Raw genomic sequence first — 55678 nt, 5'->3', positions numbered from 1 at the left:
GAGCAGCGGCTTCTTCGTCTGGGCGATCTGCTCCAGCAGCGGCAGGAAGTCCGCGATGGAGGAGATCTTGCCCTGGGTGAGCAGGATGTAAGCGTCCTCCAGGACCGACTCCATCCGCTCGGGGTCGGTCACCATGTAGGCCGACAGGTAACCCTTGTCGAACTGCATGCCCTCGGTGAACTCGAGCTCCATGCCCATGGCGTTGGACTCTTCGACGGTGAGCACACCGTCCTTGCCCACCTTGTCGAACGCCTCGGCTATCAGGTCGCCGATCTGCGCGTCCTGAGCGGAGATCGTGGCCACATTGGCGATCTCCTTCTTGTCCTCGACCGGCCGGGCGCTGGCGAGCAGCTTGTCGCTGATCGCCTTGGCGGCCTTGTCGATGCCGCGCTTGAGCGACAGCGGCGAGGCGCCGGCCGCCACGTTGCGCAGGCCCTCGCGGACCATGGCCTGGGCCAGGACGGTCGCGGTGGTGGTGCCGTCGCCCGCGACGTCGTTGGTCTTGGTGGCAACTTCCTTGGCGAGCTGGGCGCCGAGGTTTTCGTAGCGCTCCTCCAGCTCGATCTCACGAGCGATGGTGACACCGTCGTTCGTGATCGTCGGCGCACCGAACTTCTTGTCGATGACGACGTTGCGGCCACGCGGGCCGAGGGTAACCTTCACGGCGTCCGCGAGGGCGTTCACGCCGCGCTCAAGCGCGCGGCGGGCACCCTCGTCGAACTCCAGGATCTTCGCCATTGCTGAGAGTCCTCTCCTGGCGTCGAAAGCCCCGGCCGCCCTCAAGAGCGCCCGGGGCTCGACACATCCGGCCTACTTCTCGATGATCGCGAGAACGTCGCGGGCGGAGAGCACGAGGTAGTCCTCGCCGCCGTACTTGACCTCGGTGCCGCCGTACTTGCTGTAGAGGACGATGTCGCCCTCCGAGACGTCGAGCGGAATCCGCTTGTCGCCGTCCTCGTCCCAGTTGCCCGGGCCCACCGCGAGGACCTTGCCCTCCTGCGGCTTCTCCTTGGCGGTGTCAGGGATGACCAGGCCGGAAGCGGTGGTCTGCTCGGCCTCCAGCGGCTGAACCACGATGCGGTCGCCGAGCGGCTTAACGGGAACCTTGGTGGCGGTCGTCACGATCGGACCTCCCCTTCAGATTTGAATGATCTAGAAGAGGCGACCAGCCCGGCCTGCCGTCGCGGGTGTCAGACCTGCCTCGTCGCACGTTGGCACTCTCAAGGGGAGAGTGCCAACAGGAAACATATGCAAGAGGGGCTTGACAGTCAACACGAACGCGTCTGCTGAGAGCGATCAGACGGGCGAGCGCCCCAGCGGAACGGACCTGCGCGGCGGCGGCCCCGTAACCCAGTCTTCCACGTGCGCGAACGTCCCACACCCGCACCTCGCCGCTCCAGCGCCGTTCCGTCACAGCGGACCCCCTGGCGGGCCCCCTGACGACCGCACATGACAGGGCGGGCGTGCCGTGGCGCTAACGTCGGGTGACGTGGACCTCGACGCCTTCACCGAGTTGCTGACCCCGCGCGGCCGGCGGGCTCTCGCGGAGGCCGGGGAGCTGACGGGCGCCGACCCGGTCGTCGCCGCCACCACCCTGCGCAAGACGTACGACGCCGGGCTCACCTCCGCCGCCCTCACCCAGGCGGGGCTCAGACAGCGGGCCAGGGCCAAGTTCGGCGCGGACGCCGGCCGGATGTTCTTCACGCCGCACGGCCTGGAACAGTCCACCCGCGCCGAGGTCGCCGAGCACCGCGCCCGCCGCCTGCTCGCCCTGCACGGCGGCGCCCCGCGCGTCGTGGACGCCTGCTGCGGCATCGGGGGCGACCTGCTCGCGCTGGCCCGCGCCGGGTGCACGGTGAGCGCCGTGGACACCGACCCGCTGACCGTCGCCGTGGCCCGGGCCAACGCGGAGGCGCTTGGCCTGGCCGACCGGGTGACGGTGAGCGTCGCCGACGCGGCCGAGGTACGCCCCGAGAACTACGACGTGCTGTTCGCCGATCCGGCCCGGCGCACGGGCAGGGGCCGGACGTTCGACCCGATGGCCTACTCGCCGCCCTGGCCCGTGGTGCTCGGCCTGATCTCCCGCGCCGGTCTGGCCTGTCTCAAGGTCGCCCCCGGCCTCCCGTACGAGTTCATCCCCGAGAGGGCCGAGGCCGAGTGGATCTCGTACAAGGGGGAGGTCAAGGAGGCCACGCTCTGGACCGGGCAGGGCGGAGGCAGGCGCGCCACCCTGCTGCCCGGGGGCCACACGCTGACGGCCGCCGGCGTCCGCGCCCCGGTCGGCCCGCCGGGCCGCTACGTCTACGAGCCCGACGGGGCCGCCATCCGCGCGCACCTGGTGGGCGAGGTCGCCGAACTGGTGGGCGGGCGGCTGCTCGACCCGATGATCGCGTACGTCACGGCCGACGCCCCGGCGACCACCCCATGGGCGGCCGGATACGAAGTAGAGGACGTCCTCCCCTTCTCCCTGAAGAAACTCCGCGCCGCCCTTCGGGAACGACAAATCGGTAATGTCACCATCAAGAAGCGCGGCTCCGCCGTCGACATCGAACGCCTGCGCACCGATTTGCGGCTCAGCGGCCCGAATTCCCTGGTCGTCATTCTGACCAGGATTCTCGACAAACCCTCGGTAATCCTCTGCAAGGACCTCTCACCTGCCCGAATCACCGAATCCGGCCATCCGTACGATAATCGCGATCTTTCAATTCAGCCCTGACGGACCTTGATCGAAAGGCTAAGGTGGGCGGGCGGGAGTTCGCCCTCTATCGCGGTTAGCCGCGTTCTCGCTTTCCCATATGAACCTGACCTACCCCACCGCTGCGCAGCAGACCGTCGGCGAGCGAAGGAGCTTTCGGTGGACCATTCCAATCACACCACCCTTCTCCAACCGGGCGCGTACAACGCCGACGTCGTCCCCAAGAGGATGCGCGACCTGCTCGCCCGCGCCGCCCAGGACCACGTCTACGAGCAGCGCACCCAGGGAGCCGTGCTCGACGAGATCCGCCAGCGGCTCGAAGGCATGGAGTGGCTGCTGCGCGAGGTGCGCGAGCGCGAGCTGGGCGGGCTGAGCGGCACCCTGGAGACGGTCAGCGGGCGGCTCGACGAGATCTCCGCCAAGCCGCCGATGTGGGCGGAGGGCCTGGCGCAGCACATGGAGGCCGTGCGCGACCACGTCGACGCCGTCGGCGAGCGGGTGGGCGACGTGGACGCCCGGGTGGCGCCGGTGTCCGACCTGCCGAACCTGTGGACCGATCTGGGCACCATGGGCGAGGGCGTCGAAGAGGCGCTCAACCGGTTGCAGTCGGTGCTGGAGACCACCGACGGCATCACCAAGGGGATGTCCGACTTCGCCGCCACCCTGGCCGGGCTCAACTCCAGCATGGAGGCCGCCGCCAGCCGCTTCACCCGGCTCGACAAGTCGATGGCCGAGCTGACGTCACGTACCGACCGGGTCGAGGTCGTGGTCGGCGACCTCTCGGAGAGCGTCACGGAACGCCTGCGCGAGACGGTCGAACAGGTCACCGGCAGGGTCGAGGCCGCCGAGCAGCACGTCGCCACCCGCCTCGACGCCACGGAGCAGCACTTCGGCACCCGCCTCGACGAGACCGGCGAACGCCTGAGCACGCGTCTCGACGACACGGACCGGCGGCTCGGCGGCCGGCTCGACGAGACCGACCAACGCCTCGCCACGGCCCTCCTGGAGGCCGACGAGCGCCTCGTGGCCCGGCTCAAGGAGGCCGACGAGCAGTTCACCGCCCGCCTGTCCGGCGTCGAGCAGCGCCTCGTCACCCGCCTCGACGAGACCGACCGGCACGTCGCCGTGCAACTCGGCGAGAGCGAGCAGCGCCTGGCGGCCCGGCTGAGCGGCGTGGACGCCCGGCTCGACCGGGCCGAGGGCAAGCTCACCGGCCTCGACACCAGGCTCACCGGGTTCGACAGCCGCCTCGAGTCCGCCGACGAGTGCCTGGCCGACATCGACACCAGGCTCGACGGGTTCGACAGCCGCATCGGCGGCGTGGACAAGCGCCTCACGTCCATGGACGGCCAGCTCGGCGCGGTCGACAAGCGGCTGGGCACCCTCGACGGGCACCTGGGCCGCCACGACGACCGCTTCGACGCCCTCGACGTACGCGTCGACGCCCGTTTCACCTCGCTCGACGAGCGCATGGCGACCAACGACCGGCACGTCGGCGAGATCGCCACCCGCAACGAGGGCCGCTTCAACAAGCTCGACGGCCAGATCGACGCCATCGACGAGCGGCTGGTCGAGGCCGAAGAGCACATGAGCAGCCGCTTCGACACGATCGACGGCCAATTCGGCGGGCTCGACACCCGCTTCCGCGGCCTCGACACCCACCTCAACGGCCTGGCGACGCGGGCCGAGCAGGCCGGCGAGCGCCTGGAGTCGGTGGACGACCGCATCGAGGCCGTCGGCGAGCGCGTCGACCGCATCCCCGCCGCGCTGGACATCCAGGAGCAGGTCGGCGAGCTGCTCAAGTCTCACATCGGCGAGCAGGCCGATCAGGCCGAACGCCTGACCGCCGCCACCGAGGCGCTCACCGACCTCGTCAGGTCCCGCCCCGACTGCGACGAGCTGGCCGGCACGGTGACCGGCATCGTCCAGCCGGCCGCCGACGACCTGACCAAGCGCCTGGGCGCCCTGGAGGAGACCATGCTGGCCCTCGCCGAGGCCCTCCTGCGCCCCACCCGCCCGAAGGACTGACCAGCCGCCCCCTGCCGTGGCGACCCGCGCCGGTGCCGCACGCGCGGGCGCCACCGGCGCGGCACCCGGCCCACCGCCGCAGTGCCCGTGGTGGACGGTCTCAGACGTGCACGGTCGTGACGGGCAGCGAGGAGTCGGCCGGGATCTCCAGCGTGGAGGGCGTGACACCGGCCGCCACCAGGTCGGACCCGAGTGCCGCCACCATGGCGCCGTTGTCGGTGCACAACCCGGGCCTGGGCACCCGCAGCCGTACGCCGGCCGCGTCGCACCGCTCCTGCGCCAGCGCCCGCAGTCGCGAGTTGGCCGCCACGCCACCGCCGATCAGCAGGTCGTGCACGTCGTATTTCCGGCACGCCTGCAACGCCTTGCGGGTCAGCACGTCGACCACGGCCTCCTGGAAGGAGGCGGCCACGTCGGGCACGTGGATGGACTCGCCCGACGCCTCACGGGCCTCGACCCAGCGCGCCACGGCCGTCTTGAGCCCGGAGAAGGAGAAGTCGAGCGTGCCGTCGTCGATCTTCCCGCGCGGGAAGGCGATCGCCGCGCGCGCCCCGTCGCGGGCGGCCCTGTCGATGTGCGGTCCGCCGGGGAACGGCAGCCCGAGCACCCGGGCGACCTTGTCGAACGCCTCTCCCGCCGCGTCGTCGACGGTGGAGCCGAGCGAGATCACGTCTTCGGCCACGTCAGGCACGAGCAGCAGCGACGAGTGCCCGCCCGAGACCAGCATGGCGATGCACGGCTTGGGCAGCGGGCCGTGTTCGAGCTGGTCGACGGCGACGTGGGCGGCCAGATGGTTGACTCCGTAGAGGGGCACGCCCAGGCCCAGCGCGTACGACTTGGCCGCGGCCACGCCGACCAGCAGCGCCCCCGCGAGCCCAGGACCGGCCGTCACGGCGACGGCGTCGATGTCGGAGAACTTCAGCCCGGCCTCGGCCAGCGCGGCCTCCACGGTGGGCGTCATGGCCTCCAGGTGGGCGCGGGAGGCGACCTCGGGCACCACCCCGCCGTATCTGGCGTGCTCGTCCATGCTGGAGGCGATCGTGTTGGCCAGCAGGGTGTGCCCTCTGACGATGCCGATGCCGGTCTCGTCGCAGGACGTCTCGATGCCCAGGACCAGGGGTTCGTCAGTCACCCAGCCCCCTCCTCATCATGATCGCGTCGGTGCCGTCGTCGTAGTAGCGGCGGCGGGTGCCGATCTCCTCGAACCCGAAGTGCCGGTAGACCGCCTGCGCGCGCGGGTTGTCGGCGCGTACTTCCAGGAAGATCTCCCGCGCGCCCCTGCGGCCCGCCTCGGCCAGCAGCGCGGTCAGCATGGCGCTGCCGATGCCCGCGCCCTGGTGTCTCTCCAGGACGGCGATGGTCTGCACGTCGGCCTGGTCGGCCGCGGCGGCGAGCCCGGCGTAGGCCACGATCTCGCCGTCGACCAGGGCCACCACGTAGTGGCGGGTGCGGGGCATCTCGGCCAGCTCGCCACGCATCATGCCCTCGCTCCACGCGTCGAGCGGGAACGTGGCCTGCTCGATCGCCATGACCTCCGGCAGGTCGGCCTCGGTCATCGGCCTGAGCATCACGCCGTCACCCTCTTGGGCGCTCCCGGCAGCACCGCGTCGGGCCTGCGCAGGTAGATCGGGCGGGGCGGGTCGAGCGGGACGCCCGCGCCGAGCCGCTCGGCCGCCAGACCCGCCAGCGCGCCCGCGTAGGGGTAGGGCGGCGCGCCCGCGCCGCCGCCCAGGAGGTCGGCGTAGAGCTGCGCGCCGGCGCCCAGGACCGGCAGCCCCGCCACCGGGACGTCGGCGGGCCGGTCCACGAAGGGCCCGTCGAGGCGGGTGCGCAGGTCGGAGTAGCGGGCCCAGAACACCTCTTTGCGCCGCGCGTCGGTGGCCACGAGGAAGGGCTCGGCGAGCCCGCCGGCGTAGGCGACGGCGTCGAGCGTGCAGATGCCGTACGCCGGCACGCCCAGCGTGGTGGACAGGCCCTGCGCCGTCATCAGCCCGACGCGCAACCCCGTGTAGGGGCCGGGGCCGCTGCCCGCCACGATGGCCGTCACCTCGCGCAGCGACGCGCCCGCCTCGGTCAGCACGCGTTCGATCGTGGGGACGAGCAGCTCGCCGTGCCGCCGGGCGTCGATCGTGGTCGACTCGGCGAGCACGCGCTGCCCGTCGTGCAGCGCGGCGGTGACGGCGGGCGTCGCGGTATCAAAGGCCAGGACCAGCACGACTGTTTAGCCTACCCGCCACGCGGGTCACACCCAGCCGGTACGCCTTTTCAGCCACTCCAGGGCCACCACGCCCTGCGCCCGCTGGAACGCCCTGAGCGTGGGCAGTCCCGGCGGGTCAGCCAGGCGGGACTGGCGAACAAGATAGCCGGTCACCGCGGCCAGCACCGAGGTGACCTCGTCGCCTGGCGGGTCGAACACCTCCTCCGCCGCCGGGCCGCCCTGCATGCCCACCGACGGCAGCATGCCGACCAGGTCGAACCAGGGCGCGCCGAGGCAGGCCCACGGCCAGTCCACGATGTAGACGCGGTCGCCGGTGAGCAGGACGTTGTCGGCCCGCAGGTCGGCGTGGACCAGGCTGTCGCCCGCCGCCGCGGCGACCCAGCCCGACTCCAGCTCGGCCAGCTCGCCCAGGTGGCGCAGCGCCCAGGGGTCGAGGCCCGCGGTGTCCTCCCGCAGCAGGCGCCGCCAGCCCTGGAACGACTCCCCGAACACCTCGGCGATCGGGGGCGCGTCGATGGGTGACGGGGTGAGCACCCGCGACATGTCCTTGACCGCCGTCAGCACCCGGTCGAGCTCGTCACGCCGCCAGGGCTGCTCGGGATGGCGGCCCTCGACGTCCTCGAAGACCAGCACGACCCAGCCCTCCAGCTCGAACCCGGTCAGCAGCCTCGGGGCGGGCACGGTCTCCGGGAGGGCGGCGGCGATCTTGAGCTCGGAACGGTAGATGCGCACGCTGTCGGGGTTCGGCTCGGGGCCGACGGCCTTGACGAAGGCGCGCGTGCCGTCCGTCGTACGCAGCCGCACGGCGGCGGCCGGGGAGAAACCGCCCGCCTGGGTGACGGCCTCGGCCACGGGTCCGCCGAGGAACTCCTCGACCGCCGCCCGCGCCTTCGGGTGCACCTCGTGCCAGGGCACGCGGGCTCCGGTGGCGGGCGGGTTGGAGGTGGGCGCGTTGGAGGTGGGCGCGTTGGAGGTGTGGGTGCCGGTATCGGCGGAGGTGCCGGTCATCTGCTCTCAGACCTGGGAGGCGTACACGATGATGTTGTCGAGGTATTCGCCCTTGGCGTAGTCGAACTTGCCGCCGCACGTTACCAGCTTGAGTCCGTCCTCGACGTACACGCGCTGGGCGGGGAAGTCGTCCTTGTGCACCTGTTCGATCGAGTCCACCTTGTAGCTCACGACCTTGCCGTCGCTGCGCTCGACCTTGACGGTCTCTCCCTTGCGTAACTGCCTGAGCTTGTAGAACACGGCGGGCGCGGTCTTGGTGTCGACGTGGCCGATGATCACCGAGGCGCCCTTCTCGCCGGGCACGGCGCTGCCGGTGTACCAGCCGGCCACCTTCGGCTTCTCGTACGGCGGCAGCTCCACCTCGCCGTTCTTCAGCAGGTCGAGCTCCATGAGCGGGGCCTCGACGTCGATCGAGGGGATGTCGATGGACTCGGGCACGACCGCGGCCTGCGCGGGGGTGGTGGTGCCGGTCTGCATGCCCTTGCCGAAGGCGACCAGCAGCAGGCCGGTGACGGCGCCGGCGAGCACCACCCGTCCTGGGCGGGCCATACGTTACGCCCGGTGGCGTCGCTTGATCGCGATGCCCGCGCCCGCGGCCAGGGCCAGCGCGAGCACCGCGCCGACAGGCCCGAGCGGGATCGAGGACTCCTCCGAGGCGTCCTGCGCGTACGTGCCCCCGCCGCCGGCCCTGGGCGCCTTGGTGGGCACGGTGGTGGACGGCTCGTCGTCGTCAGGGGCCGCCACGACCTTGAGCGTGGCCCGGCCCAGGTCGTTGGTGCCGTCGCACTTCACGTCGACCCGGTAGTCGCCGCGCCGGACCGTTCCCGAGACCTGCGCCTCGCCGCGCACCCAGGGCGAGCCCGCGGCGGGCGTCGCGGTCGAGGTGGGGGTGACCGAGGCCGCGGGGACCGGGTTGAGCGTGACGCCGTTCACGAACGCCCTGGACGTGGCCGTGCCGGTGTGGGCGGGCCCGCCGGTCGGGACCGGGCAGTTGGCCAGGATCCACACCCTGGAGGTCTCACCGGCGGTGACGCGGTCGGGGTTGAGCTGGACCAGGACGGTCCGCCTGGTGGCGGCCGACGGGCTGCCGGTGGCGGTCGGCGAGACGCTGCCCGTGACCGTCGGGGTCGGTGTGGGATCGGTATCGGCCGAGGCCGTGCAGCCGGTCAGACCGACCATGACGATGGCTCCCGCGTACGCGACTCGCCTGACCCTGAGCACAGGCCGCACCCCACTTTGCCGTCTTGCAACCCAGCATCCACCAAGAGTATGGATGTCGCCCCTCCTGATACCCAGAAAATCTGGGCAAATCCCTGACCAACGATCATGATTCAGATCTCCGGCCCGGTACGTCAAGGGTGCCAAATTTGCCAGACTTTGACGGAGGTTTCAGTCTTGCAGCGGATCAGACGGCGTGTCGGCCCATCTGGAGCCCACGCCGCGCACGGTCACGATCCGGGCCTCGTCGCCGGCCTCACGGTCGATGTGGATCTCCAACCGATCGTCGGCCAGCCCTTCGACCAGGCCCTCGCCCCACTCGACGACGGTGACCGACTCGTCGAGCGAGGCGTCGAGATCGAGGTCGTCGACCTCCAGGTCGCCGCCCAGCCGGTACGCGTCAGCGTGCACCAGCGGCGGCCCCTGCCGCAGCGACGGGTGCACCCTGGCGATCACGAACGTGGGCGAGGTGATCGGGCCGCGTACTTTGAGCCCTTCGGCGATGCCCTGCACGAGCGTGGTCTTGCCCGCGCCCAGCGGGCCGGACAGGACCAGCAGGTCTCCGGGCCGCAGCAGGGCGGCCAGGCGGGCGCCGTAGGCCCGCATGTCGTCGGCGGTGGCCAGCCTCACTAGAGCTCCACCCTCTTCAGCAGGTCGCGCAGCGCGTCGTTGACGACGCCGGGACGTTCGAGCTGGATCAGATGCGACGTGTCGGGCACCTCGGTGAGGTGGGCCTTGGGCAGCGCGGCGGCGATGGCCCTGCTGTGCTCGGGCGGGGTCAGCCAGTCGCGCTCGCCGACCACGATCGCGGTGGGCACCGCGTCGAGCACGTGGAGGGCGGAGAGCTTGTCGTGGTTCATCAGCGCCGGGTAGAAGTCGGCGACCACCTCGGTGGGCGTCGCCCTGATCATCGACTCGGCGAAGTCGACGACGGTGGGGCTGATGTTCTTGGCGTCGCCGAAGCCGATGTAGCGGGTGATCAGGAAGGCGATGTCGCTGCCCGCGCTGCGGGTGCGGTCGACCAGCGCGCCCCCCTTGCCCAGGATCGACACCGTGGAGGGGGCCACCCTGTGCACGACCTTGGACAGCATCGCCGGCAGGCCCAGCGTGAGCTCGGCCAGCTTGCCCGCGGAGGTCGCGATGAGCGCCGCCGCGCGGATCTTCCCGCCGAACAGGCCAGGATGGCGGTCGGCCAGCGCCATGATCGTCATGCCGCCCATGGAGTGGCCGACCAGCACGCACGGGCCCGGCACGTACTTCTCGATCACCTCGGCGAGGTCGTCGCCCAGGCGGTCGATCGAGCTGCCGTCGGCCCCGGCCCGCTGGGAGCGGCCGTGGGAACGCTGGTCCCACAGCACGATCCGGTAGTTTTCCCGCAGGTCCTTGCGCTGGTAGTGCCACGACTCGAGGCTGAGACAGTAGCCGTGGCAGAACACGACCGTCAGCGGCGCGTCTTCTGGGCCGTCGATCTCGATGTGCAGCACCTTGCCGTCGGAGGTGACGAGGGTGCGCTGCCTGCCGCGCAGCTCACCGAACGGCTCGCTGGCCTCGGTGTCGGGGCGCAGCCTGATGCGGCCGACCGCGTACCGCTTGGCCAGCGCCGCCGCCGCGACGCCGGCGGAAGCCGCACCGACGAGCGCGCCGGCGATCCCTACCCTGCGCCGTGTTGTCGTCGTCATCTCCCCGATCCTTCTCCGCTCATCGCCACCGGGAGGTGTCCTGCGTCACGTCTGGTGACCTGGGGCACGTCACCCTTGGTGAACCTGGGCCGCATGCGCGTCACCCGTGGTGGACCCTGGGCACGCGCGAACCGATTCTCGTCACGATCTCATGTGTGATCGTGCCGAGGGTATCCGCCCACTCCTGAGCGGTCGGCTCCCCCCCGTCACCTGGGCCGAAGAGCACGACCTCGTCGCCCGCCGACAGGGGGTCGTCACCCATGTCGATCATGAACTGGTCCATGCACACCCGGCCGGCGATCCGTCTGCGGCGCCCGCCCGCCAGCACCTCGGCGCGGCCCGTCGCGTGCCTGAGCACGCCGTCGGCGTAGCCGAGCGGCACGAGACCGAGCGTGGTCTCGCGGGTGGTGGTGTAGAGGTGGCCGTAGGACACTCCCGAGCCCTCGGTGACGCGCTTGGCCAGCCCGATCCTGGCCACGAGCGTCATGGCCGGCCGCAGGCCGAAGTCGCCCAGCTCGGGGATGGGGCTCAGGCCGTACGTCGCGATGCCGGGCCTGACCAGGTCGTAGCGGGTGGCGGGCAGCGTGAGCGCGGCGGCCGAGTTGGCGAGGTGCCTGATCACGTGGGAGCCGGCCACCCCGGCCTGCTCGGCCAGCTTGAGCGCCGCGTCGTACGCCTCGATCTGCTGGGCGATCGACGGGTGGCCGGGAATGTCGGCGCACGCGAAGTGGGACCAGAGCCCGACGATCTCGATGACGCCCTCGGCCCGCAGCTCCATCGCCCTGGCCAGCAACCCCGGCCAGGCGGCGAGCGGCGAGCCGCCCCTGCTCATGCCGGTGTCGGCCTCCAGGTGCAGCCTGGCCGGGCGGCCCGCGCTCCTGGCGGCGGCGGCGATCTCGTCGAGCAGCCGGGTGTCGGCGGCCGACAGCTCGACGTCGGCGGCCAGCGCCTCGCCGAGCGGCTCGCCGGGAGTGATCAGCCAGGACAGGATCGGCGCGGTCACCCCGGCCGCGCGCAGCGCCAGCGCCTCCCTGACGAACGCCGTGCCGAGCCTGCTCGCCCCGCCCTGCAACACGGCCTCGGAGGTGGGCACCAGCCCGTGGCCGTAGGCGTCGGCCTTGACCGCGCCCATGATCTCGGCCCCGCCCGCCAGCTCTTTGACCAGGGCCACGTTGTGCCTGATGGCGGCCAGGTCGACGCGGGCCTGGGCGGGGGTCGTCATCGGGTGGTACATCCTTCCAGTGTGGCAGCTCACCGCGGGTGGTCGAGCGCGATTCCGCAGCTCGGCCGTCAGGGACCCGCGCTGGTCACGGCACGAATGGCGGCCGGTACGGCGGCGGCCACGTCGGCGGCGGCCAAGGGAGCGCCGTCCGCGGCCAGCCGTCCGGCCAGCCCGTGCAGGAAGGCGCCGCAGGAAGCCGCGTCGTAGCAGCTCAGGCCCTGGGCGAGCAGCGCGCCCGCCACGCCGGAGAGCACGTCGCCGGTGCCGCCCGCGGCCAGCCAGGACGTGCCGGTGGTGTTCACCCGCACCGGCCTGGCGTCCTCGGCCACGACCGTGGTCGAGCCCTTGAGCAGCACGGTCACGCCCAGCTCCGCCGCCGCCCTGCGGACGTGGTCGAGCCGGGCCGCCTCGATGTCGTCGCGGTCGGCCCGCAACAGCCTGGCCAGCTCGCCGGCGTGCGGCGTGATCAGTACGGGAGCCTCCCGCCGCAGCAGCCCGCGATCCTCGGCCACCAGCGTCAGCCCGTCGGCGTCGATCAGCACGGGCACGTTGGACGCGAGCACGCTCGCGGCCAGCTCGTGGGCCCAGCGGTCGACGCCGAGGCCCGGCCCGAGCACCCATGCCTGCACCCGGCCGACGTGCTCGACCGAGGGCTCGTCCAGCAGCGTGACGACGGCCTCCGGCCAGTGCGCGCGCACCTGGTCGGCGGGGGCCCGCCGGCCGGCGTACCTGACCATGCCGGCCCCGCCCCGCAGCGCGCCGCCCACGGCCAGCACGGCCGCCCCGGTGAACACGTCGCCGCCCGCCGCGACGCCCAGCACGCCCCTGCGGTACTTGTCCGACTCCTTGCCGGGGCGCGGCAGCAGGTCGTCGACGTCGTTCGCGGTGAGTGCGGCGACGTCGGGGTCCGGCAGGTACGCTCCCAGCCCGATGTCCACCAACTCGACCTCGCCCGCGACGGCGGCGCCAGGATCGACCAGCAACCCCGTCTTGTACGCCCCCATGGTCACGGTCACCCGCGCGCGGACGGCCGCGCCCGCCACCCGCCCGCTGCTCGCGTCGACCCCGCTGGGCACGTCGACCGCCACGATCGCGCCCCTGGCGGCGTTGGCCTCCTCGGCGAGCCCCGCGTACGGCTCCCGCAGCGCCCCCGACGCCCCGATCCCGACGAGCCCGTCGATGATCAGGTCGGCCTCCGCGATCGCCGACCGGTCGACGACCCGCCCACCGGCCTCCAGCAGCGCCCGCAGCCCCGCCTCATGCGTCCTGGCGCCCGCCGTCACGGCGCCCACCCACGCCCCGCGCCTGGCCAGCCGCTCGCCCGCGTAGAGCGCGTCGCCGCCGTTGTCGCCGCTGCCGACGAGCAGCACCACGCGCCGGCCGTAGACGCGGCCCAGCAGGTCGGCGCAGACGGCGGCGAGCCCGGTGGCGGCGCGCTGCATCAGCGTGCCCTCGGGCAGCCGCGCCATGAGCGCCTGCTCAGCTCCCCGGATCTGGTCGGCGGTGTACGCGGTTCGCATGATCCGACGCTATCCCTCCGCGATCACATAGGCCACGGCCACGCCCGCGTCGTGGCTGAGCGAGATGTGCCAGCGCTTGACCCCCAGGCCGTAGGCCACCTCGGCGACCTTGCCCGAGACCCGCAGCTCGGGTTTGCCGAGCTCGTCACAGCGCACCTCGGCCTCCAGGTGACCCAGGCCCCTGGGCGCCCCGAGCGCCTTGGCCACGGCCTCCTTGGCGGCGAACCTGGCCGCCAGCGAGTGCACCGGCAACGGCTGCTCGACCTCGGTGAAGAGCCGGTCCTTGAGCTGCGGTGTGCGCTCCAGCGCGGCCTCGAAACGGGCGATGTCCACGACGTCCACGCCGATACCCAGGATCATCGTCCCAGCGTATCCAGCCCTCTCCCCGAGGACCGGACCTCCTTTCCCCGAAACCGCTCTTGGTAATCCCATGTCTTTGTCCACAGGCTGTGGATCGCTGGGGACACCCCGGCCATGATCCGGTCGGTCGTTCATCGTTACGCTGCCAAGGTGAACAACGGCTACGTGGAACTGAGCAGGGAGCAGTGGAGCGAGCTCCGCAAGACCACGCCCTTGACTCTCACCGCAGACGAGCTGGAAGAGCTGCGCGGGGTCGACGACCCCATCGACCTGACCGAAGTCACCGACATCTACCTCCCCCTGACCCGACTGCTCAACCTGCACTTCACCGGGTCCAAGCAGCGCAGCAGCGTGCTGAGCGCGTTCCTCGGCCATCCCGGGCAGCGCGTCCCGTACATCCTGGGCATCGCGGGCAGTGTCGCGGTCGGCAAGTCGACCACGGCCCGGCTCCTGCACACCCTGCTGGCCCGCTGGCCCGAGCACCCGCACGTGGAGCTGGTCACCACCGACAGCTTCCTGCACCCCAACGCGGTGCTGGAGGCCAAGAAGATCATGCATCGCAAGGGTTTCCCCGAGAGCTACGACAGGCGGGCGCTGGTCAGGTTCGTGGCGGAGGTGAAGGCAGGGGCGGCCGAGGTGCACGCGCCCGTCTACAGCCACCTCGAGTACGACATCGTCCCCGGCACCACCCAGGTCGTGACAAGTCCGGATATCTTGATCATCGAGGGCCTCAACGTGCTCCAACCGGCCCCGCCCACGTCCCTCGCCGTCACCGACTACTTCGACTTCTCCATCTACGTGGACGCCAAGGTCGAGGACATCCGCACCTGGTACGTCGAACGCTTCCACAAACTCCGCCGCACCGCGTTCGAGGACCCGAAGTCATACTTCCGGCACATCGCCGAACTCTCCTACGAGGAGGCCACGGACTTCGCGGTCAACGTCTGGCGCGACATTAACGAGCGCAACCTCGTCGAGAACATCGCCCCCACCCGGGGCCGGGCCGACCTGGTGCTCAAGAAGGGCGCAGACCACTCCGTACGCCGGGTGCGCCTCCGCCAGACCTGAACGCCTCCTCGAACAGGTAGCGCGCGAACCTGCCCGCGCACTCCTGGTCGTCGATGTCGGCGAACCAGCACTCCTCACCGTGGTCATGGCACCAGAACCGGATCATGTGAGCAAGCCTCGCGTATGGGCGTCAACACCTCGTCAACGTCCGATGGACGACAATGGCCCCGTGCTGCATCTGCGACTGATCGTCCCGGCCGCGCGCGTCGACGAGGCGACGGCGGTGTTGGAGAGCTGCCCAGGCGTCACCAACATCGTCGTCCTGCCGGGCGCAGGCCGCGCGCCGCGCGGTGACGTGGTCCTCTGCGACGCGGCCAGAGAGTCGGTCAACGAGGTCCTCGACCGGCTCAAATGGCTGAAGGACGAGGGCTCCATCGCCGCCGAGCAGGTGGACCTGTCGCTGTCGAAGGCGGCGGAGGAGGCCGTCGAGGAGGCGCCGGGCGAGCCCGACGACGCGGTCATCTGGGAGCAGTTGTCGCACCGGGTCTACGCCGAATCCCGGATCACCTGGGCCTACCTGGCCTTCCTCGCCATCGCCACGCAGATCGCGGGCATCGGCGTGCTGCAGAACTCCCCCATCCTCATCGTCGGCGCGATGGTGCTCGGCCCCGAGTTCGGCGCGGTCGCGGCCATGTGCTTCGGGCTGCTGCGCCGCAAGGGGCATCTGGTCGTGACCGCGTTCAGGACGCTGGTCGTCGGGTTCACGGTGGCGATCGCGATCACGTTCGCGTGCGCGCTCGTCTCCGCCTGGCTGGGCTGGATCGACACGAGCAACCTCCACGAGAACCCGGAGGTGCACTTCATCGTCGTACCCGACCGCTGGTCGTTCATCGTGGCCCTGCTGGCGGGCGTGGCGGGGGTGCTGTCGATCACCGCGGGCAAGTCGTCGGCCCTGGTCGGCGTCTTCATCTCGGTCACCACGGTGCCCGCGGCCGGCTACGTGGCCGTCGCGCTGGCGCTGTCGGAGTGGGCGGAGGTCGCGCCGTCGGTCGCCCAGCTCGCGGTCAACGTCCTCGGGATGATCATCTCGGGCACCCTCACCCTCTGGGTCCAGCGGCGATTCTGGCCTCAAGTAGGACGTCGTTCATCCGTCTGAACGAGGCGACACCGCTCGGTGCGGCGGTAGGGTCCGGCTCATGCACATCCTCGCCACCGAGGGGCTGACCAAACGCTTCCCCACCGTCACCGCGGTCGACGGGCTCTCCGTCACCGTGGGTTCCGGGGTCACCGGTCTGGTCGGGGCGAACGGCGCGGGCAAGTCGACGCTGATCAAGATCCTGCTCGGCCTGCTGCCGCCCTCCGGCGGCACCGCGCGGGTGCTCGATCTGGACGTCACCGCGCAGGGCGCCGAGATCCGCCGGCTCGTGGGCTACATGCCCGAGCACGAATGCCTGCCCCCCGACGTCTCCGCCACCGAGTTAGTCGTCCACCTCGCCCGGATGTCCGGGCTGCCGCGCACCGCCGCCCGCGAGCGCGCCGCCGACGTGCTGCGCCACGTCGGCCTCGCCGAAGAGCGCTACCGCCCGGTCGGCACCTACTCCACCGGTATGAAACAGCGGGTCAAACTGGCCCAGGCGCTCGTCCACGACCCCAAGTTGATCTTCCTCGACGAGCCCACCAACGGCCTCGACCCGCGTGGCCGCGACGAGATGCTGACGCTGATCAGGCGCATCGGCACCGAGTTCGGCATCAGCGTCCTGGTCACCTCCCACCTGCTCGGCGAGCTGGAACGCATCTGCGACCACGTGATCGTCATCGACGGCGGGCGGCTGCTGCGCTCGTCGGCGATCGGCGACTTCACCCAGGCCACGCAGACGGTGACGGTCGAGGTCGACGAGGGGCTCGACGAGCTGACCACCCGGTTGGTCGGCGACGGGCAGACGGTCTCGCGGCAGGGGCGCATGCTGGTGGTCAAGGTGCTGGGGCCCGAGACGTACGACGCCGTCCGCGACGCCACCGCCGAGCTGGGTCTGTGCCTGATCCGCCTCGAACAGGGACGTCACCGCATCGAGGACGTCTTCAGGGACGAGGTCGCGCATGTCTGAGATCTACGACATCGGCTACCGGCACTACGACGGCCCCCGGCTCGGCCGCGGCCACGCCACCAGGGCGCTGGCCGTGCACAGCCTGCGCGGCATCTTCGGCCTCGGCCGCCCGGCCCGCAGCAAGATCGTGCCGTTCGCCCTGGCCGGCATCATGATCATGCCCTCGATCGTGAACATCGCCATGATGGCCCTGCTCCAGCGGGGCGGCATCGCCTACAGCGGCTTCGCGGTCGTCATGCAGGCCGTGGTGGCGATCTTCCTGGCCTCCCAGGCGCCCACGGTGGTCGCCCCCGACCTGCGCCACCGCGTCCTGCCGCTCTACCTGTCGCGGCCGGTCTCGATCGCCGAGTACGTCGGCGCCAAGGTCGCGGCGATGACCGTGGCGGTGTTCGCGCTGATAGCGGTGCCGCTGACGCTCACCTACGTGGGCGAGCTGGTCGTCGACATGCCGGGCCCGCCGGCCACCGGCGAGTTCTTCGGCGCCCTGCTCATGGCGCTGGTGCTGGCGGTGCTGCTGTCGGCGTTCGGGCTGGCGCTGGCCTCCCTCACGCCGCGGCGCGGGCTCGGCGTGGCCTCGGTGATCACGGTGTACCTGCTGTCGTCCGCCTCGGTCCCGCTGATCTACGCCACGCTCGCCTCGGCCGGCGACGAGGCGGCGGGCTCCTGGGCCTGGCTGCTGAACCCGTTCTGGCTGGTGGACTCCGTACAGCACTGGTTGTTCGGCACGCCGGTAAACGCCATCGAGGGCGACTACCCGAGCGGGCCCGCCTCGGCGGTGTTCCTGGTCGTGCTCATCGGCCTGGCCGTGCTCGCCCTGGCGCTGCGCTACAGGAAGGCGGCCGCGCGATGAAGATCGAGCTCTCGCAGGTGTCCCGCTGGTACGGCAACGTGGTCGCGGTCAACGACGTCACCATGACCGTCGGCCCCGGCGTCACGGGCCTGCTCGGCCCGAACGGCGCGGGCAAGTCGACTCTCCTGCACATGATGGCCGGGTTCCTGGCCCCGTCGGGCGGCTCGGTCACGCTGGACGGCACCCGCGTCTGGAAAAACCACCAAATTTACCGAAATATCGGCTTGGTTCCGGAAAGGGAGGGCGTCTATGGCTTCCTGACCGGCTGGCAGTTCGTCCTGTCGGCCGCCCGGCTGCACGGCCTGGCCGACCCCGTCGAGGCCGCCCGCAAGGCGCTGGCCACCGTGGAGATGGAGGAGCCGAAGGACCGGCGGGTGGAGACGTACTCCAAGGGGATGCGCCAGCGCGTCAAGGTCGCCGCCGCCCTCGTCCACGACCCGCCCGTGCTCCTGCTCGACGAGCCGTTCAACGGCATGGACCCGCGCCAGCGCCTGCACCTCATGGACCTGATCCGCGGCATGGGCACGGCCGGCAAGACGATCCTGTTCAGCTCCCACATCCTGGAGGAGGTCGAGCGGGTCGCCCAGCACATCGAGGTCCTGGTGGCGGGCCGGCACGCGGCGTCCGGCAACTTCCGCGAGATCAGGCGGCTGATGACCGACCGGCCCCACCTGTTCATGATCCGCTCCAGTGACGACAGGAAGCTCGCCGCCGCCCTCGTACGCGACGACTCGACCGGCGGCATCACGCTGCGCCCCGACGGCCTGGAGGTCCAGGCCACCGAGTTCCGCCGCTTCGCCCGCCTGCTGCCGCAGGTGGCGCGGGCCGAGGGCGTACGCCTGCACCAGGTCTCCCCCGCGGACGAGGACCTGGAGAGCGTCTTCTCCTACCTGATCAACAGGAGCACCTGAATGAACACCGTGGTAGCCGGCATCACCTACCGCGCCCTGCTGGGCCGCCGGCGCATCATCCTGCTCCTGCTGCTCCCGCTCGCGCTGGTCGGCCTGGCCGTGTTGTTCCGCGTCTTCGAGGGCGGCGACCAGCGCTCCGCCGTGCTGCTGCTGCAGAACTTCGCCATCGGCACCATGCTGCCGCTGCTGGGCCTGATCGCGGGCACCGGCGTCATCGCCCCCGAGATCGACGACGGCACGATCATCCACCTGATGTCCAAGCCGATCTCGCGGCCGGTCATCGTCGGGACGAAGTTCGTGGTCGCGGCCTCGCTGCTGGCCGTGTTCGCGGCCGTGCCGACGTACGTGTCGGGCTGGCTCCTGGTACGCGACGAGGCGGGCATCGCGGCCGGGTTCGCCCTGGGCTCGCTGGTCGCCGGCATCGCCTACGCGGCCGTCTTCCTGCTGCTCGGCATCCTCACCCGGCACGCGGTCACGATCGGCATCGTCTACGCGCTGGTCTGGGAGAGCCTGGTGGGCAACCTCGTCCCCGGCGCGCGCAAGTTCTCCATCCAGCACTGGGGCCAGTCGATCGCCGACCAGTTCTCCGACTCGCCCTTCTTCACGGCGGACGTCACGCTGGGCTTCGCCGTACCGGCCCTGCTCGTCGTCACCGTCGGCGCGGTCGTCTGGGCCGGGCAGCGCCTGCGGGCCTTCTCGCTCACAGGCGACGAGTAGCAGCCGTACTCGCTCGAAGAGGCCGTCGGGGAGAGACCGTCACGGCCCGCGGGATGCCCGCGGGCCGTGACGTAAGGCGTTGCAGGCGCTGGCCTCAGACGCAGGCCGTGCGCACGACGTCGGCCAGCCGCCCCGCCACCTGCGTGGCGTGCTCCTCCGACGCCGCCTCGACCATGACCCGGATCATCGGCTCGGTGCCGCTCGGCCGGATCAGCACCCGGCCCGTCTCGCCCAGCTCGGCCTCCGCCTCGGCGACGGCGGCGACCAGCTCGGGCACCGTGGCCTTGCCCTTGTCGACGTCTTTGACGTTGATCAGGATCTGCGGCAGCGGCGTCATCACGGCGGCCAGCTCCTTCAGCGGCACGCCGGACTTGGCCACCACGCCCAGCAGGTGGAGCGAGGTGAGCAGGCCGTCGCCGGTGGTGGCGTGGTCGAGCATGATGACGTGGCCCGACTGCTCGCCGCCCAGGTTGTAGCCGTCGGACTTCATGCGCTCCAGCACGTAGCGGTCGCCCACCGCGGTCTCCACCACGGTGATGCCCGCATCGCGCATGGCGAGCTTGAAGCCCAGGTTGGACATCACGGTCGCGACCACGGTGTCCTTGGCCAGCAGGCCCTCACCGTGCATGGCCGCGGCCAGGATGGCCATGATGTGGTCGCCGTCGACGATCGCGCCCGTGTGGTCGACCGCCAGGCAGCGGTCGGCGTCGCCGTCGTAGGCCACGCCCAGGTCGGCCCCGCGCGAGATGACCACCTGCTTGAGCTTGTCGAGGTGGGTCGAGCCGTGGCCGGCGTTGATGTTGAGGCCGTCGGGCCTGGCGCCGATGGCCTCGACCCTGGCGCCCGCGCGTACCAGCGCCTCGGGCGCCACCATGTGGGCGGCCCCGTGCGCGCAGTCGACCACGACGTCAAGGCCGTCGAGCGCGGCGATCATCGTGGTCAGCACGTGAGAGATGTAGCGGTCGGCCTCACCGTACGCGTCGCGCACGCGGCCCACGCCGGAGCCGACCGGGAAGCTCCACTCCTCGCCCAGCCGTCGCTCGATCTCGTCCTCGACCGCGTCGGACAGCTTGAAGCCGCCGCGCGCCAGGAACTTGATGCCGTTGTCGGGCGCCGGGTTGTGCGACGCCGACAGCATGACGCCGAGATCGGCGCCGAGCGCGGCCGTGAGGTGGGCGACGGCCGGGGTGGGCAGCACGCCGAGGCGCAGCACGTCCACTCCCGACGCCGCAAGGCCCGCGACCACCGCGGCCTCGAGAAACTCTCCCGAGGCACGCGGGTCGCGGCCCACGACCGCCACCGGACGGCGCCCGGTAGCGGCGAACGCGCCTGCATCGCCGAGGACATGCGCCGCCGCCACGGACAGATCCATGGCGAGCTGGGCGGTGAGGTCGCGGCCGGCGACCCCACGTACCCCGTCGGTGCCGAAAAGGCGCGCCAACTTCAGCGCTTGCTGTACTGCGGAGCCTTGCGGGCCTTCTTGAGGCCGTACTTCTTCCGCTCCGTGGCGCGGGCGTCACGGGTGAGGAAGCCGGCCTTCTTCAGCGGCGGCCGGTTGATCTCGACGTCCAGGATCGCCAGGGCGCGGGACAGGCCCATGCGCAGCGCGCCGGCCTGGCCGGTCACGCCACCGCCGTCGATGCGCGCGATGACGTCGAACGCCTCCTCGGCGCCGAGCACGACGAACGGCTCGTTGACGATCTGCTGGTGGACCTTGTTCGGGAAGTAGACGTCCAGCGAACGTCCGTTGATCGTCCACTTGCCGGTGCCGGGGACGATGCGCACGCGGGCGATCGCCTCCTTGCGGCGGCCGGTGCCGTACGAGTTGCCCGTGGTCACGGGCTTGCGCACGGGAGCGTCGGCGCTGGCGGCGGACTCGGTGGTGTACTCGGACGGGAAGTCCTCGCCGGAGGTGTCCTCCAGCTCGGCCTCGACGACCGTCTCGACACCGGTGGGCTCAGCCACGGTTCTCCTCTAACTCTTTCGAACTACTACTGGGCGATCTGGGTGATCTGGAACGGCACCGGCTGCTGGGCCTGGTGCGGGTGCTCGGAACCCGCGTAGACCTTCAGCTTCTTGGCCATCTTCCGGCCGAGGGAGTTCTTCGGCAGCATGCCCTTGACGGCCTTCTCGACGGCCTTGTCGGGGCGCTTCTCCATGAGCTCGCCGTACGTGACGGAACGCAGACCGCCCGGGTAGCCCGAGTGGCGGTACGCCTTCTTCTGCTCAAGCTTCTTGCCACTCAGCGCGATCTTGTCCGCGTTGATGACGATGACGAAGTCACCGGTGTCGACGTGGTTGGCGAAGATCGGCTTGTGCTTGCCGCGGAGCAGGATCGCGACGTGACTGGCCAGCCGGCCCAGCACGACATCGGTCGCGTCGATGACGTACCACTGACGCTGGACGTCGGCGGGCTTCGGTGAGTACGTGCGCACGGTCGTAGCCTTCTTTATGCTCGCGTCTTCGGCGCTGTCGGATGCGACAGCTACATGGGTCGGTCGGTGCGGGCACACGACGGCCCGGACCTTCCGTCTCCGCTTACGGGAGATGACGCCGGACGCGCCGCGCATTGGTCGCGCTGGACCTATGCACACAACGAACCTAAGCTACCCGCCCGAAGGCGTGGAGGTCAAAGAACCGGTAACTGTGGCAGGAGTCTACCCGACCGCAGAACGGTTCGGTTTCGTTTCCCTGGGACCCCTTCATTCCCAGGACCAGACATCCCTATCGTTGACGGCGGTATGTGGCAGACCTCTCACACCCGGCAAACCCAGCGCGGCCTTCGGCGCCGGAGTCGCCTGGGGGTGCTGGCCTGCCTCATGGCGGTGCTGTTCACGGGCGTGCTGATCGGCCGGCTGACCGACGACGCCGAGCCCGCCCCCCACGTCTACCTCAACCAGACCGCCCCGCCCGCCGCCGCCACCGCCAACCCAGCGCCGACGTCCGCGAAGAAGGCCCAGCCACAGGCCGAACGCATCCCCCGCGGGGTCACCACCAAGAAGCGTCCGAGCGAGGCCGCCGCCGTCACCCCCAAGCCGAGCAGGACGCCCGAGGGCCAGATCCCGGGCTTCAACACGACGGACAACCCCGCGGTGCTGAGCGACGGGGACGACTCGGTCCAGCTGATCGGGGGCCTGGCCTCGCGGGTCGTCTCCCTCACGAATGACGCCAGATCGCAGCGCGGCTGCGGGCCGCTGCGGGTGGACGGAGGGCTGACCCGCTCGGCGCGTACGCACTCGCTGGAGATGGCGCGTGCCGGGCAGCTCTCGCACAACTCCCCCGACGGCTCCTCCCCGTGGGACCGGATGGAGCGGGCCGGCTACCGCTGGGGCGCCGCCGAGAACATCGGCGCCGGTTACAGCACCGCCGACGAGGCGGTACGCGGCTGGATGGACAGCCCCGACCACCGCAAGAACATCCTCGACTGCCGGCTGAAGGCCATCGGCGTCGGAGTCGCGTCCGGCCCCGGCGGACCATGGTGGACTCAGGACTTCGGGACCCAATGACGAACATCACGGTAATGTCGCCGCATGGTTTCCAACGGTAGTGGGGAACGCGAGGACGGCATGGGGAGCGCCCCCTACGGCATGGGAGGCGGTCCGAGAGAGCCGGGCGGCACCCCGAGGCGTGGCGCGCCGGCGTTCATGAACGGCGACCCCGCGAGCGGCGCACCGGCGGGCGACACGTCCGCGGGCAGCCTGTTCACCGGCGGCGGCCCGGCGGGCAACGGCCCCGCGGGCTCCCCCGGAGGCCGCGGGTTCGGCGGCGACCCCTCCTTCGGCGGCAACCCCTCCGACAGTGGTGGATTCGGCGGCGGCGGATTCGGCTCAGAGAGCGGCGGCTTCCGCGGCGGACCTGGCGGCTTCGGCGGCGACTCGGGCGCGTTCCGCGGCGGGCCGGATGGATTCGGCGGCGATTCGGGTGGCTTTGGTGGTGGTTCGGGCGCCTTCGGCGGCGGGCCGAGGGGCGACGGCCCCGCGTCCGGCGCTCACGGCCCGGGCGGGCCCGGGGGCGGCGGCCCGGCCTCTGGCGGCCCCGGCAGCCTCTTCAACAGCAGCGGCCCCACGGGCGGGCCGCCGCAAGGGGGCACGTTCGGCGACGCCTTCAGCGCCCCCAGCCCTGGTGGGCGCGGTCCTGGCGGGCACGGCCCAGGTGGACAGGGTCCTGGCGGTCACGGGCCAGGCGGGCAGGGCCCTGGCGGTCACGGGCCAGGCGGGCCGGGGCCGGGTGGTCACGGGCCAGGCGGCCAAGGTCCTGGCGGACAGGGTCCGGGTGGGCAGGGTCCTGGCGGACAGGGTCCCGGCGGGCCGGGGGCGGGTGGTCCCGGGGCGGGCGGTCCGGGAGCGGGTCGCCATGGAACACCCGGACCAGGCGGCCCCGACCCCCTCGGCGCGGCCTTCGGCGACCTCGGCGATGACGACGACGCGCCACCGGCCACCGGCCGGCGTTCCCGCCGCTCCCGTAGAGACCGGGGCTCCGCCTCCCCCGAGGGCGACGAAACCCTGACCTCGTCGACCTCACCGGAGTCGACGCAGGCGCCTCAGAGCAGGGTCGGCTGGAGCCCGTACGACGAGGGCCGGCGCTCCCGCGGCCCACTGTGGGCCGCGATCGGCGGCGTGCTGGTGCTCGGCCTGCTCGGCGGCGGCCTGGTCATGATGTTCAACGCGGATGACCCCGCCTCGACCGAGACCGCCGCGGTCCGCCAGACCTCGGCCCCGCTGCCGTCGCCCCCATCCGGCAAGTACGGCTTCGCCGCCGACCGCAAGACCGACCCCGACCCGATCTCCGTCTCCGAGATCTTCGGCAAGAAGAAGAAGCTCACGGTCTCGGGCCGCGGCTACGAGATGACGATCACCAGCAAGGACAAGAAGTGCACGGACGGCGCCCTGGGCGACACCCTCCAGAAGGCGCTCAAGTCCGCCAAGTGCACCCAGTTCGTCCGCGCGAGCTTCCGCGACAAGGACGGCAAGGTCATCGGCACGGTCGGCGTGGCCAACCTCGGCTCCAGCAAGCAGGCGAGCGCGGTGGCCAAGGTCGGCGACAAGGAGAACTACGTCAAGCCGCTGGCGGGCAAGGACTCCGTCACCAAGAACCTCGGCGCGGGCAGCGGCGGCGCGCAGATCTCGACGTACGGCCACTACGCGATCCTGGTCTGGTTCCAGAACAAGGACGGCACGAAGCCCGACTCGAAGGGGACAAAGCGGATTTCCGAGGCGATCACCGACATCACCAAGGCCACCGTTTTCCCTGCCCTGGACAACCGAACCCTCACCGGAAGTTCCGCGGGCTGACCGGCTTTGAGTGGCAAAGGCCCCCAAAAGGGACGCCTGATGCCTCTGGGAACGCCCATACCGACATTACGATCTCGCGAGTCTCGCTAGGCTCCAGTTATGCGTGGCCAGGAACCCGGTTCTGAGCACGATCGCAGGGAGGCCGAAGGCTCGGCCACCCCCGCGACGCCACCGCCGAGCTTCGGCCAGACCGACGGGCGAGACGTTCCAGCGGCGTTGGCTCCATCCGATGAGGCGGCGGATGTCGAGGCACGCCCCACCGTTCCCGCACCCCCGAGAGCGGTGCCCGATTTGCCCGATTCGGCCCGGTCGTCCGGCACCCGGTCATGGGAGGTGCCGGGCGACGACGCCGCCCCGTACGACTGGTTCGACGACCCCACCCACCCCGAGGCTGCCCACCCGCAGCCGCTCGCCGCTCCCACACCGCAGCCTGTGGACCAGCAGCGGCCCGGCGACCAGCCCTCCCGCCCGCCCTTCGGCACCCCGCTGTCCGACCCCGCGCACCCCGGCCGCCCGCCCTTCGGTGCCCCACCGGCCGCTGCCGGGCAACCCGCCGACCAAGGCGGCCATCCGCCTTTCGGGGCACCGCAGGCGGGCACGACGGCGTTCGACGGTCCTGAGGGCGAGCGCCCGTGGCCCGCGCACCCGCACACCACCCTGCCCCCGGGCGACCTGACCCGACCGGGGCGCATCCCCGACGTACGCCCCTGGAACGAACCGCAGGGCGCACCCGCCCAGCACCCCGGAGGTCAGGCGCAACCCGTAGCCGGGCCGCCCGCACCGGCCGAGCCCGGTAACCGGCCGACCGAACACCGGCAGTCCGGACAGGGCATCTCCAGCAACCGGCCCATCGAACGAGGCAAGCCCGAACAGGCGCACTCCGGCAACCAGCCGCCCCACCACGCCGAGCCCGCCAACTGGCCCGCCGAACACGCCGAGCCCGGTAGCCGACCCACCGACCACGGAAGGCCCGCCGCCTGGCCCGCCGAACACGGCGAACACGGCGAACATGGCGAACATGGCGACCCCTCCGACTGGCCCGCCCGGCCGGTCGTGCCCGGGGCGCCCCCGTGGGAGCCGCCGCCCGCGTTCACCGCCGCCGCGGCGGGCATGCCGGTGTGGCCCGCCCCCGTCAGCGACCCCCACGCCCTGCCGCCGTGGCCGGCCGCCACGGGCGAGCTGCAGGCCGAGCCCGACAACGACGAGCCGTCCCTCCCCCCGCCCTTCAACCCGAACGCCACCGACACCGACCCGAACGCCACCGCGGTCGGCCTCACCCGCCCCTCGGCCCCCTTCTTCGCCCCGAACGCCACGCCAGGCGGCCCCGCCGACCAGCACGCCCCGGCCCTCCGCCCAGGCGACGAGCCCACCAACCCGGCAACCACACAGCCCGGCACCCCCCACCCAAGCCCCACGGCCCAAAACCCCACAGCCCAAAACCCCACCGGCCACGGCCCCACCGTGCCCGGAGCCACCGCACCGGGAGTCGTCCGGCCCGGAGACGGCCAGCCCGGTCAAGGGCAGCCCAGTCAGGGACAGGCCGGTCAGGGACAGGCCGGTCAGGGACAGGCCGGTGACGGCCGCTCTGACGAGGCCCGGCCGGGCACCCGCCCCGAGAACGCCGCCCCGGACACCACGGCCGCCCACCCAGCGGCAACCGGCCCTCGACCGAGCACACCCCAGGCCCGCGCCGCCCACCCCACGAGCCCCGACGACACCGACCCCAACGGCACGGTCCCCAACGGCACCGTCCCCGGCGACGCGCGTCCGCGAGACACGGACCCTGGCCGCACCCAGCCCGCCGACCCGCGGCGCACCACCCCCCACCTCCCCGCCCCCATAGCGACGACGGCGCCGGGCCCGAAGGAGCAGCGCTCCGGCGCCCGTCCGGCCCACTACTTCGACCCGACCGCGGCCAAGCGCGATGCCGCCGCGGCAGGCGACCACGACGCCAACCCCTCCCTCCACCCTCCGGAGCCGGGCGACGTACCCGTCTGGCCGCCCACTCCCCCTTCCGGCGACAAGCTGCCCGAGCTGCCGTTCTCCCGAGACACCTGGGGCCACAAGCCTCAGACCAGCCTCGACCGTCCGGCTCCTCCGGCAGGGGGCGGCGGCCTGGCCCTCCCGCCTGGAGCGTTCAAACAGCCGCCGTTCCAGACCCCGCCACCGCCTCCGCCACCCGCCAAGAGCAAGCGCGCGTTGCTCGTGACGCTGGGCGCGCTGGCCCTGGCGGGAGTGGCGACCGGCGGCTTCTTCGCCTTCCAGACCGTGAACGCCTCGGCGCCCCGTACGGCCGCCGCCCGGCCCACGGCGACCGCGCCACCCCCGGCCGACGTCGAGCAGTCCGCCACCCCGCCCGCGGACGTGCCCGGCGCGTCCGTACTCAACTCCGAGCAGACCGACCCGCAGAAGTTGTCGCTGTCGGAGGCGTTCCCGAAGAAGAAGGTGAGCGCGGCGGGGACGACGTTCACGCGGGTGAAGGCCGACATGGAGACGACGTGCGACAAGGCCGCCACCGGAGAGTTCGCCGGCGCGCTGAAGGAGCAGAAGTGCAGCCGGGTGCTGCGGGCCACGTACGTCGACAGCAAACGCCGCTACGCCGTCACCACCGGCATCGCCGTCCTGCCTGACAAGGACGCCGCCGCCACCGCCGACCAGGCGAAGAACCTCTCCCGCAACGTCTGGTTCCGCCCGCTCCCCGGGCCGGCCGGGTCGGGCGGCGAGCGCGTGCACATCGCGGGCGGCTACGCGGCGGGCCTGGTCTGGGGCCGTTACATCGTCTTCAGCTACGCCACCCACGCCGACGGCCACACCCCGGAGGCCAAGGAGAAGACACTGCCCAAGGTCAGCGGCGCCTTCAGAGACCAGACCTCACAGGTACTCGAACGCCGCATCACCAAGGGCTGACCCCCAGAGGCCGGCCACCCGGGCCCCAGTCGACAGCCCGGGTCGACCGGCCCCGCCGACGGGGCCGGTCGCCGAGCGCGTGGCGACGCCTTTGAGGGTGTTGACCAGCCTGGACAGGGCGATCCACCGCGTGAACAGCGGCGGCACAGGCCGGCATCTCCGGCCGTCAGGCCGGAGAGCGCGTCAATCCGGGACCGTCCGTACCCGCCGGGTGGCCTCGGCGCGGGCGGCGAGGTCGGCGTCCGCCGGATAGCCCACCTCCTCCAGGCACAACCCGTGCGCCGGTGCCACGTGCACCCCAGAATCCCGTACGCCCCGCGCCAGCACCTGCCCCGGCCACTCCACCGGACGCCGCCCGTCACCGGCCGCCAGCAGCGACCCCACCAGCGCCCGCACCATCGAGTGGCAGAACGCGTCGGCCACCACGGTCGCCTCCAGCACCCCGTCAGGCCGCCGGGCCCACTCCAGCCGCTGGAGTTCCCTGATCGTCGTGGCGCCATCGCGCCTCTTGCAGAACGCCGCGAAGTCGTGCTCCCCGAGCAGCCCAGCAGCGGCGGCGTTCAGCGCCCCGAGATCCAGCGGCCGGTTGTGCCAGACGACCTCCCGCCGCCGCAACGGGTCGACGCCGCCCGGCGCGTCACCCACCCGGTACGCGTACCGCCGGAACATCGCCGAGAACCGGGCGTCGAAGCCCCCAGGAGCCACGCAGACCCGATGAATCCGTACGTCTGGCTCCAGGACCCCACCCAGCCGCCTCACGAGCGCAGAGAGCTGCTCATCGACGCCCAGGGGCCCTCTGTTCCCGTCGAGCTCCCCCAGCGACTCCTCCGGCACGTCCACGTGGGCGACCTGCCCCCGCGCGTGCACCCCCGCGTCGGTACGCCCGGCCACGGTCAGCGCGGCCGGCCCGCCGAGGCGCAGGATGCGGCCGAGCGCCTGCTCGATCTCCCCCTGGACCGTACGCAGGCCCGGCTGCCTGGCCCAGCCCGAGAAGTCGGTCCCGTCGTACGCGAGGTCGAGGCGGAGCCGTACCACGATGATCCTCCCTGAATGTCGAAACGGGCCCGGACCCCCGCGAGGGGATCCGGGCCCGTCTCATGCGGCCTGGAAAGATCAGGCCTCGTCCTTCTTCGCCTCGCCCTCGGCGGCGTCGGCCTTGGCGTCGGCCTTGGCCTCGGCCTTGGCCTCGGCCGGCTCAGCGGCCTCGGCGGTCTCCGGGGCCTCAGGCGCCTCGGCCTTGGTCTCCTCGACAGCCTCGGTGGCGGCCTCGGTCTCCTCGGCGGCGGGCGCGGCAGCGGCGGCCGGGGTCTCGACCTGACGGGTCGTGACGCCGTTCAGCGGCTCGGTCACCAGCTCGATGACCGCCATCGGGGCGTTGTCGCCCTTACGCGCACCGATCTTGGTGATGCGGGTGTAGCCACCCGGACGCTCGGCGAACGTCGTCGCGATCTCGGTGAAGAGGTGGTGCACGACGCCCTTGTCCCGAACGACGGTCAGGACCTGACGCCGGTTGTGGATGTCGCCCTTCTTCGCCTTGGTGATCAGGCGCTCGGCCACCGGACGCAGGCGCTTGGCCTTCGTGACCGTCGTACGGATCTTGCCGTGGCGGAACAGATCGGTGGCGAGGTTCGCCAGGATCAGCCGCTCGTGCGCCGGGCTGCCGCCAAGACGTGCACCCTTGGTGGGCTTGGGCATGGTCTTTCTCCTCCTGGGTCAACCCGCCCCGGCCGTACCAGGTACCGGAGTCGGGCCGGACCGCGTTCGTTCTGCGCGCGATCCGTTATCGAGCCGCGAAGCGCGGGAATCAGTACTGCTCGGTCTCGACGTACGCGCTGTCGTCGTCGTCGTAGCCGCCACCGGCCACCGCGCTCGGGTCGAACCCGGGCGGGGAGTCCTTCAGCGCCAGCGACATCTCGTGCAGCTTCTGCTTGACCTCTTCGATCGACTTGGCGCCGAAGTTCCGGATGTCCAGCAGGTCCTGCTCGCTGCGGGCGACGAGCTCACCCACGGTGTGGATGCCCTCGCGCTTGAGGCAGTTGTAGGAGCGAACGGTCAGGTTCAGCTCCTCGATCGGCAACGCCAGGTCGGCGGCCAGGGCGGCGTCGGTCGGCGACGGGCCGATGTCGATGCCCTCGGCCTCGACGTTGAGCTCGCGGGCCAGGCCGAACAGCTCGACGAGGGTCTTGCCGGCGGAGGCCACCGCGTCGCGGGGCTTCATCGCGGGCTTGGTCTCGACGTCGAGGATGAGACGGTCGAAGTCGGTACGCTGCTCGACTCGGGTCGCCTCGACCTTGTAGGTGACCTTGAGCACCGGGGAGTAGATCGAGTCGATCGGGATGCGCCCGATCTCCTGGCCCGGCTGCTTGTTCTGGGCGGCGGAGACGTAGCCGCGACCGCGCTCGACGGTCAGCTCCATCTCCAGCTTGGCCTTGCCGTTGAGCGTCGCGATGCGCAGCTCGGGGTTGTGCACCTCGACCCCGGCCGGCGGCGCGATGTCGGCGGCGGTGACCTCACCCGGGCCCTGCTTGCGCAGGTACATCACGACCGGCTCGTCGTGCTCGGAGGAGACGACCAGCTCCTTGAGGTTGAGGATGATGTCGGTGACGTCTTCCTTGACCCCGGGAACGGTCGAGAACTCGTGCAGCACGCCCTCGATGCGGATGCTCGTCACGGCCGCGCCCGGGATGGACGACAGCAGCGTGCGGCGCAGCGAGTTGCCGATGGTGTAGCCGAAGCCCGGCTCCAGCGGCTCGATGACGAATCGGGACCGGGTCTCGTCGATCGACTCTTCGAGAAGAGTCGGACGCTGAGCGATCAGCATGTGCGGGTCTCCCCTTTTTTCGTGTGACGCCCGCTATATGACGCCACTCCGATGAAAAGCGTAGCCGGGGTGCGGAGGTCCGTACCCCGGCCGATGCTCACTTCGAGTAGTACTCGACGATGAGCTGCTCCTGGACCTGGGTGTCGATCTGCTGGCGAACCGGCAGTTGGTGAACCAGGACGCGGAGCTTGTCCGGCACGACGCCGAGCCACGCGGGCACGGTGCGCTCGCCGGCGGTGGCGCGGGCCACCTCGTACGGCAGGAGGTTCCGCTTGGTCTCGCGGACCTCGATGATGTCGTGCTCGCGCACGCGGTACGACGGGATGTCGACCTTCTTGCCGTTCACCAGGAAGTGCCCGTGACGGACCTGCTGGCGGGCGGCGTCGCGCGACTGCGCGAAACCGGCACGGTAGACGACGTTGTCGAGACGGCTCTCCAGGATCTGGAGCAGCACCTCGCCCGACTTGCCGGTACGGCCGGCGGCCTCCTCGTAGTAGTTGTGGAACTGCTTCTCGAGGACGCCGTAGATGCGGCGGGTCTTCTGCTTCTCGCGAAGCTGAAGCTGGTACTCGGACTCCTTGGGACGTCCGCGACCGTGCTCACCCGGCGGGTAAGGACGGATCTCGATGGGGCACTTGGCGGACTCGCACTTGCTGCCCTTGAGGAAGAGCTTGGTCTTCTCGCGACGGCAGAGCTTGCAGTCCGCGCCCGTGTAACGAGCCATTTCTCTGAATCTCCTGGACTAAGTCAGACGCGGCGGCGCTTCGGCGGCCGGCAACCGTTGTGCGGAACCGGGGTGACGTCCTGGATCGAGCCCACCTCGAGGCCGGTGGCCTGCAGCGAGCGGATCGCGGTCTCGCGGCCGGAGCCGGGACCCTTGACGAAGACGTCGACCTTGCGCATGCCGTGCTCCATGGCGCGGCGGGCGGCGTTCTCGGCGGCCATCTGAGCGGCGAACGGGGTGGACTTACGGGAGCCCTTGAAACCCACGTGGCCGGCGCTGGCCCAGGAGATCACGTTCCCGTTGGGGTCGGTGATCGAGACGATCGTGTTGTTGAACGTGCTCTTGATGTGGGCGTGCCCGTGAGCGACGTTCTTCTTCTCCTTGCGGCGCACCTTCTTCGGTGCGCCCTGGCGGCTCTTAGGAGGCATCCTTTGCCTTCACTCCTGAGGTCTTCGGTCCCGCGGCTGCGTTTTATCGTGGCGCTCGCCCGGCCCGCACCGGTCACGCATGGGTGCCGTACGGGCCAGAGCGCTTGCCGCTCCGGATGTGGACTACTTCTTACCGGGCTTCTTCTTACCGGCGACGGTCTTCTTCTTGCCCTTACGGGTGCGCGCGTTGGTCTGCGTGCGCTGACCGTGCACGGGCAGGCCCTTGCGGTGCCGGATGCCCTGGTAGCAACCGATCTCGATCTTGCGTCGGATGTCGGCCTGGACCTCGCGGCGCAGGTCACCCTCGATCTTGTAGTTCGCCTCGATGTAGTCACGCATCGGGACGAGCTCGGTGTCGGAGAGCTGGTGCACGCGAAGGTCGCCGCTGACACCGGTGGCCTGGAGAATCTCCTGGGCGCGGGTGCGGCCGATTCCGTAGATGTAGGTGAGAGCGATCTCCAGCCGCTTTTCGCGGGGGAGGTCGACGCCAACCAGGCGAGCCATGGTCGGGCATTCTCCTTCGTTTCGGCGGAGGTCTTGCGCCGCACTACCCCTCCCCAATGCCCGGGGTGAGGGCCCCGGCCTCCGACCGGGGGTCTCCCGAGCGGTTCGAGCCCCTGATGGGCCCGCCTGCTCGGGTGTGAGACGCGAACACTGATGCAGGCTCCTCATGCGTCGAGCCCGCTCCCTGACGGGGCGGACTCGGAGAAGCCTTGCGGCGACTAACCCTGACGCTGCTTGTGGCGCAGGTTGTCGCAGATCACCATGACGCGACCGTGCCGGCGGATCACCTTGCACTTGTCGCAGATCTTCTTGACGCTCGGCTTTACCTTCATTGTCCTTCGTGTCCTCAGACGTCTTTACTTGTATCGGTAGACGATCCGCCCACGACTGAGGTCGTAGGGGCTCAGTTCAACAACAACCCGGTCGTCAGGAAGAATCCGGATGTAGTGCATCCGCATTCGTCCGCTGATGTGGGCCAGGACCTTATGGCCGTTGTCGAGCTGCACCCGGAACATGGCGTTCGGGAGCGATTCGACCACAGTGCCCTCGATCTCGATGGCGCCGTCTTTTTTGGCCAAAATTCCTCGCGTTTCACTGATCGATCGTCTGAGGCTCCGGTTCACTACGCAGCCGCGACCTTCACGCTTCGAAGAGAGCGACGATCAGCAAAGACCGCCGACGCGTGATAGTCATAGTGAGCCGACTAAGGAGTGTACGACACCTGAGCCCAAAACGCGAAACGCGTGCCAGGTGTCCTGACACAACCATCAAACAGTTTACCCTACGCGCCGAGCCCGAGGCACCGGAGCGCCGCGGCCCGCCGCTAGGAACGCTTCGGCTGGTTGTTGCCGAAGATGGTGCTCATCAGCAGGATCACGCCCCACGGGCCCATGACCCACAGCGGCCACGGATAAACCATGTCGCTCGACGTGACGCTCACGATCAGCCAGATCACCCAGTTGACCCCGCTGGCCACGGCCCAGGCTCCCCAGGCCGCCCGCATGCCCGAGTGCAGATCCCGCTTCTCGGTGGCCTTGACGGGCAGGTGGCGCAGGTCCACGTCGGGAAGGTCGGACGTCAGCCTGGCCAGCTCACCATAGGTCTTGCTCTGGTAGAGCTGTTCCAGCCGCTCGTTGAACTCGTCCATCGTGATGCGGCCCTGCGCGGTGTGCTCACGAAGGATGGCGGCGACACGATCGCGGTCGGCGTCGGAGGCACGCATCTCGGGGCTGTTCGCCATCCCACCCACTCCCGGTTAGTCCTGAGGTTGAGCCAGACGCCCTTCGCCCCCATCTAGGGCGGTAAGCACCCAAGGACCATTATGTGTCACGGCAACGCTGTGTTCGAAGTGTGCGGAGTGCTTCCCGTCGATCGTCACGACGGTCCAGTCGTCGGCCAGTACGCGGGTCCGCTCGGTGCCCAGGTTGACCATCGGCTCGATGGCCAGGCACATGCCCTCTTCCAGCACCGGGCCGCGGCCGGGCTTGCCGTGGTTGGCGATCCACGGGTCCATGTGCATCTCGGTGCCGATGCCGTGGCCGCCGTACTCGGGAGGGATGCCGTAGCGGCCCTGGCGCCTGACGTACCGCTCGACCTCGTGGCCGATGTCGGACAGGTGCCGGCCGGGCCTGAGCGCGGCGATGCCGTGCCACATGGCCTCCTCCGTCACCCGCATCAACTCGGTCAGCTTCGGGTCCACCTCGCCGACCGGGACCGTGATGGCGGAGTCGCCGTGCCAGCCCTCCAGGATCGCGCCGCAGTCGATGGAGATGAGGTCACCCTCGCGCAGCTTGCGGACGTCGGTCGGGATGCCGTGCACGACCTCGTCGTTCACCGACGCGCAGATCGTCGCGGGGAAGCCCTGATAGCCCTTGAACGACGGGATCGCGCCCTCGTCCCTGATCGCCTTCTCGGCGATGACGTCGAGGTCGAGCGGCGTCATGCCGGGCTCGACCGAGCGCCTGAGCAGGTCGAGCGTGCGGCCCACCACCAGCCCGGCCGCCCGCATCTTCTCGAGCTGCTCCGGCGACTTGATCTGAATGCCGTGTTTATTCCGTTTGAACATCTTCAGCCCCCCCTGGGTCTCAACGGGCCACGATGGGAGCCCAATTCCCCCACAATAGCCGCGAGGTGGCACGGAAACCCGTGCCACCTCCGCGAATCGGTGCGTACCCGGCTAACCCACAAAGGGCCCAGCTACTCCATGAACGGCCGGATCGCGTCCATGGCCCGCTGGGTGATCTCTTCGACCGGCCCGGTCGCGTCGACGCCCACCAGGATGCCCTCGTCGGCGTAGTAGGAGACCAACGGGGCCGTCTGCACCTGGTAGACCTCCAGGCGGTGCCTGACGGTCTCCTCCTTGTCGTCGTCACGCTGGAAGAGCGCGCCCCCGCACGCGTCACACTTGTCGTCCTTCTTGTCGTCGAACTCGACGTGCCAGATGCGGCCGCACTGGCTGCAGGTGCGCCGGCCGGCCAGCCGCCTGACCACCTCGTCGTCGTCGACGACCAACTCGAGTACGACGTTGAGCGCCTGGCCCCAGTCCTTGAGCATGTCGCGCAGGATCTCGGCCTGCGCGACGTTCCTCGGGAAGCCGTCGAGCAGGAACCCGTATTGCGCGTCGTCCTCGGACAGACGGTCACGGACCATGGCGATGGTGACCTCGTCGGGCACCAGATCGCCACGGTCCATGTAGGTCTTGGCCAGCTTGCCAAGGTCCGTGCCACCCGAGACGTTGGCACGGAAGATGTCACCTGTCGAGATCTTCGGGATGGACAGGTTCGATGCGATGTACTGGGCCTGTGTCCCCTTACCCGCTCCGGGGGGCCCGACCAGAACGAGACGCACTACCGCAGGAAGCCTTCGTAATTACGCTGCTGCAGTTGGCTCTCGATCTGCTTCACCGTGTCCAGACCGACGCCTACCATGATCAGAATGCTCGTCCCTCCGAACGGGAAGTTCTGGCTCGCACCGGCCACCGCCAGCGCGACGATCGGGACCATGGAGATCAGACCCAGATAGAGCGCGCCGGGCGCGGTCAGACGGGTGAGCACGAAGTTCAGGTATTCAGCCGTCGGACGGCCGGGGCGGATGCCCGGAATGAAACCACCGTACTTCTTCATGTTGTCGGCGACTTCAGTGGGGTTGAACGTGATGGACACGTAGAAGTACGTGAAGAAGATGATCAGCAGGAAGAACGTGGTCATGTAGATCGGCGTGTCGCCCGTGGCCAGGTTCTGCGAGATCCAGGTGATCACCACGTTGTCGCTCGTCGAGAAGAGCGAGGTGATGAGCTGCGGCAGGTAGAGCAGCGAGGACGCGAAGATGACCGGGATGATGCCGGCCTGGTTGACCTTCAGCGGGATGTAGGTGGAGGTGCCGCCGTACATCCTGCGGCCGACCATGCGCTTGGCGTACTGGACCGGGATGCGCCGCTGCGCCTGCTCGACGAAGACGACCGCCGCGATCATGAAGATGCCGACCACCATGACCACCGCGAAGGTGAACTTGTTGGCCTGGAAGATGTTGGCCAGCTCGGACGGGAAGACCGCGACGACCTGGGTGAAGATCAGGATGGACATGCCGTTGCCGACACCGCGGTCGGTGATCAGCTCACCGAGCCACATGATCACCGACGTACCGGCGGTCATGATGACCACCATCGTCACGATCATGAAGATGTTGTCCGGGTCGAGCAGGACTTCCTGCTGACAGTTCGGGAAGAGCTGGCCGGTACGGGCCAACGCGATGAAGGCGGTCGACTGGAGGATGGCGAGCCCGATGGTCAGATAACGCGTATACTGCGTGATCTTGGTCTGGCCGGCCTGGCCCTCCTTCTTCAGCGCCTCGAGACGCGGGATCACCACGACGAGTAGCTGCAGAATGATGCTTGCGGTGATGTACGGCATGATGCCCAGCGCGAACACCGAAAGCTTCAGCAGCGCACCGCCGCTGAAGAGCTGGACCATCCCGTAGATATTGCCGCTTGTGCCACTACGGGCCTGGTCGAAACAGGCGGCGAGGTTCTGGACGTGGACTCCCGGGGTCGGCAGAACCGATCCGAGACGGAAAAGCGCGATGATGCCCAGGGTGAAGAGCAACTTCTTGCGCAGGTCCGGTGTCCGGAACGCCCGGGTAAACGCGGTCAGCACGGTCCCTCCTGCGCGCCTTTACGGCGGTGTGAGTTAGCGATGGTGCGGGGATCTGCCATCTGAAGTCTCATGTCAAACGAGCCGGACAGAAGCCTGCCGTCTCGCGAACTCTAACGCACTACGGGCGTGGGGGCCCATTGTCAAAGCCCCCACGCCGCGTAATAGCTCTTACAGCTCGGTAACGGAACCACCGGCAGCGGCGATCTTCTCCTTCGCGGTGGCCGAGAAGGCGTGCGCCTGCACGGTGACCGCGACCGAGATCTCGCCGGTGCCGAGCACCTTCACGAGCTGGTTCTTGCGAACAGCACCCTTGGCGACCAGCGCCTCGACGGTGACCTCGCCACCCTCGGGGAACAACTCGCCGATCCTGTCGAGGTTGACGACCTGGTAGGTCGTCTTGAACAGGGCGTTGGAGAAGCCCTTGAGCTTCGGCAGACGCCTCTGCAGCGGCACCTGGCCACCCTCGAAACCGAGGGGGACCGTCGTACGGGCGTGGCTGCCCTTGGTGCCGCGACCGGCCGTCTTGCCCTTCGACGCCTCGCCGCGACCCTTGCGGATCTTGGGCCTGTTGGCGCCGGGAGCGGGACGCAGGTCGTGAATCTTGAGCGGAGCCTTGTCAGTCATGACTAGTCGACCTCTTCCACCTCGACGAGGTGCGTCACCACGGAGACCATCCCGCGAATCTCGGGCCGGTCCTCCTTGACGACGACGTCGCCGATTCGCTTCAGGCCAAGCGAACGCAGCGAGTTACGCTGGTTCTGCTTGCCACCGATCTTCGAGCGAACCTGAGTGATCTTCAGGCGTGCCACGACTAGCTCACCGCCTTCGCCGCCGCGGCCTCGGCCAGACCTTCGGCGCGAGCCTTGAGCATGGCGGGCGGGGCGACGTCCTCGATCGGCAGGCCACGGCGGGCGGCGATCTCCTCGGGCCGCGACAGGCCCTTCAGAGCCGCCACGGTGGCGTGCACGATGTTGATCGGGTTGTCGGAGCCGAGCGACTTGGACAGCACGTCGTGGATGCCCGCGCACTCCAGCACCGCGCGCACCGGGCCACCGGCGATGACGCCGGTACCGGCCGAGGCCGGACGCAGGAAGACGACCCCGGCCGCCTCCTCGCCCTGCACGGTGTGCGGGATCGTGCCCTGGATGCGAGGCACCTTGAAGAAGTGCTTCTTCGCCTCTTCGACACCCTTGGCGATGGCCGCGGGGACTTCCTTGGCCTTGCCGTAGCCGACGCCGACCAGTCCGTTGCCGTCACCGACGATGACGAGGGCGGTGAAGCTGAAGCGACGACCACCCTTCACGACCTTGGCCACTCGGTTGATCTTCACTACGCGCTCGATGTACGAGACGCCCTTCTCGGCGGCGCCGCCGCGGCGGTCGTCACGACGGTCCCGCCGCTCGCCACCGGTGCCGCCACCGCGACGCGGAGCTGCAGCCATCAGTGGTTCCTCATCTCAGTTGCCATCATTTGCGTTCCCCGGGCCCGCATCAGAACTCGAGCCCGCCCTCGCGCGCGCTGTCGGCCAGCGCCGCGATCCGACCCGCATACCGGTTGCCGCCGCGGTCGAAGACGACTGCGGTGATCCCGGCTTCCTTGGCCCGCTGAGCGAGGAGCTCGCCGACCTTCTTCGCCTTCTCGGTCTTGTCGGCCTCCATCGCACGCAGGGTGGCGTCCATGGTGGAGGCGCTCACCAGCGTGTGGCCGACGGAGTCGTCCACGATCTGGACGAACAGGTGACGAGACGAGCGGTTGACGACCAGGCGCGGACGCTCCGACGTACCGACGACGAACTTGCGGACGCGGCGGTGACGGCGAGCCCGCGAGACGGTGCGGGCAGCCGTGTGCTTGCTGAACGCAGTCTTCGGAGCCATGCCTACTTACCAGCCTTTCCGACCTTGCGGCGGATCTGTTCGCCCTGGTAGCGCACGCCCTTGCCCTTGTACGGGTCAGGCTTGCGCAGCTTGCGGATGTTGGCCGCGACCTCGCCGACCTTCTGCTTGTCGATGCCGTCCACGTGGAACAGGGTCGGCTTCTCGACGCGGAAGGTGACGCCCTCGGGGGCGTCGACGATGACCGGGTGACTGAAGCCCAGCGAGAACTCCAGTTGCCTCGGGCCCTTGGCCTGGACGCGGTAACCCACGCCGACGATCTCAAGGCTCTTGGAGTAGCCCTGAGTGACGCCCTGCACCATGTTGGCGATCAGCGTCCGGGACAGGCCGTGCAGGGCACGCACCTTGTTCTCGTCGTTCGGGCGGGAGACGGCGACCGCGCCGTCGTCGTCGCGCCCGACCTTGATGGGCTCGGCGACCGTATGAGTGAGCGTGCCCTTCGGGCCCTTGACCTGAACATCCTGGCCGTCGATCGTGATGTCCACGCCATTCGGCACAGGGATGGGCAGCCGTCCGATTCGCGACATGCTGTGTTCCTCCCCTCTACCAGACGTAGGCGAGGACTTCCCCGCCCACACCACGCTTGCCGGCCTGCTTGTCCGTCATGAGACCGTGGGACGTCGAGATGATCGCGACGCCCAGTCCGCCCAGGACTCGAGGCAGGTTGTCCTTCTTCGCATAAACCCGCAGACCGGGCTTGGAGACCCGGCGCAGGCCCGCGAGCGAACGCTCACGGGTCGGCCCGAACTTGAGCTCCACCACGAGGTTCTTCCCGACCTTGGCGTCTTCGACGGTCCAGGCCTGGATGTAGCCCTCCTGCTGGAGGATCTCGGCGATGTGCGCCTTGATCTTCGAATACGGCATCATCACGCTGTCGTGGTATGCCGAATTCGCGTTGCGCAGACGAGTGAGCATGTCTGCGATCGGGTCGGTCATCGTCATGGCCAGTGGCCTTCCTCGCCGCGGTTTCCAGTCGGCCAAGCAGCGCTCTGCCGGTGGACCTTCGGCGCGGTCACGGACGCGGAGTGCGTCCTGTTATCTATGGAAACTTGAAAGCCCGTGTGGGCGGCACAGGGCCGCCCACCAGGTTACCTACCAGCTCGACTTGGTGATGCCGGGCAGCTCGCCCCGGTGCGCCATCTCGCGGAAGCACACGCGGCACAGCCCGAACTTGCGGTAGACGGCGCGCGGCCGGCCGCAGCGCGAGCATCGCGTGTACGCCCGGACCTCGAACTTCTGCTTGCGCCCCGCCTTGGCGATCAGCGACTTCTTCGCCATTGGTCAGGCCTCCTTGAACGGGAAGCCGAGGAGCTTCAGCAGCGCCCGGCCCTGGTCGTCGTTCTTCGCGGTGGTCACGATCGTGATGTCCATGCCCCGCGGCCGGTCGACCTTGTCCTGGTCGACCTCGTGGAACATGACCTGCTCGGTCAGGCCGAACGTGTAGTTGCCGTTGCCGTCGAACTGCTTGGGCGACAGGCCGCGGAAGTCCCGGATACGGGGCAGGGCCAGCGCCAGCAGGCGGTCGAGGAACTCCCACATGCGGTCGCCGCGCAGCGTGACGTGCGCGCCGATCGGCATGCCCTCGCGCAGCTTGAACTGGGCGATGGACTTACGCGCCCGGACGACGGCCGGCTTCTGGCCGGTGATCACGGTGAGGTCGCGGACGGCGCCCTCGATCAGCTTGGAGTCGCGAGCGGCCTCGCCGACACCCATGTTGACCTTGATCTTCGTGAGCGCCGGGACGTCCATGACGTTCGCGATGCCGAACTGCTCGCGGATCTGGGCCGCGATCTCCTCGCGGTACTTCGTCTTCAGCCGCGGCGTCGGACGCTCGGTCTCGGTGGTCGTGGCGGTCATCAGCTATCCCCACCCGTCTCCTCGGCGCCGCCTTCTGCCTTCTGCTCGGCGGGCTTCTTGTCGGCGGGCTTGTCGTCCTTGAGCTTCTTCACGTTCGAGACGTGGAGCGGCGCCTCCATGGACTGCACGCCGCCGGTCTTGGCGCCGCGCGGACCCTGGTGGGTCTCCTTGGAGTGCTTCTTGATCATGTTGACGCCCTCGACCACCACGCGGCTCTCGCGCGGCAGAGCGGCGATCACCCGGCCCTTGGCGCCCTTGTCCTTGCCGGCGATGACCTGGACCAGGTCACCCTTCTTCACGTGCAGCTTCGACATCACAGCACCTCCGGGGCGAGCGAGATGATGCGCATGAACTTCTTGTCGCGCAGCTCGCGGCCGACCGGGCCGAAGATGCGGGTGCCACGAGGGTCACCGCTGTCCTTGATGATGACCGCGGCGTTCTCGTCGAAGCGGATGTAGGAGCCGTCGGGCCGGCGGCGCTCCTTGACCGTGCGGACGATGACGGCCTTGACCACGTCGCCCTTCTTGACGCCCGTGCTGCCGGGCAGCGCGTCCTTGACAGTGGCGACTATGACGTCGCCGATACCGGCGTAGCGTCGGCCCGAGCCACCGAGAACGCGGATGCAGAGAATCTCCTTCGCACCCGTGTTGTCGGCGACCTTGAGCCGCGACTCCTGCTGGATCACGTCTTACTCCTGTTAGTCGCGCCGGTTCTCATCTCTGAGCCTGGCGGAACCCGTCATTGTCTTGTTCCCACGGCCACAGCGCCCCTCGGGGCGCCGCACCGCAGGCGACGCGAGACCGGGCGGCCTCGCGTCCTTGGACACCGTCATGGGGGCTCTGAGAGCCCCCACGAGGCGCGGTATATCCGAGAGCGCCTACTTGGCCTTCTCGAGGATCTCCACGACCCTCCACCGCTTGGTGGCGGAGAGGGGGCGGGTCTCCATCAGCAGCACGCGGTCGCCGACGCCGCAGGCGTTGGCCTCGTCGTGTGCCTTGTACTTGGTCGTACGGCGGATGACCTTGCCGTACAGACGGTGCTTCACCCGGTCCTCGACGGCGACGACGACGGTCTTGTCCATCTTGTCGCTGACGACGAGGCCCTCGCGGACCTTGCGGAAGTTCCGCTGGCCCTGCTCGGCAGCCTCGGGGGTGGTCTCAGTGGTCTCGGTCTCAGCCATCGCTCGTCTCCTTCTCGACCGTGACGATGCCCAGCTCGCGCTCGCGCATCACGGTGTAGATACGGGCGATCTCGCGGCGGACGGCACGCAGCCGCCCGTGGCTCTCCAACTGACCGGTCGCCGCCTGGAAGCGGAGGTTGAACAGCTCCTCCTTCGCCTCCTTCAGCTTCTGGACGAGGGTGTCCTCGTCCTCGAGCCGCAGCTCGCCGGCGGTCAGGCCCTTAGCCATCACGCCTCACCCACTTCACGCTTAACGATCTTGCATGTTGAGTAAGCGCTGCATCGGGAGCTTGTGGTTCGCGCAGCGAACATCAGGCGTCACCCACTTCGCGCTTTACGATCTTGCACTTCATCGGCAGCTTGTGAATCGCGCGCTGAAGTGCCTCACGAGCGATCGGCTCCGCCACGCCCGACAGCTCGAACATCACGCGTCCGGGCTTGACGTTGGCGATCCACCACTCCGGCGAACCCTTACCGGAACCCATGCGGGTCTCGGCCGGCTTCTTCGTGAGCGGACGGTCGGGGTAGATGTTGATCCACACCTTGCCGCCACGGCGGATGTGACGGGTCATGGCGATACGGGCCGACTCGATCTGGCGGTTGGTCACGTACGAGTGCTCAATCGCCTGAATGCCGAACTCGCCGAACACGACCCTGGTGCCGCCCTTGGCGGCTCCGCTGCGGTCAGGCCGGTGCTGCTTGCGGTGCTTGACCCTGCGCGGGATCAGCATGGTCAGCTCCCTTCAGCACCCGGCTGAGCAGCCGGGCCGGTCTCGGGGGCGGCCTGCGCGGCCGCCTCGTTACGGGGGGCGCGGCCGCCGCCACCACGACGGGGACGGTCACCGCCACCGCGACGGGGACGGTCACCGCCACCGCCACGGCGGTCGTCACGCTCGCGACGCTGACCGGCGCGGGCGCCGGCGGCGGCCGCCTCGCGCTCGGCGCGGCTGGTCGGAGCCTCGCCCTTGTAGATCCAGACCTTCACGCCGATGCGGCCGAAGGTCGTACGGGCCTCGTAGAAGCCGTAGTCGATGTCCGCGCGGAGCGTGTGCAGCGGCACCCGGCCCTCGCGGTAGAACTCCGACCGCGACATCTCGGCGCCGCCCAGACGACCGGAGCACTGGACACGGATGCCCTTGGCGCCGGACTTCATGGCCGACTGCATCGCCTTGCGCATGGCACGGCGGAACGAGACACGGCTGGACAGCTGCTCGGCCACGCCCTGCGCGACGAGCTGCGCGTCGATCTCCGGGTTCTTGACCTCGAGGATGTTGAGCTGGACCTGCTTCTTGGTCAGCTTCTCCAGGTCACCGCGGATGCGGTCGGCCTCGGCGCCGCGTCGGCCGATCACGATGCCCGGACGCGCGGTGTGGATGTCCACCTGCACGCGGTCGGTGGTGCGCTCGATCTCGACCTTGGAGATGCCGGCCCGCTCCATGCCCTTCTGCAGCATGCGGCGGATCGCCACGTCCTCGGCGACGTACGACTTGTACAGCTTGTCGGCGTACCACCGGCTCTTGAAGTCGGTCGTGATGCCGAGGCGGAACCCGTGCGGGTTAACCTTCTGGCCCACTATCGGGTCCTTCCCTTCGGCTCGCGGGACTCCACGATCACGGTGATGTGGCTCGTCCGCTTGTTGATCCGATAGGCGCGACCCTGTGCACGCGGGCGGAACCGCTTCAGCGTCGGGCCCTCGTCGACCCAGGCGCGGCTCACGAAGAGCGTGCTGGGGTCGAGATCGAAGTTGTGCTCCGCGTTCGCCATCGCGCTGCTGAGCACCTTGTAGATCGGCTCGCTCGCCGACTGGGGAGCGAACTGCAGCACGGCCTGCGCCTCCGAAGCGGGCAGCCCGCGAATAAGGTCCACCACACGGCGGGCCTTGAGGGGCGTGACACGGACGAACCGCGCCTGAGCCCTGGCTTCCATCGCCTTCTCCTACTTCCGGGACGCTTACCGCCGGCTGCGGCGGTCTTCCTTGACGTGGCTGCGGAACGTCCGCGTCGGGGCGAACTCTCCGAGCTTGTGACCGATCATCGACTCGGTGATGAACACCGGGACGTGCTTGCGGCCGTCGTGCACGGCGATCGTGTGCCCGAGCATGTCGGGGACGATCATGGAGCGCCGCGACCACGTCTTGATGACGTTCTTGGTCCCCTTCTCGTTTTGGACATCCACCTTCTTCTGCAGGTGGTCGTCCACGAAGGGACCCTTCTTAAGGCTACGTGGCATCTCGGCTGCTCCTACCGCTTCTTCCTCTTGCTCCGACGTCGGATGATCAACCGGTCGCTGGCCTTGTTGGCCTGACGGGTGCGGCCCTCGGGCTTGCCCTTCGGGTTCACCGGGTGGCGACCACCGGAGGTCTTGCCCTCACCACCACCGTGCGGGTGGTCGACCGGGTTCATCGCGACACCACGAACGGTCGGGCGCTTGCCCTTCCACCGCATACGGCCGGCCTTGCCCCAGTTGATGTTGGCCTGCTCGGCGTTGCCGACCTGGCCGACCGTCGCCCGGCAGCGCACGTCCACCAGGCGCATTTCACCGGACGGCATACGCAGCGTGGCGTACTGGCCTTCCTTGGCGAGCAACTGGATCTGCGCGCCCGCGGAGCGGCCGAGCTTGGCGCCGCCGCCCGGACGGAGCTCCACCGCGTGGATGAAGGTACCGGTCGGGATGTTGCGCAGCGGCAGGCAGTTGCCCGGCTTGATGTCGGCAGCGGGGCCGTTCTCGATACGGTCGCCCTGCTTGAGGCCGGTCGGCGCGATGATGTAGCGCTTCTCGCCGTCGGCGTAGTGGAGCAGAGCGATGTTGGCGGTGCGGTTGGGGTCGTACTCGATGTGAGCGACCTTGGCCGGGATGCCGTCCTTGTCATGCCTACGGAAGTCGATGATCCGGTAGGCGCGCTTGTGACCGCCGCCCTGGTGGCGCGCGGTGACTCGGCCGTGTACGTTGCGGCCGCCCTTGCTGTGAAGGGGCGCAAGCAGCGACTTCTCGGGCGTGCTGCGGGTGATCTCGGAGAAGTCCGAGACACTCGATCCGCGGCGACCCGGGGTCGTCGGCTTGTACTTACGGATGCCCATCTTTTTCGTTCATCCTTCGTCGGTTACATGGGTGAGCCCGCCGCACCGAAGCGCGACGGTCTCAGCCCCGCGCGGGCCGTACGGTCCGCACTCACTTCTCTGGCCGCTCAGCCGATCTGACCGAAGATGTCGATCCGATCGCCCTCCACCAGGCTCACGATCGCGCGCTTGGTGTCGGGACGCTTGCCGAAACCGGTACGGGTGCGCTTGCGCTTGCCCTGCCGGTTGATGGTGTTCACGCTGGTGACCTTGACCCCGAAGATCTGCTCGACGGCGATCTTGACCTGGGTCTTGTTCGCGGTCTTCCTCACCAGGAACGTGTACTTGTTGTGCTCATCGATCAGGCCGTAGCTCTTCTCGGAGACGACCGGCTTGATGATGATGTCGCGCGGGTCGGCGATCTTCTCCATCAGGCGTCTTCCTTCCCGCCACTCAGTCGCGTGACGACCTGGTCGTACGCCTCCTGGGTGAAGACCACGTCGTCGTGCACGAGCACGTCGTAGGTGTTGAGCTGCCCGGCGTCCAGCAGGTGGACCTCGGGCGCGTTGCGCAGGCTCAGCCAGGTCAGCTCGTCGTCGGAGTCGACCACGACGAGGACCCGCGGAGCCTGGGTGATCTTGCGCAGGGCCTGCAGGGCGGCCTTGGTCTTGGGCGTCTCGCCCGAGACCAGGGAGTTCACCACGTGCACGCGACCGCCGCCGGCCCGGTCGGACAGGGCGCCGCGCAGGGCGGCGGCCTTCATCTTCTTGGGCGTACGCTGCGCGTAGTCGCGCGGCACCGGGCCGTGGACGACGCCACCGCCGGTGAACTGCGGCGCCCGGGTCGAGCCCTGGCGGGCGCGGCCGGTGCCCTTCTGGCGGTATGGCTTCTTGCCGCCGCCGGAGACCTCACCACGGGTCTTGGCCTTGTGGGTGCCCTGCCGGCGAGCGGCGAGCTGGGCCACGACCACCTGGTGGATCAGCGGAATGTTGACCTTGGCGCCGAAGACGTCTTCGGGCAGGTCAACCGTGCCGGCCTTCGCGCCGCTGGCGTCGAGGACGTCGATAGTGGTGCTCACTTGGATGCCCCCTTCTTGGCGGCGGTGCGGACGAGGACCAGGCTGCCGTTGGCGCCGGGGATCGCACCCTTGATCAGGATGAGACCGTTCTCGACGTCGACGGAGTGAACCTTGAGGCTCTGCACGGTGGTGCGGACGTTACCCATCCGGCCAGCCATGCGCAGACCCTTGAATACGCGGCCCGGGGTGGCGCAGCCACCGATGGAACCCGGCGAACGGTGCTTGCGCTGCGTACCGTGCGACGCGCCCAGACCACCGAAGCCGTGCCGCTTCATGACACCGGCGAAGCCCTTGCCCTTGCTCTTGCCCGTCACGTCGACGAACTGGCCGGCCTCGAAGGTGTCGGCCAGCAGCTCCTGGCCCAGGGTGTAGTCGCTCGCGTCGTCGGTGCGGATCTCCGCGAAGTAACGGCGCGGGGTGATGTCGTGCTTACGCAGGTAGTCGCCGAGCGGCTTGTTGACCTTCCTGGGGTCGACCTGCCCGAAGCCGAGCTGGATGGCGGAGTAGCCGTCCTTGTCGGCGGTGCGGACGCGGGTCACCACGCACGGACCGGCCTCGACCACGGTCACCGGAACCATCCGGTTGTCCGCGTCGAAGACCTGGGTCATGCCGAGCTTCTTGCCCAGGACGCCCTTGATCGTCTTAGCCATGTCAGTGCGTTCCCTCAGAGCTTGATCGAAATGTCGACACCCGCAGGGAGGTCGAGCCGCATGAGCGAGTCGACCGTCTTGGGGGTCGGGTCGATGATGTCAATCAGCCGCTTGTGCGTGCGCATCTCGAAGTGCTCGCGGCTGTCCTTGTACTTGTGCGGCGAGCGGATGACGCAGTACACGTTCTTCTCGGTCGGCAGCGGCACCGGGCCCGCGACCTTCGCGCCAGTCCGCGTCACCGTCTCGACGATCTTCTTGGCCGAGCTGTCGATGACCTCGTGGTCATAGGCCTTAAGCCGGATGCGGATCTTCTGTCCCGCCATAGTGGCCTCGGTGTCCTTCGCTGTCGTCTGAAAAAGTATCGTGCGGCCTGTTGCCGCTGGTGTTCACGCGGGCGAAAGCCCGCATTTACCCCACGAGGCAGACGAAGTCGAACTGCCTTTTCTTCCGTGATCCGGCAGTGACTTCGGTCACGTGTCACCACAGCCGGCCGAAGCTACTGCTGGATCACGGCGCCTTTCATGGGGCCTGTTCACGAGTGCGGCGGTCGGTCCCGGAACCCGAGGCCGACCGCCGCCCCGACGATCTAGCTACTTGAGGATCTTCGTGACCCGACCGGCACCGACGGTGCGGCCACCCTCACGGATCGCGAACTTGAGACCTTCCTCCATGGCGATGGGCTGGATCAGCTCAACGCGCATCTCGGTGTTGTCGCCCGGCATGACCATCTCGGTGCCCTCGGGGAGGTTCACCACACCGGTCACGTCAGTCGTACGGAAGTAGAACTGCGGGCGGTAGTTGTTGAAGAACGGCGTGTGGCGGCCGCCCTCGTCCTTGGACAGGATGTAGACCTGACCGTTGAACTCGGTGTGCGGGGTCGTCGTGCCCGGCTTGATGATGCACTGGCCGCGCTCGACGTCGTCGCGCTTGATGCCGCGCAGCAGCAGGGCGGCGTTGTCACCGGCGTGACCCTCGTCGAGCATCTTGTTGAACATCTCGATGCTGGTGACGGTGGTCGTGGTCTTCTCCGGCTTGATGCCGATGATGTCGACCTGCTCGTTGACCTTGACGATGCCACGCTCGATACGGCCGGTGACGACCGTGCCGCGACCGGTGATCGAGAAGACGTCCTCGACCGGCATGAGGAACGGCTTGTCCGTCTCACGCGGCGGCTCGGGCACGTTCTCGTCGACGGCGTTCATCAGCTCGACGATGCTGTCGGCCCACTTCTCGTCGCCCTCGAGAGCCTTCAGGGCGGAGACGCGTACGACGGGCAGGTCGTCGCCGGGGAACTCCTGAGCGGACAGGAGCTCACGGACCTCGAGCTCGACCAGCTCGAGGATCTCCTCGTCGTCGACCATGTCGGCCTTGTTGAGCGCCACGACGATGTAGGGGACGCCGACCTGGCGGGCCAGGAGGACGTGCTCCTTCGTCTGCGGCATCGGGCCGTCGGTGGCGGCGACCACGAGGATCGCGCCGTCCATCTGAGCCGCACCGGTGATCATGTTCTTCACGTAGTCGGCGTGACCGGGGCAGTCCACGTGAGCGTAGTGGCGCTTCTCGGTCTGGTACTCGACGTGCGCGATGGAGATCGTGATGCCGCGAGCCTTCTCCTCCGGCGCCTTGTCGATCTTGTCGAACGGGGTCGCCTTGTTGAGCTCGGGGAAGCGGTCGTGGAGCACCTTGGTGATCGCCGCGGTCAGCGTGGTCTTGCCGTGGTCGATGTGCCCAATGGTGCCGATGTTCATGTGCGGCTTGGTCCGCTCGAACTTGGCCTTAGCCACTGGTTCTCTCCTTGAGAATCTGACTGACTTTCGTCTACACACTCGGGCCCGGGAACTCCCGAACCCCTTGGCGGCGGGGTGGCTCTCACCACCCCACCAGGGACCAGGACAGAAGCCTGGTCCGGCCGCTCACGCGGTCGGACCGGAAACTACTCGCCCCGGGCCTTCGCGACGATCTCCTTGGCGATGCCCGGAGGCACCTCCGCGTAGGAGTCGAACTGCATGCTGTAGCTCGCGCGTCCCTGCGTCTTGCTACGCAGGTCACCCACGTAGCCGAACATCTCAGACAGCGGCACGAGCGCCTGGACGACCTTGGCCCCGGCCCGGTCGTCCATCGCCTGGATCTGCCCGCGGCGACCGTTGAGGTCACCGATGACATCACCCATGTAGTCCTCGGGCGTGGTGACCTCGACGGCCATCATCGGCTCGAGGAGCACGGCGTCCGCCTTGCGCGCGGCCTCCTTGAAGGCCATCGAGCCAGCGATCTTGAACGCCATTTCCGAGGAGTCCACGTCGTGGGCCGCACCGTCGGTCAGCGTCACCTTCACGCCGACCATCGGGTAACCGGCCAGCACGCCGAACTCGGCGGCCTCCTGGGCGCCGGCGTCGACCGACGGGATGTACTCCCTCGGGACGCGGCCACCGGAGACCTTGTTCTCGAACTCGTAGCCGTCGTTGCCCTCGCCCAGCGGCTCCAGATTGATGATCACCCGCGCGAACTGACCGGAACCACCGGTCTGCTTCTTGTGGGTGTAGTCAATCTTCTCCACCTTGCGGCGGATGGTCTCGCGGTAGGCGACCTGCGGACGGCCGACGTTGGCCTCGACCTTGAACTCGCGGCGCATACGGTCGACGAGGATCTCCAGGTGAAGCTCGCCCATGCCCCAGATGACCGTCTGACCGGTCTCCTCGTCACGACGGACCTGGAAGGACGGGTCCTCCTCGGCCAGCCGCTGGATCGCGGTCGACAGCTTCTCCTGGTCGCCCTTGGTCTTGGGCTCGATGGCGACGTTGATGACCGGAGCCGGGAACGTCATCGACTCGAGCACGACCTGGTTGGACGGGTCGGACAGGGTGTCGCCGGTCGTGGTGTCCTTCAGACCCATGACCGCGACGATCTGGCCGGCGATCGCCGTCGGGCGCTCCTCGCGCTTGTTGGCGTGCATCTGGTAGATCTTGCCGATCCGCTCTTTCTTGCCCTTCACAGAGTTGACGACCTGTGAACCGGTCTCGAGCGTGCCCGAGTAGACGCGGATGTAGGTGAGCTTGCCCAGGTGCGGGTCACTGGCGATCTTGAAGGCCAGAGCGGAGAACGGCTCCGTCGGGTCCGCGTGCCGCTCGATGACCTTGTCCTCGTGACCGACCGCGTGGCCCTTGAAGGCCGGGATGTCGGTCGGGGCCGGAAGGTAGGCGACGATCGCGTCGAGCAGGGGCTGCACACCCTTGTTCTTGAACGCGGTGCCGCACAGGACCGGGTTGATGGCGCTGGCCAGCGTGGCGCGGCGGATGGCCGCGACCAACTGCTCCTCGGTGGGCTCGGTGCCCTCGAGGAAGAGCTCCATCAGCTCGTCGTCGTTCTCGGCCACGGTCTCGATGAGCCGGTCACGCCACTCACGGGCGGCCTCGGCGTGGTCGGCCGGGATGTCGACGGTGTCGTACATCTCGCCCTTGGCCGCCTCGGCGCTCCAGATGAGGCCCTTCATCCCGATGAGGTCGATGACGCCCTTGAAGTCGGCCTCAACACCCCACGGAAGCTGGATCACAGCCGGGCTCGCACCCAGACGGCTGATCATCATGTCGACGCAGCGATGGAACTCCGCGCCGACACGGTCCATCTTGTTCACGAAGCAGATGCGCGGGACGTCGTAGCGGTCGGCCTGACGCCACACCGTCTCCGACTGCGGCTCGACCCCCGCGACGCCGTCGAACACGGCGACGGCACCGTCGAGCACGCGGAGCGAACGCTCCACCTCGATGGTGAAGTCGACGTGACCCGGGGTGTCGATGATGTTGATGGTGTGACCGAGCCACTCGCAAGTCGTCGCGGCAGACGTGATCGTGATGCCGCGCTCCTGCTCCTGCTCCATCCAGTCCATCGTGGCAGCGCCCTCGTGGACCTCACCGATCTTGTAGTTGATACCGGTGTAGAACAGGATTCGCTCGGTCGTGGTGGTCTTGCCCGCGTCGATATGGGCCATGATCCCGATGTTTCGGACCTTGGCCAGGTCAAGAGCGGTCTGGGTGGCCACTTCTCTCGCGTCCTCGTCGTCTCGTCGAACCCACTACCAGCGGTAGTGAGCGAAGGCCTTGTTGGACTCGGCCATCTTGTGGGTGTCCTCGCGCTTCTTCACGCTCGCCCCGAGGCCGTTGCTGGCGTCGAGGAGCTCGTTCATGAGGCGCTCGGTCATGGTCTTCTCGCGGCGGGCGCGGGAGTACTGCACCAGCCAGCGCAGGGCCAGGGTGGTGCTGCGCGCCGCGCGCACCTCGACCGGCACCTGGTAGGTCGCGCCACCGACGCGACGGCTGCGGACCTCGAGGGTCGGCTTGACGTTGTCAAGCGCGCGCTTCAGGGTGACGACCGGGTCGTTGCCGGTCTTCTCCCTGCAGCCCTCGAGGGCGCCGTAGACGATCGACTGCGCGATGGAACGCTTGCCGTCGAGGAGCACCTTGTTGATCAGGGCGGTCACCAGCGGCGAGCTGTAAACCGGGTCAGCCATGAGCTGACGACGGCCAGGAGAACCCTTACGAGGCATGGTTAGCTCTTCTCCCTCTTCGCGCCGTAGCGGCTACGGGCCTGCTTGCGGTTGCGGACACCCTGGGTGTCGAGCGAACCGCGGATGATCTTGTAGCGAACACCGGGCAGGTCCTTCACACGACCGCCACGCACGAGCACGATGGAGTGCTCCTGCAGGTTGTGACCCACACCGGGGATGTAGGCCGTGACCTCGATGCCGTTCGTGAGTCGAACGCGGGCCACCTTGCGCAGTGCCGAGTTGGGCTTCTTCGGGGTCGTGGTGTACACGCGCTGGCAGACGCCGCGGCGCTGCGGACTCCCCTTGAGGGCAGGAGTCTTGGTCTTGGAGACCTTGTCCTGCCGGCCCTTACGGACCAACTGCTGAATAGTGGGCACTGCCACTCCGTTTCGTGCCTTGGCCGGTACTACGTCATGGATCTTGCGTTTTCGCAGGCGCTGCCGGTGTCATGACCTGCTGGTTTCTCTTGTCTCGGTGCCCCCGCGCTCGGGCGTGTCGCGCTACTGCGCAGACACATCCGCGAGGATTACGAGCCAGGAAGCCGTCCTGCGCCCAAACTGAGCGCACGGCCGAGAGCCCGCTACAAGACGGGCACGATGTCCAAGACTACCCAGGCCCATGCGACACGTCAAAACGGCGCGACAAAGACGGCAAGCCTTGTCGCTCTGGGTCGCCTGGGACTGTTCATCCAGCCCATCTACAGCTCCGAGGTCATGATATAGCCCCTTGGAGTGTTCCGCTCCCCACATCGCAAACCGCCATCCACCCGTAACCCGTCCTTGCCGTGTCGCTCAACCCTCCGTCGCCGGAGGACCGCCGGAAGACCGCCCGAGACGGCCACGGACGCGTCCGTACGCCGTCACGTCCGTCCCCAGGACGTTCTCCGGCGGCCCCGCGAAGCCGAGACAGGCCCACGGGTCCACGGGCCGCAAACGCGACGCGCCCGGGACCTCTCGCGACGAGAGACCCGGGCGCGTCACCTAACGGCGACTAGGACTTCACCGGTTGTACTGGCCGAAGTCGTACTCCTCCAGCGGCACGGCCTCGCCGCTGCCGGTGCCGAAGGTGTAGTCGGCCGCCGTGCCGTCGTAACCGCCGACGGTGTACATGGCGGCCTTGGCCTCCTCGGTCGGCTCCACCCGGATGTTGCGGTACTGCGGCATGCCGGTGCCGGCCGGGATGAGCTTGCCGATGATGACGTTCTCCTTCAGGCCGAGGAGCGAGTCGGACTTGGCGTGGATCGCCGCGTCCGTCAGCACCCTGGTCGTCTCCTGGAAGGAGGCCGCCGACAGCCACGACTCGGTGGCCAGCGACGCCTTCGTGATGCCCATGAGCACCGGACGGCCGGCGGCCGGCGAGCCGCCCTCCGCCACCGTCTCGCGGTTCATCAGCTCGAAGCGCGGCCGCTCCACGAGCTCGCCGGGCAGCAGGTCGGTGTCACCGGACTCCAGCACGTTCACGCGCTTGAGCATCTGCCGCACGATGATCTCGATGTGCTTGTCGTGGATCGACACACCCTGCGACCGGTAGACCTGCTGGACCTCCGCCACCAGGTGCAACTGCACGGCCCGGGGGCCGAGGATGCGCAGCACCTCGTTGGGGTTGACCGCACCGGCGACGAGCTGCTGCCCGACCCCGACGCGCTGCCCGTCCTGCACGAGCAGGCGCGAACGCATCGACACCGGGTAGGCGATCTCCTCCGACCCGTCGTCGGGGGTGACGACGATCTTCCTGGTCTTGTCGGTCTCGTCGATCCGGGCCCGGCCCTCGGCCTCGGAGATCGGGGCGACACCCTTGGGGATGCGCGCCTCGAACAGCTCCGTGACACGGGGCAGACCGTGGGTGATGTCGGCGCCGGCCACACCACCGGTGTGGAACGTACGCATCGTGAGCTGCGTGCCGGGCTCACCGATCGACTGGGCGGCGATGATGCCGACCGCCTCGCCGACGTCCACGAGCTTGCCGGTGGCCAGCGAGCGGCCGTAGCAGGTCGCGCAGACGCCGATCTTGGCCTCGCAGACCAGCGCGCTGCGGGTGCGCACGGTCTCGACCCCGGCCTCGACCAGTTTCGTCACGTGGATGTCGTTGATGTCGACACCCGCCGGGACGACGATCTTGCCGTCGACCTCGACGTCCTCGGCCAGGATGCGGCCGTGCACGTTGGACTCGGCGTTCTCCGCCTTGACCAGGTTGCCCGTCGCGTCGCGGTCGGCCACGTTCAGCGGGACCGCGCGGTCGGTGCCGCAGTCGATCTCGCGGACGATGACGTCCTGCGCCACGTCGACCAGACGACGGGTCAGGTAACCCGAGTCGGCGGTACGCAGCGCGGTGTCAGCCAGACCCTTCCGCTGACCGTGGGTGGAGATGAAGTATTCCAGCACCGACAGGCCCTCGCGGAACGAGGCCTTGATCGGCCGCGGGATCGTCTCACCCTTGGTGTTGGACACCAGGCCGCGGATGCCGGCGATCTGCCGGACCTGCATCTTGTTACCACGGGCGCCGGAGTTGACCATCATCCAGACCGGGTTGGTCGCCGGGAAGGCGTTGACCATGTCGGTCTCGACGTCGGCCGTGGCGTGCGTCCAGATCTCGATGAGCTCCTGGCGGCGCTCCTCGTCGGTGATCAGACCGCGCTCGTACTCGCGCTGGACCTTGTCGGCCCGGCGCTCGTAGTTTTCCATGATGTCGGTCTTGTTCGGGGGCGCGACGACGTCCTCGATCGAGATGGTGACACCGGAGCGGGTCGCCCAGCGGAAGCCGGCGTCCTTGAGCGCGTCGAGCGAGGCGGCCACCTCGATCTTGGGGTAGGTCTCCGCCAGCTCGTTCACGATCGTGGACAGCTGCTTCTTGCCGACCTGGAAGTCGACGAAGGGGTAGCTGTCCGGCAGCGTCTGGTTGAACAGGCACCGCCCGAACGTGGTCTCCAGCCGGATCGAGTCGCCCTGCTCCCAGCCCTCGGGGGCCACCCACTCGCGCGGCGGCAGGACGTCCTTCATCCGGAGCTGGATCTTCGCCTGGATCTCCAGCTCGCGGCGGTCGAAGGCCATCTGCGCCTCGGCGATCGAGCCGAACACGCGGCCCTCGCCCAGCGCGCCCTCCTTCATGGTCGTCAGCCAGTAGAGGCCGATGACCATGTCCTGGGTGGGCATGGTGACGGGCTTGCCGTCGGCCGGCTTGAGGATGTTGTTGGTCGAGAGCATCAGGATGCGTGCCTCGGCCTGGGCCTCAGCCGACAGCGGCAGGTGCACGGCCATCTGGTCGCCGTCGAAGTCCGCGTTGAACGCGGTGCAGACGAGCGGGTGGATCTGGATGGCCTTGCCCTCGACGAGCTGCGGCTCGAACGCCTGGATGCCCAGGCGGTGGAGCGTCGGAGCGCGGTTGAGCAGCACCGGGTGCTCGGTGATGACCTCTTCGAGCACGTCCCACACCACGGGGCGGGCGCGCTCGACCATCCGCTTGGCCGACTTGATGTTCTGGGCGTGGTTGAGATCGACCAGCCTCTTCATCACGAACGGCTTGAACAGCTCCAGCGCCATCTGCTTGGGCAGACCGCACTGGTGCAGCTTGAGCTGCGGGCCGACGACGATGACCGAACGGCCGGAGTAGTCGACTCGCTTGCCCAGCAGGTTCTGGCGGAAGCGGCCCTGCTTGCCCTTCAGCATGTCGCTGAGGGACTTCAGCGGCCGGTTGCCGGGACCGGTGACCGGGCGACCGCGACGGCCGTTGTCGAACAGCGCGTCGACGGCCTCCTGGAGCATCCGCTTCTCGTTGTTCACGATGATCTCGGGCGCGCCAAGGTCGAGCAGACGCTTGAGGCGGTTGTTCCGGTTGATGACCCGGCGGTACAGGTCGTTGAGGTCGGAGGTCGCGAACCGGCCACCGTCGAGCTGCACCATCGGGCGCAGGTCCGGCGGGATGACCGGGATGCAGTCGAGCACCATGCCGCGCGGCGAGTTGGTCGTGTTGAGGAACGCCGACACGACCTTGAGCCGCTTGAGCGCGCGGGCCTTCTTCTGGCCCTTGCCGCTGCGGATGGTCTCGCGCAGGTTTTCGGCCTCGGCGTCGAGGTCGAAGCTGATCAGCCGGTCCTGGATCGCCTGCGCGCCCATGCCGCCCTTGAAGTAGCGGCCGAAGCGGTCGCGCATCTCGCGGTAGAGCAGCTCGTCGCCCTCGAGGTCCTGGACCTTGAGGTTCTTGAAGCGGCTCCAGACCTCGTCGAGCCGGTCGAGCTCGCGCTGGGCCCGGTCGCGGAGCTGACGCATCTCGCGCTCGGCGCCCTCGCGGACCTTGCGGCGCTGGTCGCCCTTGGCGCCGGCGGCCTCCAGCTCGGCCAGGTCGGCCTCGAGCTTCTTCTGCCGGGACTCGACGTCGGCGTCGCGGCGCTGCTCGATGTGCTGCCGCTCGACGGAGATCTTCGCCTCCAGCGAGGGCAGGTCACGCTCACGCATCTCGGTGTCGACATGCGTGATCATGTACGCCGCGAAGTAGATGACCTTCTCCAGGTCCTTCGGGGCCAGGTCGAGCAGGTAGCCCAGACGCGACGGGACGCCCTTGAAGTACCAGATGTGCGTGACCGGCGCGGCCAGCTCGATGTGGCCCATCCGCTCACGACGCACCTTGGCCCGGGTCACCTCGACGCCGCAGCGCTCACAGATGATGCCCTTGAAGCGGACCCGCTTGTACTTGCCGCAGTAGCACTCCCAGTCGCGGGTGGGGCCGAAGATCTTCTCGCAGAAGAGCCCGTCCTTTTCCGGCTTGAGGGTGCGGTAGTTGATGGTCTCGGGCTTCTTGACCTCGCCGTGCGACCACTGACGGATGTCGTCGGCCGTCGCCAGCCCGATCCGAAGCTCGTCGAAGAAGTTGACGTCCAGCATTTGTGCGATCTCCCCCTCAGACTTCTTCCACGCTGCTCGGCTCACGCCGGGACAGGTCGATCCCGAGCTCTTCCGCGGCGCGGAAGACGTCCTCGTCGGTGTCGCGCATCTCGATGGACATGCCGTCGCTGGAGAGCACCTCGACGTTGAGGCACAGCGACTGCATCTCCTTGATGAGCACCTTGAAGG

Annotated in this window: 65 protein-coding genes (1 of these 65 cut by a window edge); 11 read left to right on the top strand and 54 right to left on the bottom strand. The window is 69.2% G+C overall.

Features of this window, described 5'->3' with window-relative positions; all coding sequences use genetic code 11:
- Positions 1-738 carry the 5' portion of a chaperonin GroEL gene (gene groL, locus ABD844_RS50270; protein WP_344896405.1) on the bottom strand. 876 nt of this gene lie to the left of the window's left edge, so only the first 738 of its 1614 coding nucleotides appear in the window; its start codon is at positions 736-738; its stop codon lies beyond the left edge, outside the window.
- Between the two features lie 72 nt (positions 739-810).
- Positions 811-1122 carry a co-chaperone GroES gene (gene groES, locus ABD844_RS50265; protein ID WP_425568798.1) on the bottom strand — a complete coding sequence of 104 codons (312 nt, stop codon included), beginning with the start codon at positions 1120-1122 and terminating at the stop codon, positions 811-813.
- 367 nt (positions 1123-1489) lie between these two features.
- Here groES and ABD844_RS50260 point away from each other — a divergent pair, with 367 nt between their 5' ends.
- Entirely contained in the window at positions 1490-2716 is a 1227-nt protein-coding gene (locus ABD844_RS50260; RefSeq protein ID WP_344896402.1) for a class I SAM-dependent methyltransferase, read from the top strand.
- A gap of 138 nt (positions 2717-2854) precedes the next feature.
- Complete coding sequence (locus tag ABD844_RS50255) at positions 2855-4723, top strand: hypothetical protein (protein WP_344896397.1); 1869 nt, start codon at positions 2855-2857, stop codon at positions 4721-4723.
- Positions 4724-4823: 100 nt separating this feature from the next.
- Here ABD844_RS50255 and tsaD read toward each other — a convergent pair whose 3' ends face one another.
- From tsaD to ABD844_RS50200, 11 genes are all read right to left on the bottom strand, one after another.
- Positions 4824-5855 carry a tRNA (adenosine(37)-N6)-threonylcarbamoyltransferase complex transferase subunit TsaD gene (tsaD, locus tag ABD844_RS50250; protein WP_344896394.1) on the bottom strand — a complete coding sequence of 344 codons (1032 nt, stop codon included), beginning with the start codon at positions 5853-5855 and terminating at the stop codon, positions 4824-4826.
- A complete protein-coding gene (gene rimI, locus ABD844_RS50245; RefSeq protein ID WP_344896391.1) occupies positions 5848-6279 on the bottom strand; it encodes a ribosomal protein S18-alanine N-acetyltransferase in 432 nt (143 codons plus the stop codon). Before rimI ends, tsaD begins: the two co-directional genes overlap by 8 nt.
- An 11-nt stretch (positions 6280-6290) precedes the next feature.
- The gene (tsaB, locus tag ABD844_RS50240; RefSeq protein WP_344896388.1) at positions 6291-6938 is read right to left on the bottom strand and encodes a tRNA (adenosine(37)-N6)-threonylcarbamoyltransferase complex dimerization subunit type 1 TsaB; all 648 of its coding nucleotides are present in this window, start codon (positions 6936-6938) and stop codon (positions 6291-6293) included.
- A 27-nt stretch (positions 6939-6965) separates the two neighbouring features.
- Positions 6966-7949, bottom strand: a complete 984-nt coding sequence (locus ABD844_RS50235) for an aminoglycoside phosphotransferase family protein (protein ID WP_344896385.1) — start codon at positions 7947-7949, stop codon at positions 6966-6968.
- Between the two features lie 6 nt (positions 7950-7955).
- Positions 7956-8498: a class F sortase gene (locus tag ABD844_RS50230; protein ID WP_344896382.1), complete on the bottom strand. Its 543-nt coding sequence runs from the start codon at positions 8496-8498 to the stop codon at positions 7956-7958.
- Between the two features lie 3 nt (positions 8499-8501).
- Entirely contained in the window at positions 8502-9170 is a 669-nt protein-coding gene (locus ABD844_RS50225; RefSeq protein WP_344896379.1) for a hypothetical protein, read from the bottom strand.
- Between the two features lie 168 nt (positions 9171-9338).
- Positions 9339-9797, bottom strand: a complete 459-nt coding sequence (gene tsaE, locus ABD844_RS50220) for a tRNA (adenosine(37)-N6)-threonylcarbamoyltransferase complex ATPase subunit type 1 TsaE (protein ID WP_344896376.1) — start codon at positions 9795-9797, stop codon at positions 9339-9341.
- The gene (locus ABD844_RS50215) at positions 9797-10846 is read right to left on the bottom strand and encodes an alpha/beta fold hydrolase (protein ID WP_344896373.1); all 1050 of its coding nucleotides are present in this window, start codon (positions 10844-10846) and stop codon (positions 9797-9799) included. Before ABD844_RS50215 ends, tsaE begins: the two co-directional genes overlap by 1 nt.
- 100 nt (positions 10847-10946) lie before the next feature.
- Positions 10947-12068: an alanine racemase gene (gene alr / locus ABD844_RS50210; protein WP_344896371.1), complete on the bottom strand. Its 1122-nt coding sequence runs from the start codon at positions 12066-12068 to the stop codon at positions 10947-10949.
- Positions 12069-12136: 68 nt separating this feature from the next.
- Positions 12137-13588 (bottom strand): NAD(P)H-hydrate dehydratase, encoded by a 1452-nt coding sequence (locus ABD844_RS50205; protein WP_344896368.1) that lies wholly within the window; start codon positions 13586-13588, stop codon positions 12137-12139.
- A gap of 9 nt (positions 13589-13597) precedes the next feature.
- Positions 13598-13948, bottom strand: a complete 351-nt coding sequence (locus tag ABD844_RS50200; protein WP_344896366.1) for a holo-ACP synthase — start codon at positions 13946-13948, stop codon at positions 13598-13600.
- Positions 13949-14113: 165 nt separating this feature from the next.
- Here ABD844_RS50200 and coaA point away from each other — a divergent pair, with 165 nt between their 5' ends.
- The 6 genes from coaA to ABD844_RS50170 all read left to right on the top strand — a co-directional run bounded on the left by coaA (position 14114) and on the right by ABD844_RS50170 (position 19539).
- Complete coding sequence (gene coaA / locus ABD844_RS50195) at positions 14114-15016, top strand: type I pantothenate kinase (RefSeq protein WP_344896915.1); 903 nt, start codon at positions 14114-14116, stop codon at positions 15014-15016.
- A 169-nt stretch (positions 15017-15185) separates the two neighbouring features.
- On the top strand, positions 15186-16112 hold the full coding sequence (locus ABD844_RS50190) for a DUF389 domain-containing protein (RefSeq protein WP_344896364.1): 927 nt from the start codon (positions 15186-15188) through the stop codon (positions 16110-16112).
- 40 nt (positions 16113-16152) lie between these two features.
- Positions 16153-17061, top strand: coding sequence for an ABC transporter ATP-binding protein (locus tag ABD844_RS50185; protein ID WP_344896361.1), 909 nt, complete (start codon positions 16153-16155; stop codon positions 17059-17061).
- Positions 17054-17911, top strand: coding sequence for an ABC transporter permease (locus ABD844_RS50180; protein WP_344896359.1), 858 nt, complete (start codon positions 17054-17056; stop codon positions 17909-17911). The genes ABD844_RS50185 and ABD844_RS50180 overlap by 8 nt, the downstream gene beginning before the upstream one ends.
- Entirely contained in the window at positions 17908-18822 is a 915-nt protein-coding gene (locus ABD844_RS50175) for an ABC transporter ATP-binding protein (protein ID WP_344896356.1), read from the top strand. The genes ABD844_RS50180 and ABD844_RS50175 overlap by 4 nt, the downstream gene beginning before the upstream one ends.
- Positions 18823-19539 carry an ABC transporter permease gene (locus ABD844_RS50170; RefSeq protein ID WP_344896354.1) on the top strand — a complete coding sequence of 239 codons (717 nt, stop codon included), beginning with the start codon at positions 18823-18825 and terminating at the stop codon, positions 19537-19539.
- A gap of 94 nt (positions 19540-19633) precedes the next feature.
- Here ABD844_RS50170 and glmM read toward each other — a convergent pair whose 3' ends face one another.
- The 3 genes from glmM to rplM are packed head-to-tail and all read right to left on the bottom strand — an operon-like array spanning position 19634 to position 21974.
- On the bottom strand, positions 19634-20980 hold the full coding sequence (glmM, locus tag ABD844_RS50165; protein ID WP_344896352.1) for a phosphoglucosamine mutase: 1347 nt from the start codon (positions 20978-20980) through the stop codon (positions 19634-19636).
- 2 nt (positions 20981-20982) lie between these two features.
- Positions 20983-21504, bottom strand: a complete 522-nt coding sequence (gene rpsI, locus ABD844_RS50160; protein ID WP_344896350.1) for a 30S ribosomal protein S9 — start codon at positions 21502-21504, stop codon at positions 20983-20985.
- Positions 21505-21530: 26 nt separating this feature from the next.
- Complete coding sequence (gene rplM, locus ABD844_RS50155) at positions 21531-21974, bottom strand: 50S ribosomal protein L13 (protein WP_344896348.1); 444 nt, start codon at positions 21972-21974, stop codon at positions 21531-21533.
- A gap of 306 nt (positions 21975-22280) precedes the next feature.
- Between rplM and ABD844_RS50150 the strand changes: the two genes are divergently transcribed.
- From ABD844_RS50150 to ABD844_RS50140, 3 genes are all read left to right on the top strand, one after another.
- Complete coding sequence (locus ABD844_RS50150) at positions 22281-23045, top strand: CAP domain-containing protein (RefSeq protein WP_344896346.1); 765 nt, start codon at positions 22281-22283, stop codon at positions 23043-23045.
- 24 nt (positions 23046-23069) lie between these two features.
- Positions 23070-24830, top strand: a complete 1761-nt coding sequence (locus ABD844_RS50145; RefSeq protein ID WP_344896344.1) for a hypothetical protein — start codon at positions 23070-23072, stop codon at positions 24828-24830.
- Positions 24831-25121: 291 nt separating this feature from the next.
- Positions 25122-27737, top strand: coding sequence for a hypothetical protein (locus ABD844_RS50140; RefSeq protein WP_344896341.1), 2616 nt, complete (start codon positions 25122-25124; stop codon positions 27735-27737).
- Between the two features lie 183 nt (positions 27738-27920).
- Here ABD844_RS50140 and truA read toward each other — a convergent pair whose 3' ends face one another.
- From truA to ABD844_RS49950, 38 genes are all read right to left on the bottom strand, one after another.
- Positions 27921-28772, bottom strand: coding sequence for a tRNA pseudouridine(38-40) synthase TruA (gene truA / locus ABD844_RS50135; protein WP_344896338.1), 852 nt, complete (start codon positions 28770-28772; stop codon positions 27921-27923).
- 78 nt (positions 28773-28850) lie between these two features.
- Positions 28851-29432, bottom strand: a complete 582-nt coding sequence (gene rplQ, locus ABD844_RS50130) for a 50S ribosomal protein L17 (protein WP_344896336.1) — start codon at positions 29430-29432, stop codon at positions 28851-28853.
- Positions 29433-29541: 109 nt separating this feature from the next.
- Positions 29542-30558 carry a DNA-directed RNA polymerase subunit alpha gene (locus tag ABD844_RS50125; protein WP_043623495.1) on the bottom strand — a complete coding sequence of 339 codons (1017 nt, stop codon included), beginning with the start codon at positions 30556-30558 and terminating at the stop codon, positions 29542-29544.
- A gap of 97 nt (positions 30559-30655) precedes the next feature.
- Positions 30656-31282: a 30S ribosomal protein S4 gene (gene rpsD, locus ABD844_RS50120; protein ID WP_344896332.1), complete on the bottom strand. Its 627-nt coding sequence runs from the start codon at positions 31280-31282 to the stop codon at positions 30656-30658.
- A gap of 23 nt (positions 31283-31305) precedes the next feature.
- Positions 31306-31710, bottom strand: coding sequence for a 30S ribosomal protein S11 (rpsK, locus tag ABD844_RS50115; RefSeq protein WP_020542285.1), 405 nt, complete (start codon positions 31708-31710; stop codon positions 31306-31308).
- A gap of 123 nt (positions 31711-31833) precedes the next feature.
- On the bottom strand, positions 31834-32214 hold the full coding sequence (gene rpsM, locus ABD844_RS50110; RefSeq protein ID WP_138698169.1) for a 30S ribosomal protein S13: 381 nt from the start codon (positions 32212-32214) through the stop codon (positions 31834-31836).
- Positions 32215-32432: 218 nt separating this feature from the next.
- Positions 32433-32546: a 50S ribosomal protein L36 gene (rpmJ, locus tag ABD844_RS50105; RefSeq protein WP_003956441.1), complete on the bottom strand. Its 114-nt coding sequence runs from the start codon at positions 32544-32546 to the stop codon at positions 32433-32435.
- A 24-nt stretch (positions 32547-32570) separates the two neighbouring features.
- The gene (infA, locus tag ABD844_RS50100) at positions 32571-32792 is read right to left on the bottom strand and encodes a translation initiation factor IF-1 (protein WP_012887858.1); all 222 of its coding nucleotides are present in this window, start codon (positions 32790-32792) and stop codon (positions 32571-32573) included.
- A gap of 245 nt (positions 32793-33037) precedes the next feature.
- Entirely contained in the window at positions 33038-33454 is a 417-nt protein-coding gene (locus ABD844_RS50095; protein WP_344896325.1) for a DUF1707 SHOCT-like domain-containing protein, read from the bottom strand.
- Between the two features lie 15 nt (positions 33455-33469).
- Positions 33470-34279, bottom strand: coding sequence for a type I methionyl aminopeptidase (gene map / locus ABD844_RS50090; RefSeq protein ID WP_344896322.1), 810 nt, complete (start codon positions 34277-34279; stop codon positions 33470-33472).
- A 131-nt stretch (positions 34280-34410) separates the two neighbouring features.
- Positions 34411-35061, bottom strand: coding sequence for an adenylate kinase (locus ABD844_RS50085; RefSeq protein ID WP_344896319.1), 651 nt, complete (start codon positions 35059-35061; stop codon positions 34411-34413).
- A complete protein-coding gene (secY, locus tag ABD844_RS50080) occupies positions 35061-36365 on the bottom strand; it encodes a preprotein translocase subunit SecY (RefSeq protein WP_344896316.1) in 1305 nt (434 codons plus the stop codon). The genes ABD844_RS50085 and secY overlap by 1 nt, the downstream gene beginning before the upstream one ends.
- Before the next feature lie 168 nt (positions 36366-36533).
- The gene (rplO, locus tag ABD844_RS50075; protein WP_344896313.1) at positions 36534-36989 is read right to left on the bottom strand and encodes a 50S ribosomal protein L15; all 456 of its coding nucleotides are present in this window, start codon (positions 36987-36989) and stop codon (positions 36534-36536) included.
- 2 nt (positions 36990-36991) lie between these two features.
- Complete coding sequence (rpmD, locus tag ABD844_RS50070) at positions 36992-37174, bottom strand: 50S ribosomal protein L30 (protein WP_344896310.1); 183 nt, start codon at positions 37172-37174, stop codon at positions 36992-36994.
- Between the two features lie 2 nt (positions 37175-37176).
- A complete protein-coding gene (rpsE, locus tag ABD844_RS50065; RefSeq protein ID WP_344896307.1) occupies positions 37177-37806 on the bottom strand; it encodes a 30S ribosomal protein S5 in 630 nt (209 codons plus the stop codon).
- 49 nt (positions 37807-37855) lie between these two features.
- A complete protein-coding gene (gene rplR / locus ABD844_RS50060) occupies positions 37856-38239 on the bottom strand; it encodes a 50S ribosomal protein L18 (protein ID WP_344896304.1) in 384 nt (127 codons plus the stop codon).
- Positions 38240-38241: 2 nt separating this feature from the next.
- Positions 38242-38784: a 50S ribosomal protein L6 gene (gene rplF / locus ABD844_RS50055; RefSeq protein WP_344896301.1), complete on the bottom strand. Its 543-nt coding sequence runs from the start codon at positions 38782-38784 to the stop codon at positions 38242-38244.
- Positions 38785-38800: 16 nt separating this feature from the next.
- Positions 38801-39199 (bottom strand): 30S ribosomal protein S8, encoded by a 399-nt coding sequence (gene rpsH, locus ABD844_RS50050; protein ID WP_344896298.1) that lies wholly within the window; start codon positions 39197-39199, stop codon positions 38801-38803.
- Between the two features lie 150 nt (positions 39200-39349).
- Positions 39350-39535, bottom strand: coding sequence for a type Z 30S ribosomal protein S14 (locus ABD844_RS50045; protein WP_020542298.1), 186 nt, complete (start codon positions 39533-39535; stop codon positions 39350-39352).
- A 3-nt stretch (positions 39536-39538) separates the two neighbouring features.
- Positions 39539-40114, bottom strand: a complete 576-nt coding sequence (gene rplE, locus ABD844_RS50040; RefSeq protein WP_344896294.1) for a 50S ribosomal protein L5 — start codon at positions 40112-40114, stop codon at positions 39539-39541.
- Complete coding sequence (gene rplX, locus ABD844_RS50035) at positions 40114-40419, bottom strand: 50S ribosomal protein L24 (protein ID WP_344896912.1); 306 nt, start codon at positions 40417-40419, stop codon at positions 40114-40116. Before rplX ends, rplE begins: the two co-directional genes overlap by 1 nt.
- 8 nt (positions 40420-40427) lie before the next feature.
- Entirely contained in the window at positions 40428-40799 is a 372-nt protein-coding gene (gene rplN / locus ABD844_RS50030) for a 50S ribosomal protein L14 (RefSeq protein ID WP_026214151.1), read from the bottom strand.
- A gap of 192 nt (positions 40800-40991) precedes the next feature.
- Positions 40992-41294, bottom strand: coding sequence for a 30S ribosomal protein S17 (gene rpsQ, locus ABD844_RS50025; RefSeq protein WP_344896289.1), 303 nt, complete (start codon positions 41292-41294; stop codon positions 40992-40994).
- The gene (rpmC, locus tag ABD844_RS50020) at positions 41287-41523 is read right to left on the bottom strand and encodes a 50S ribosomal protein L29 (protein WP_106253417.1); all 237 of its coding nucleotides are present in this window, start codon (positions 41521-41523) and stop codon (positions 41287-41289) included. The genes rpsQ and rpmC overlap by 8 nt, the downstream gene beginning before the upstream one ends.
- An 82-nt stretch (positions 41524-41605) precedes the next feature.
- On the bottom strand, positions 41606-42025 hold the full coding sequence (gene rplP, locus ABD844_RS50015; protein WP_344896284.1) for a 50S ribosomal protein L16: 420 nt from the start codon (positions 42023-42025) through the stop codon (positions 41606-41608).
- 2 nt (positions 42026-42027) lie between these two features.
- Positions 42028-42867 carry a 30S ribosomal protein S3 gene (rpsC, locus tag ABD844_RS50010; protein WP_344896281.1) on the bottom strand — a complete coding sequence of 280 codons (840 nt, stop codon included), beginning with the start codon at positions 42865-42867 and terminating at the stop codon, positions 42028-42030.
- A complete protein-coding gene (gene rplV, locus ABD844_RS50005) occupies positions 42867-43220 on the bottom strand; it encodes a 50S ribosomal protein L22 (protein WP_049572697.1) in 354 nt (117 codons plus the stop codon). Before rplV ends, rpsC begins: the two co-directional genes overlap by 1 nt.
- Positions 43221-43244: 24 nt before the next feature.
- Positions 43245-43523: a 30S ribosomal protein S19 gene (gene rpsS / locus ABD844_RS50000; RefSeq protein WP_026214153.1), complete on the bottom strand. Its 279-nt coding sequence runs from the start codon at positions 43521-43523 to the stop codon at positions 43245-43247.
- 11 nt (positions 43524-43534) lie between these two features.
- Positions 43535-44371, bottom strand: coding sequence for a 50S ribosomal protein L2 (rplB, locus tag ABD844_RS49995; RefSeq protein ID WP_344896276.1), 837 nt, complete (start codon positions 44369-44371; stop codon positions 43535-43537).
- 107 nt (positions 44372-44478) lie between these two features.
- A complete protein-coding gene (rplW, locus tag ABD844_RS49990; RefSeq protein ID WP_344896273.1) occupies positions 44479-44781 on the bottom strand; it encodes a 50S ribosomal protein L23 in 303 nt (100 codons plus the stop codon).
- A complete protein-coding gene (gene rplD / locus ABD844_RS49985) occupies positions 44781-45428 on the bottom strand; it encodes a 50S ribosomal protein L4 (protein ID WP_344896270.1) in 648 nt (215 codons plus the stop codon). The genes rplW and rplD overlap by 1 nt, the downstream gene beginning before the upstream one ends.
- Positions 45425-46078 carry a 50S ribosomal protein L3 gene (gene rplC / locus ABD844_RS49980; protein ID WP_344896267.1) on the bottom strand — a complete coding sequence of 218 codons (654 nt, stop codon included), beginning with the start codon at positions 46076-46078 and terminating at the stop codon, positions 45425-45427. The genes rplD and rplC overlap by 4 nt, the downstream gene beginning before the upstream one ends.
- A gap of 14 nt (positions 46079-46092) precedes the next feature.
- Positions 46093-46401, bottom strand: coding sequence for a 30S ribosomal protein S10 (gene rpsJ, locus ABD844_RS49975; RefSeq protein WP_012887830.1), 309 nt, complete (start codon positions 46399-46401; stop codon positions 46093-46095).
- Positions 46402-46668: 267 nt separating this feature from the next.
- Positions 46669-47862 (bottom strand): elongation factor Tu, encoded by a 1194-nt coding sequence (gene tuf / locus ABD844_RS49970; RefSeq protein WP_344896264.1) that lies wholly within the window; start codon positions 47860-47862, stop codon positions 46669-46671.
- Between the two features lie 149 nt (positions 47863-48011).
- Entirely contained in the window at positions 48012-50060 is a 2049-nt protein-coding gene (gene fusA, locus ABD844_RS49965; protein ID WP_425568803.1) for an elongation factor G, read from the bottom strand.
- Positions 50061-50144: 84 nt separating this feature from the next.
- The gene (gene rpsG, locus ABD844_RS49960) at positions 50145-50615 is read right to left on the bottom strand and encodes a 30S ribosomal protein S7 (protein WP_020542314.1); all 471 of its coding nucleotides are present in this window, start codon (positions 50613-50615) and stop codon (positions 50145-50147) included.
- Positions 50616-50617: 2 nt separating this feature from the next.
- The gene (rpsL, locus tag ABD844_RS49955; protein ID WP_049572713.1) at positions 50618-50992 is read right to left on the bottom strand and encodes a 30S ribosomal protein S12; all 375 of its coding nucleotides are present in this window, start codon (positions 50990-50992) and stop codon (positions 50618-50620) included.
- A gap of 621 nt (positions 50993-51613) precedes the next feature.
- Positions 51614-55489, bottom strand: a complete 3876-nt coding sequence (locus tag ABD844_RS49950; RefSeq protein WP_344896254.1) for a DNA-directed RNA polymerase subunit beta' — start codon at positions 55487-55489, stop codon at positions 51614-51616.
- Positions 55490-55678 lie beyond the last annotated feature (189 nt).

Origin of the sequence: Nonomuraea antimicrobica (assembly GCF_039536965.1) — a bacterium.
Lineage (GTDB): Bacteria > Actinomycetota > Actinomycetes > Streptosporangiales > Streptosporangiaceae > Nonomuraea > Nonomuraea antimicrobica.
Note: the sequence above shows the minus strand (reverse complement) of the source record. Positions and strands in the feature narration are given on the sequence as shown.

Excerpts from the sequence above, each read along its gene's own strand:
- rimI (WP_344896391.1), bottom strand. The coding sequence starts at position 6,279 with ATGACCGAGGCCGACCTGCCGGAGGTCATGGCGATCGAGCAGGCCACG.
- ABD844_RS50235 (WP_344896385.1), bottom strand. The coding sequence starts at position 7,949 with ATGACCGGCACCTCCGCCGATACCGGCACCCACACCTCCAACGCGCCC.
- ABD844_RS50230 (WP_344896382.1), bottom strand. The coding sequence starts at position 8,498 with ATGGCCCGCCCAGGACGGGTGGTGCTCGCCGGCGCCGTCACCGGCCTG.
- ABD844_RS50215 (WP_344896373.1), bottom strand. The coding sequence starts at position 10,846 with ATGACGACGACAACACGGCGCAGGGTAGGGATCGCCGGCGCGCTCGTC.
- alr (WP_344896371.1), bottom strand. The coding sequence starts at position 12,068 with ATGACGACCCCCGCCCAGGCCCGCGTCGACCTGGCCGCCATCAGGCAC.
- ABD844_RS50205 (WP_344896368.1), bottom strand. The coding sequence starts at position 13,588 with ATGCGAACCGCGTACACCGCCGACCAGATCCGGGGAGCTGAGCAGGCG.
- ABD844_RS50200 (WP_344896366.1), bottom strand. The coding sequence starts at position 13,948 with ATGATCCTGGGTATCGGCGTGGACGTCGTGGACATCGCCCGTTTCGAG.
- ABD844_RS50185 (WP_344896361.1), top strand. The coding sequence starts at position 16,153 with ATGCACATCCTCGCCACCGAGGGGCTGACCAAACGCTTCCCCACCGTC.
- ABD844_RS50180 (WP_344896359.1), top strand. The coding sequence starts at position 17,054 with ATGTCTGAGATCTACGACATCGGCTACCGGCACTACGACGGCCCCCGG.
- ABD844_RS50175 (WP_344896356.1), top strand. The coding sequence starts at position 17,908 with ATGAAGATCGAGCTCTCGCAGGTGTCCCGCTGGTACGGCAACGTGGTC.
- ABD844_RS50170 (WP_344896354.1), top strand. The coding sequence starts at position 18,823 with ATGAACACCGTGGTAGCCGGCATCACCTACCGCGCCCTGCTGGGCCGC.
- ABD844_RS50150 (WP_344896346.1), top strand. The coding sequence starts at position 22,281 with ATGTGGCAGACCTCTCACACCCGGCAAACCCAGCGCGGCCTTCGGCGC.
- ABD844_RS50145 (WP_344896344.1), top strand. The coding sequence starts at position 23,070 with ATGGTTTCCAACGGTAGTGGGGAACGCGAGGACGGCATGGGGAGCGCC.
- rplQ (WP_344896336.1), bottom strand. The coding sequence starts at position 29,432 with ATGCCCAAGCCCACCAAGGGTGCACGTCTTGGCGGCAGCCCGGCGCAC.
- ABD844_RS50125 (WP_043623495.1), bottom strand. The coding sequence starts at position 30,558 with ATGCTGATCGCTCAGCGTCCGACTCTTCTCGAAGAGTCGATCGACGAG.
- rpsD (WP_344896332.1), bottom strand. The coding sequence starts at position 31,282 with ATGGCTCGTTACACGGGCGCGGACTGCAAGCTCTGCCGTCGCGAGAAG.
- rpsK (WP_020542285.1), bottom strand. The coding sequence starts at position 31,710 with ATGCCTCCTAAGAGCCGCCAGGGCGCACCGAAGAAGGTGCGCCGCAAG.
- rpsM (WP_138698169.1), bottom strand. The coding sequence starts at position 32,214 with ATGGCTCGCCTGGTTGGCGTCGACCTCCCCCGCGAAAAGCGGCTGGAG.
- rpmJ (WP_003956441.1), bottom strand. The coding sequence starts at position 32,546 with ATGAAGGTAAAGCCGAGCGTCAAGAAGATCTGCGACAAGTGCAAGGTG.
- ABD844_RS50095 (WP_344896325.1), bottom strand. The coding sequence starts at position 33,454 with ATGGCGAACAGCCCCGAGATGCGTGCCTCCGACGCCGACCGCGATCGT.
- map (WP_344896322.1), bottom strand. The coding sequence starts at position 34,279 with ATGTTCAAACGGAATAAACACGGCATTCAGATCAAGTCGCCGGAGCAG.
- rplO (WP_344896313.1), bottom strand. The coding sequence starts at position 36,989 with ATGACTGACAAGGCTCCGCTCAAGATTCACGACCTGCGTCCCGCTCCC.
- rpsE (WP_344896307.1), bottom strand. The coding sequence starts at position 37,806 with ATGGCTGCAGCTCCGCGTCGCGGTGGCGGCACCGGTGGCGAGCGGCGG.
- rplR (WP_344896304.1), bottom strand. The coding sequence starts at position 38,239 with ATGGCTCCGAAGACTGCGTTCAGCAAGCACACGGCTGCCCGCACCGTC.
- rplF (WP_344896301.1), bottom strand. The coding sequence starts at position 38,784 with ATGTCGCGAATCGGACGGCTGCCCATCCCTGTGCCGAATGGCGTGGAC.
- rpsH (WP_344896298.1), bottom strand. The coding sequence starts at position 39,199 with ATGACGATGACCGACCCGATCGCAGACATGCTCACTCGTCTGCGCAAC.
- ABD844_RS50045 (WP_020542298.1), bottom strand. The coding sequence starts at position 39,535 with ATGGCGAAGAAGTCGCTGATCGCCAAGGCGGGGCGCAAGCAGAAGTTC.
- rplE (WP_344896294.1), bottom strand. The coding sequence starts at position 40,114 with ATGACCGCCACGACCACCGAGACCGAGCGTCCGACGCCGCGGCTGAAG.
- rpsQ (WP_344896289.1), bottom strand. The coding sequence starts at position 41,294 with ATGGCTGAGACCGAGACCACTGAGACCACCCCCGAGGCTGCCGAGCAG.
- rpmC (WP_106253417.1), bottom strand. The coding sequence starts at position 41,523 with ATGGCTAAGGGCCTGACCGCCGGCGAGCTGCGGCTCGAGGACGAGGAC.
- rplP (WP_344896284.1), bottom strand. The coding sequence starts at position 42,025 with ATGCTGATCCCGCGCAGGGTCAAGCACCGCAAGCAGCACCGGCCTGAC.
- rplV (WP_049572697.1), bottom strand. The coding sequence starts at position 43,220 with ATGGAAGCCAGGGCTCAGGCGCGGTTCGTCCGTGTCACGCCCCTCAAG.
- rpsS (WP_026214153.1), bottom strand. The coding sequence starts at position 43,523 with ATGCCACGTAGCCTTAAGAAGGGTCCCTTCGTGGACGACCACCTGCAG.
- rplB (WP_344896276.1), bottom strand. The coding sequence starts at position 44,371 with ATGGGCATCCGTAAGTACAAGCCGACGACCCCGGGTCGCCGCGGATCG.
- rplW (WP_344896273.1), bottom strand. The coding sequence starts at position 44,781 with ATGGAGAAGATCGCCGACCCGCGCGACATCATCATCAAGCCGGTCGTC.
- rplC (WP_344896267.1), bottom strand. The coding sequence starts at position 46,078 with ATGGCTAAGACGATCAAGGGCGTCCTGGGCAAGAAGCTCGGCATGACC.
- rpsJ (WP_012887830.1), bottom strand. The coding sequence starts at position 46,401 with ATGGCGGGACAGAAGATCCGCATCCGGCTTAAGGCCTATGACCACGAG.
- fusA (WP_425568803.1), bottom strand. The coding sequence starts at position 50,060 with ATGGCCCATATCGACGCGGGCAAGACCACCACGACCGAGCGAATCCTG.
- rpsG (WP_020542314.1), bottom strand. The coding sequence starts at position 50,615 with ATGCCTCGTAAGGGTTCTCCTGGCCGTCGTCAGCTCATGGCTGACCCG.
- ABD844_RS49950 (WP_344896254.1), bottom strand. The coding sequence starts at position 55,489 with ATGCTGGACGTCAACTTCTTCGACGAGCTTCGGATCGGGCTGGCGACG.